Origin of the sequence: Paenibacillus sp. FSL R5-0486 (assembly GCF_037975155.1) — a bacterium.
Taxonomy (GTDB): Bacteria; Bacillota; Bacilli; order Paenibacillales; family Paenibacillaceae; genus Paenibacillus; species Paenibacillus amylolyticus.
Map to the genome: position 1 here is coordinate 576713 of NZ_CP150237.1, position 57671 is coordinate 634383.

At 47.2% G+C, this 57671-nt stretch carries 46 protein-coding genes (1 of these 46 cut by a window edge); 31 read left to right on the top strand and 15 right to left on the bottom strand.

Features of this window, described 5'->3' with window-relative positions:
- Positions 1–83 precede the first annotated feature (83 nt).
- Together MKY01_RS02725 and MKY01_RS02730 are read left to right on the top strand one after the other, a co-directional pair.
- Positions 84–548 (top strand): Rrf2 family transcriptional regulator, encoded by a 465-nt coding sequence (locus MKY01_RS02725; protein ID WP_047840338.1) that lies wholly within the window; start codon positions 84–86, stop codon positions 546–548.
- Positions 549–811: 263 nt separating this feature from the next.
- Positions 812–1438 carry a nitroreductase family protein gene (locus tag MKY01_RS02730; RefSeq protein WP_076329674.1) on the top strand — a complete coding sequence of 209 codons (627 nt, stop codon included), beginning with the start codon at positions 812–814 and terminating at the stop codon, positions 1436–1438.
- A gap of 184 nt (positions 1439–1622) precedes the next feature.
- Here the strand turns inward: MKY01_RS02730 and MKY01_RS02735 are convergent, their stop codons facing one another.
- Entirely contained in the window at positions 1623–2306 is a 684-nt protein-coding gene (locus MKY01_RS02735) for an S-layer homology domain-containing protein (RefSeq protein ID WP_339285275.1), read from the bottom strand.
- Positions 2307–2451: 145 nt separating this feature from the next.
- On the bottom strand, positions 2452–3312 hold the full coding sequence (locus MKY01_RS02740; protein ID WP_339285276.1) for an AraC family transcriptional regulator: 861 nt from the start codon (positions 3310–3312) through the stop codon (positions 2452–2454).
- Between the two features lie 235 nt (positions 3313–3547).
- Here MKY01_RS02740 and MKY01_RS02745 point away from each other — a divergent pair, with 235 nt between their 5' ends.
- The 6 genes from MKY01_RS02745 (at position 3548) to MKY01_RS02770 (ending at position 10616) form a co-directional block, all read left to right on the top strand.
- Positions 3548–4603, top strand: a complete 1056-nt coding sequence (locus tag MKY01_RS02745; RefSeq protein ID WP_339285278.1) for a lactonase family protein — start codon at positions 3548–3550, stop codon at positions 4601–4603.
- Positions 4604–4910: 307 nt separating this feature from the next.
- Positions 4911–6788, top strand: coding sequence for a rhamnogalacturonan lyase (locus MKY01_RS02750; RefSeq protein ID WP_339285279.1), 1878 nt, complete (start codon positions 4911–4913; stop codon positions 6786–6788).
- A gap of 485 nt (positions 6789–7273) precedes the next feature.
- The gene (locus tag MKY01_RS02755; RefSeq protein WP_036672174.1) at positions 7274–8353 is read left to right on the top strand and encodes a sulfate ABC transporter substrate-binding protein; all 1080 of its coding nucleotides are present in this window, start codon (positions 7274–7276) and stop codon (positions 8351–8353) included.
- A gap of 87 nt (positions 8354–8440) precedes the next feature.
- Positions 8441–9277, top strand: a complete 837-nt coding sequence (gene cysT / locus MKY01_RS02760; protein WP_339285281.1) for a sulfate ABC transporter permease subunit CysT — start codon at positions 8441–8443, stop codon at positions 9275–9277.
- A 67-nt stretch (positions 9278–9344) separates the two neighbouring features.
- Positions 9345–10220 (top strand): sulfate ABC transporter permease subunit CysW, encoded by an 876-nt coding sequence (cysW, locus tag MKY01_RS02765; protein ID WP_036607456.1) that lies wholly within the window; start codon positions 9345–9347, stop codon positions 10218–10220.
- Positions 10221–10376: 156 nt separating this feature from the next.
- The gene (locus tag MKY01_RS02770) at positions 10377–10616 is read left to right on the top strand and encodes a YezD family protein (RefSeq protein ID WP_036607453.1); all 240 of its coding nucleotides are present in this window, start codon (positions 10377–10379) and stop codon (positions 10614–10616) included.
- Positions 10617–10706: 90 nt separating this feature from the next.
- On the opposite strand, the gene MKY01_RS02775 is transcribed toward MKY01_RS02770, so the two are convergent.
- Positions 10707–12347, bottom strand: coding sequence for an extracellular solute-binding protein (locus MKY01_RS02775; RefSeq protein ID WP_339285283.1), 1641 nt, complete (start codon positions 12345–12347; stop codon positions 10707–10709).
- A gap of 251 nt (positions 12348–12598) precedes the next feature.
- The gene (locus MKY01_RS02780; protein WP_339285285.1) at positions 12599–14920 is read right to left on the bottom strand and encodes a helix-turn-helix domain-containing protein; all 2322 of its coding nucleotides are present in this window, start codon (positions 14918–14920) and stop codon (positions 12599–12601) included.
- A gap of 364 nt (positions 14921–15284) precedes the next feature.
- Between MKY01_RS02780 and MKY01_RS02785 the strand changes: the two genes are divergently transcribed.
- Positions 15285–17996, top strand: coding sequence for an S-layer homology domain-containing protein (locus MKY01_RS02785; protein ID WP_339287073.1), 2712 nt, complete (start codon positions 15285–15287; stop codon positions 17994–17996).
- A 557-nt stretch (positions 17997–18553) separates the two neighbouring features.
- Here the strand turns inward: MKY01_RS02785 and MKY01_RS02790 are convergent.
- Positions 18554–19438, bottom strand: a complete 885-nt coding sequence (locus MKY01_RS02790) for a hypothetical protein (RefSeq protein WP_127547770.1) — start codon at positions 19436–19438, stop codon at positions 18554–18556.
- Positions 19439–19549: 111 nt separating this feature from the next.
- Between MKY01_RS02790 and MKY01_RS02795 the strand changes: the two genes are divergently transcribed.
- The 10 genes from MKY01_RS02795 to MKY01_RS02840 all read left to right on the top strand — a co-directional run bounded on the left by MKY01_RS02795 (position 19550) and on the right by MKY01_RS02840 (position 31702).
- Positions 19550–19963 carry a GNAT family N-acetyltransferase gene (locus MKY01_RS02795; RefSeq protein WP_047840325.1) on the top strand — a complete coding sequence of 138 codons (414 nt, stop codon included), beginning with the start codon at positions 19550–19552 and terminating at the stop codon, positions 19961–19963.
- A 156-nt stretch (positions 19964–20119) separates the two neighbouring features.
- Positions 20120–20497: a hypothetical protein gene (locus tag MKY01_RS02800; RefSeq protein WP_282319563.1), complete on the top strand. Its 378-nt coding sequence runs from the start codon at positions 20120–20122 to the stop codon at positions 20495–20497.
- Positions 20487–21758 (top strand): MFS transporter, encoded by a 1272-nt coding sequence (locus tag MKY01_RS02805; RefSeq protein ID WP_164783249.1) that lies wholly within the window; start codon positions 20487–20489, stop codon positions 21756–21758. Before MKY01_RS02800 ends, MKY01_RS02805 begins: the two co-directional genes overlap by 11 nt.
- A 185-nt stretch (positions 21759–21943) precedes the next feature.
- Entirely contained in the window at positions 21944–22081 is a 138-nt protein-coding gene (locus MKY01_RS02810) for a hypothetical protein (RefSeq protein WP_164783248.1), read from the top strand.
- Between the two features lie 117 nt (positions 22082–22198).
- Entirely contained in the window at positions 22199–24943 is a 2745-nt protein-coding gene (locus MKY01_RS02815; protein ID WP_282319562.1) for a lanthionine synthetase LanC family protein, read from the top strand.
- Positions 24921–25721 carry a hypothetical protein gene (locus tag MKY01_RS02820; RefSeq protein WP_339285288.1) on the top strand — a complete coding sequence of 267 codons (801 nt, stop codon included), beginning with the start codon at positions 24921–24923 and terminating at the stop codon, positions 25719–25721. The genes MKY01_RS02815 and MKY01_RS02820 overlap by 23 nt, the downstream gene beginning before the upstream one ends.
- On the top strand, positions 25718–27184 hold the full coding sequence (locus tag MKY01_RS02825) for a hypothetical protein (protein WP_127547760.1): 1467 nt from the start codon (positions 25718–25720) through the stop codon (positions 27182–27184). Before MKY01_RS02820 ends, MKY01_RS02825 begins: the two co-directional genes overlap by 4 nt.
- A complete protein-coding gene (locus MKY01_RS02830; protein WP_339285290.1) occupies positions 27166–28923 on the top strand; it encodes a prolyl oligopeptidase family serine peptidase in 1758 nt (585 codons plus the stop codon). The genes MKY01_RS02825 and MKY01_RS02830 overlap by 19 nt, the downstream gene beginning before the upstream one ends.
- A gap of 263 nt (positions 28924–29186) precedes the next feature.
- Positions 29187–29819 carry an NAD(P)H-binding protein gene (locus MKY01_RS02835; protein WP_036607440.1) on the top strand — a complete coding sequence of 211 codons (633 nt, stop codon included), beginning with the start codon at positions 29187–29189 and terminating at the stop codon, positions 29817–29819.
- Between the two features lie 203 nt (positions 29820–30022).
- Positions 30023–31702, top strand: a complete 1680-nt coding sequence (locus MKY01_RS02840; RefSeq protein ID WP_339285292.1) for an NAD(P)H-hydrate dehydratase — start codon at positions 30023–30025, stop codon at positions 31700–31702.
- 967 nt (positions 31703–32669) lie between these two features.
- Here MKY01_RS02840 and MKY01_RS02845 read toward each other — a convergent pair.
- The 4 genes from MKY01_RS02845 to MKY01_RS02860 form a co-directional block, all read right to left on the bottom strand.
- Positions 32670–34322, bottom strand: a complete 1653-nt coding sequence (locus MKY01_RS02845; protein WP_339285294.1) for a methyl-accepting chemotaxis protein — start codon at positions 34320–34322, stop codon at positions 32670–32672.
- 26 nt (positions 34323–34348) lie between these two features.
- Entirely contained in the window at positions 34349–35356 is a 1008-nt protein-coding gene (locus MKY01_RS02850) for a BMP family ABC transporter substrate-binding protein (RefSeq protein WP_339285296.1), read from the bottom strand.
- Positions 35357–35723: 367 nt separating this feature from the next.
- Positions 35724–37334 (bottom strand): gamma-glutamyltransferase family protein, encoded by a 1611-nt coding sequence (locus MKY01_RS02855; RefSeq protein ID WP_339287074.1) that lies wholly within the window; start codon positions 37332–37334, stop codon positions 35724–35726.
- A gap of 124 nt (positions 37335–37458) precedes the next feature.
- A complete protein-coding gene (locus MKY01_RS02860) occupies positions 37459–38358 on the bottom strand; it encodes a glucose 1-dehydrogenase (RefSeq protein ID WP_036607429.1) in 900 nt (299 codons plus the stop codon).
- Positions 38359–38513: 155 nt separating this feature from the next.
- Here MKY01_RS02860 and fosB point away from each other — a divergent pair, with 155 nt between their 5' ends.
- Together fosB and MKY01_RS02870 are read left to right on the top strand one after the other, a co-directional pair.
- Positions 38514–38933 (top strand): metallothiol transferase FosB, encoded by a 420-nt coding sequence (fosB, locus tag MKY01_RS02865; RefSeq protein ID WP_339285298.1) that lies wholly within the window; start codon positions 38514–38516, stop codon positions 38931–38933.
- Positions 38934–39074: 141 nt separating this feature from the next.
- The gene (locus tag MKY01_RS02870) at positions 39075–40886 is read left to right on the top strand and encodes a S9 family peptidase (RefSeq protein WP_282319554.1); all 1812 of its coding nucleotides are present in this window, start codon (positions 39075–39077) and stop codon (positions 40884–40886) included.
- Positions 40887–41062: 176 nt separating this feature from the next.
- Here MKY01_RS02870 and MKY01_RS02875 read toward each other — a convergent pair whose 3' ends face one another.
- Positions 41063–42097: an aminoglycoside phosphotransferase family protein gene (locus tag MKY01_RS02875; protein WP_282319553.1), complete on the bottom strand. Its 1035-nt coding sequence runs from the start codon at positions 42095–42097 to the stop codon at positions 41063–41065.
- A 21-nt stretch (positions 42098–42118) separates the two neighbouring features.
- Positions 42119–43093 carry an SMI1/KNR4 family protein gene (locus MKY01_RS02880; protein WP_282319552.1) on the bottom strand — a complete coding sequence of 325 codons (975 nt, stop codon included), beginning with the start codon at positions 43091–43093 and terminating at the stop codon, positions 42119–42121.
- A 212-nt stretch (positions 43094–43305) separates the two neighbouring features.
- On the opposite strand from MKY01_RS02880, the gene MKY01_RS02885 reads away from it, so the two are divergent.
- Positions 43306–44019, top strand: coding sequence for a hypothetical protein (locus tag MKY01_RS02885; protein ID WP_282319551.1), 714 nt, complete (start codon positions 43306–43308; stop codon positions 44017–44019).
- Positions 44020–44057: 38 nt separating this feature from the next.
- Positions 44058–44408, top strand: a complete 351-nt coding sequence (locus MKY01_RS02890; RefSeq protein WP_339285300.1) for a DUF6516 family protein — start codon at positions 44058–44060, stop codon at positions 44406–44408.
- 109 nt (positions 44409–44517) lie between these two features.
- Here MKY01_RS02890 and MKY01_RS02895 read toward each other — a convergent pair whose 3' ends face one another.
- Complete coding sequence (locus MKY01_RS02895) at positions 44518–45549, bottom strand: ribonucleotide-diphosphate reductase subunit beta (RefSeq protein WP_036607380.1); 1032 nt, start codon at positions 45547–45549, stop codon at positions 44518–44520.
- Positions 45550–45956: 407 nt separating this feature from the next.
- Positions 45957–48275, bottom strand: coding sequence for a ribonucleoside-diphosphate reductase subunit alpha (locus MKY01_RS02900; protein ID WP_036607378.1), 2319 nt, complete (start codon positions 48273–48275; stop codon positions 45957–45959).
- 773 nt (positions 48276–49048) lie between these two features.
- Between MKY01_RS02900 and MKY01_RS02905 the strand changes: the two genes are divergently transcribed.
- Positions 49049–49375: an MTH1187 family thiamine-binding protein gene (locus tag MKY01_RS02905; RefSeq protein ID WP_017690882.1), complete on the top strand. Its 327-nt coding sequence runs from the start codon at positions 49049–49051 to the stop codon at positions 49373–49375.
- A 108-nt stretch (positions 49376–49483) separates the two neighbouring features.
- Here MKY01_RS02905 and MKY01_RS02910 read toward each other — a convergent pair whose 3' ends face one another.
- Entirely contained in the window at positions 49484–50608 is a 1125-nt protein-coding gene (locus tag MKY01_RS02910) for a PsbP-related protein (protein ID WP_282319546.1), read from the bottom strand.
- A 444-nt stretch (positions 50609–51052) separates the two neighbouring features.
- On the opposite strand from MKY01_RS02910, the gene MKY01_RS02915 reads away from it, so the two are divergent.
- The 6 genes from MKY01_RS02915 (at position 51053) to MKY01_RS02940 (ending at position 56307) form a co-directional block, all read left to right on the top strand.
- Complete coding sequence (locus tag MKY01_RS02915; protein ID WP_017690880.1) at positions 51053–51157, top strand: hypothetical protein; 105 nt, start codon at positions 51053–51055, stop codon at positions 51155–51157.
- A gap of 43 nt (positions 51158–51200) precedes the next feature.
- On the top strand, positions 51201–51308 hold the full coding sequence (locus tag MKY01_RS02920) for a hypothetical protein (RefSeq protein ID WP_017690879.1): 108 nt from the start codon (positions 51201–51203) through the stop codon (positions 51306–51308).
- A gap of 263 nt (positions 51309–51571) precedes the next feature.
- Positions 51572–51883 carry a hypothetical protein gene (locus tag MKY01_RS02925; RefSeq protein ID WP_017690878.1) on the top strand — a complete coding sequence of 104 codons (312 nt, stop codon included), beginning with the start codon at positions 51572–51574 and terminating at the stop codon, positions 51881–51883.
- 1144 nt (positions 51884–53027) lie between these two features.
- Positions 53028–53624: a sigma-70 family RNA polymerase sigma factor gene (locus MKY01_RS02930; RefSeq protein WP_036607374.1), complete on the top strand. Its 597-nt coding sequence runs from the start codon at positions 53028–53030 to the stop codon at positions 53622–53624.
- Positions 53621–54604: an anti-sigma factor gene (locus MKY01_RS02935; protein WP_339285301.1), complete on the top strand. Its 984-nt coding sequence runs from the start codon at positions 53621–53623 to the stop codon at positions 54602–54604. The genes MKY01_RS02930 and MKY01_RS02935 overlap by 4 nt, the downstream gene beginning before the upstream one ends.
- A 191-nt stretch (positions 54605–54795) precedes the next feature.
- Entirely contained in the window at positions 54796–56307 is a 1512-nt protein-coding gene (locus MKY01_RS02940; RefSeq protein WP_339190008.1) for an HD domain-containing phosphohydrolase, read from the top strand.
- 4 nt (positions 56308–56311) lie between these two features.
- Here MKY01_RS02940 and MKY01_RS02945 read toward each other — a convergent pair whose 3' ends face one another.
- Positions 56312–56965, bottom strand: coding sequence for a phosphatase PAP2 family protein (locus tag MKY01_RS02945; protein ID WP_036607365.1), 654 nt, complete (start codon positions 56963–56965; stop codon positions 56312–56314).
- Between the two features lie 241 nt (positions 56966–57206).
- Here MKY01_RS02945 and MKY01_RS02950 point away from each other — a divergent pair, with 241 nt between their 5' ends.
- A protein-coding gene (locus MKY01_RS02950; protein WP_339285302.1) for an ATP-binding protein crosses the window boundary here: on the top strand, positions 57207–57671 show its beginning. Its footprint extends 951 nt past the window's final position; only the first 465 of its 1416 coding nucleotides appear in the window; its start codon is at positions 57207–57209; the stop codon falls past the right edge of the window.

The window sequence follows — 57671 nt, forward strand, 5'->3', positions numbered from 1 at the left end:
ACATAACTGTTATTCATATAATGACAGTTATACTTACCTTGAGTTGGAGTTCATCGGTGTTGTAAGCCGGGAAGGAGTAAGTTATGAACAGTGAATTTACCATAGCGGTGCATTGTCTTGTTTTTCTGTCGATGAGAGATGAGTGTATGGCCAATAGTGAAGATTTGTCCCAGAGTGTGGGTACACACCCGGCCAGAGTCCGTAAGGTACTTAGTGTTCTGCGCAAGCATGGTTACCTGACGACCAAGGAAGGTGCTCATGGTGGGTACTTGCTTAGCCGTCCAAGTGAAGAGATCAAGCTGGGAGAATTGTACAGACTGGTAGCTGGTGGTTCACTCGGTCCCAACTGGTGCTCAGGGGAGTCCGGTTCATCATGCGTGGTATCTTCCAATATGCAGGATGTGATGGGGAACATATATAACGGAGGCGAAGAGGCGCTCAGCGCTTATTTTGATCGTATATCCATTCAGGATGTGAAAGAACGCATAGGTCATGGGGAAACGTTAAACTTATCGCTGAAGGGATTATCTGCAAAGGAGAAGTCCTGACGGAGTCCACAACGAATGTTCCTCCATGAATAGGGTCTTGGTTTAGTCAGGCATGGTGGACAAGTTACGGCATGGGCGTATGCTCCGGTGAAAGATCCATTGATGTTCTCAGGCGATTCCGGGCATAACCTGAACACAGATGAGGAGAGATTATCTGCGCTGATGTTATTTTCGGAAGGAAAATCCCTGGTAGAGTAAACTTCGAGATCACCTTGCGAAAGTAAAAGAAGTATAAACAAACTAGATTCTGGGGAGTGGAACACATGTCAGGCATTGAAAAAAATGAAACACTTCGCGTTATTAGCGAACGCCATGCTGTCAAAAAGTACGAAAAAGGGTTTGAATTGCCTGAAGCTGATCTCAATGCGATTCTGACAGCAGCTGCGGAAGCACCATCTTCATGGAACCTGCAACACTGGAGATTCCTCGTGATTGAATCCGAAGCAGACAAAGCGAAAATGCTGCCAGTTGCTTACGGTCAAAGTCAGATCGTGGAAAGTTCGGTTACGATTGCTGTTCTTGGAGATTTGGAAGCAAACCGTAACACTGTAATCTACGATCAAGCTGTTGAAGCAGGCGCACTGACTGCTGAGGTTCGTGACGCATTGGTTGGACAGATCAACGGTGCTTACCAAAGCCCGCAAATCGCTCGCGATGAAGCGATCCGCAATGCATCTTTTGCTTCCCAAAATATTATGATTGCTGCACGCTCCCTGGGTTACGATACATGTCCAATCGGTGGATATAATCCACAAAAACTGATGGAAACATTCAACATTCCTGCACGATTTGTGCCAACATTGTTGATTACTGTAGGTAAAGCTGCACAGCCAGCTCGTCCGTCAGGACGTTTACCGTTGTCTGAGGTAGTTGTTAAAGGTTCTTTCTAAGTTAGAAAGTTAAATCTGATGATTGCATCAGTGATATAGGTATAATACAAACGGCCGCATTTTCCTGTTGAGGGAAGGTGCGGCCGTTTGGCATATTGGGGTTGTATGGAAAAGTCCACTCACGGTGACTCCAATCGAGCGGATTCACCACTCAAGTGAGTTCTTAGCTTCCATCATGAAATGATTACTTCTCAGGTGTTTCCGGGATTTGTGGTGCATGGAACGATTCCATGTACTCGATTGCGTTATACATCATCACTGCTGCTTCGGCGCGAGTAATCGTTTGTTTGGGATTGAAGTTTCCGTCGGCATCCAGTTCATTGATTTTGAGAACGAGTGAACGCTGAATGGCACCTTGATACTCTGGCGTAAGTTCCTGTTCGTCGGTAATGTCCACAGGTTTGATATTAATCATCGGCAGACCGCCTTTGGCCTCGATGCCTTGCATCAGGAACAGTGTGAATTGTTCTCGAGTAAGCGGTTTGGACGGATCGATATTCTGTGACATCTGAATGCCATTATATTGTGCACGGATAAATGCATCACTGTACCATACGCCATCTTTTACAGCAGAGAAGTAGTCACTTGGTACCGGCATTTTGATAAAACGAATCGTGTCCAGATTCAGATTCAGGCCGTCCGCAATCAGTTGAATGCCCTGAGCGGTATTTAACTCCAGTTCAGGTTTGAACAAGCTGTCACTCACACCTTTGATGAATCCATCTTTATGGAGAGATTCGATTTTGTCTGCGCCTGCGATACCTTGAATATCCGTGAATTGGGCCTGCGCAGCGTTGATCGGGCCTGCACTTAGAGACAGCGTGAGCAGAGCTCCCGCAGTTAATGTAGCAAGTATATTTTTTTTCATGATAGGCTCGCCTCACTTTTCTAGGGATGATCCCTTTATATAAAAGTTATTTGCCCCTATAGACGACCCTTCTGTTCAAAAGGTTGCTGGAATTTTCCAACTGAATTCATAATCATTCAGATAGGGCTAAGTGAAGGCACTGCCTCTAACCTTTGGATTTATTTCGATAATCCGTGGGTGAACGTCCCATCATTTTGCTGAACAGACGGGAGAAGTAGTACGGGTCTTTGAATCCAAGCTCGGAGCTGATCTGCTTCACGGTCCAATCGGTAAAATCCAGATAGCGGCAGGAATGCTGAATCTTCAGCCGCAGGAAATAATCGATGGGCGAATGCCCTGTAGCTTGCTTGAATAACTGAGAGTAATGAGGGACAGACAGCCGCGCGTGAGCTGCCAGTTCCTTGAGGGTGATTCCATTCTCTAGGTGCTTCAGCATATATTGAACGGATTGTTCGGCCGCACGTTTGCTGCTCACGATCCCACCATCTGTTCCTGTCGTCTCCGGTCCATAAGCGAGCATACCAAGCATATAACCGATAATCTGGGAGGCATATGTCATCGTCTGCATGGAGTAACCCGTCTCTAACGCGCCGTAACATTCATGGAACAGCTCAAGCCATTTCTGAGCCTTGGTCGGTGGCATGGTAGTAATATGATGAGTTAACAAGGGTTCTATGTAGTCTAAAGCGTGTTCCCCACGCAGATGAATCCAGAAGATGCTCCATGGTTCAGCTGCGTTGGCTCCGTACACATGAGGGACATGTGCAGGTAATATAACGAGGTTTCCCGGGCTGACATCATAAGTCTTGCTGCCATCCATCGTATACCAGCCTGTGCCTTGGGCACAGTACATCAGAATGTGTGATTCACAACCATCGGGACGATCACGGTAATGATGCTCCGCTTCGTGAAAGTAACCGATATCGGTAACATATAATCCGGACGTGACCGGATAAGCTGCGGTTTCTTGCAACAGGGAGTCCGGCAGCACAATGAGTTTTTGCATACGAAATCCGTCAGATTTACGCAGTAGGGGTGGTCTGTTGTTAGGTCTCATACTTTGTATTATGGTGAGAGACGATAAGGGAGTCAATGCCAGATATGAGAGCGCTCACCGGAGGTGTTCTCGATTTAGAAAGCCACGTTACAGGAAGTGAAGCAGTTGCCCGTGAATTGGGTAAGTACATACCAGTGGGAAGAATCAGAACAGTGAATATACAAGATAAGGGAGAGATTTAGTTATGGAACCAGTCACAACACAGGAAAAGCTTTTCTACACAGGGACGTATGCGTCAGCGGATGAACCCGGAATATTCCTATGTGCGTTGAATGCGGATACAGGAGAGATGCGAATCGTCAATCACATGGATGGTGTGGATAATCCGTCTTATCTGGCGCTAAGCCCGGATGGAAACTGTCTGTATGTGGCGAGTGAAACGGACGAGGGAGAGGTGTTGGTTTATCGGAGAGATGCGGCAACGAGTGAGCTACACCTGATGGATCGAAAACAGACCAGAGGGGCTTCTCCATGTTATGTGTCTGTCTCCAAGGATGGTCAGTGGGTGTTCTCATCCAACTATAGCAGCGGCAGTGTCAATGTATTCCCGGTTGGCGATCAGGGGACGCTTGGTGAGATGAGTGCATGGGTGGAGCACACGGGAAGTGGAATCAACGAAGAACGCCAGGAAGGGCCGCATGCACACTCCATTCAACCCGATCCGTCGGGACAGTATGCTGTCGTATGTGACCTCGGTCTGGATCAGATCATTGTGTATCGGTTGGAAGAGGGACGTCTGGTTACCCATCGTGAGATGGATCAGCCACCAGGCGCAGGGCCAAGGCATCTTGTGTTCCATCCCAACTCGAAGTGGGCTTATGTGATCAACGAATTGGACAACACGGTTACGGCATTCCTGTACGATGAGCGCAGAGGGGAGTTCACTACGGTGCAGCACATTTCCACACTTCCAGAAGGGCATAAAGGAGAGGGTACGGCTGCAGACATCCGTGTATCTCCATGTGGACGTTTCCTGTATGCATCCAATCGGGGAGATGACAGCATCGTGCTCTATCATATTGACCAAGAGAGCGGTAAGTTGGAAGCCGTAGAGTGGACGTCCACGATTGGGCAGACACCGCGTAACTTTAATATTTTGCCAGGTGGGATTCTGGTCGTGGCGAATCAGGACAGCAATAACCTCGTAGGTTTCCAGATCAGTGAAGAAGACGGACGTCTGACGCATAACGGGTTCAAGCTAGAACTGCCTCGTCCGGTATGTATTGCGCCTGTGGTATAAAAGTGGTCTATAAGCTGTAAAATCATGGAGAAACACATGGTTTTACAGCTTTTTTAGGCTTTTTATGCGAACATGGGAATCGTCCCATATCCGTGAGTCAGTTGATTGCGACTCCAGTCGAATGGGCAACGGCTAACCGAAGGAGAAATCCTTTGGTTTTTTTCATGTACCACCATCCAATTACTAAATTAGACCTATAGATGGAATTATATGTTTAATTTAAAATGAATATATTAAAGCGCTTACATAAAAAGATGGCGCTACAAGGGCATCGGGCTTACCAAACCAATTGGGGAGGCAATTGTTTATGGGGAATCGATCATCATTGTGGAAGCGCACATTACGTACAGCCGGAGTATCACTGCTAAGTTCCGCGTTACTGGTTACTTCGCTTGGCCTTGGCAGCACGGCGGTAACACATGCAGCGGGAGCAAGGCAGATGGAATATCTGGATCGCGGTGTGGTGGCTGTGAAGACCGGGACAGGTGTGTTTGTCAGTTGGCGGCTTCTGGGAACGGAAGGATCGAATGTATCGTTTAACGTCTATCGGGATGGAACCAAGGTGAACCCTACGCCCATAACAAACAGCACCAACCTTCAGGATGCAAGCGGGACGAGCAGTTCCAAATATACGGTTCGCGCTGTCGTCAGTGGAACGGAGCAAGCTGCTTCAGCGGCTGCAAGCGTATGGGGCAATAACTATCTATCTGTACCGCTCAGTGTACCTGCAGGTGGGACAACGCCCGATGGAGTAGCCTACACCTACAGTGCCAATGATGCCAGTGCAGGTGACCTGGATGGTGATGGTGAGTATGAATTGATTGTGAAGTGGGACCCTTCCAACTCCAAGGATAACTCCCAGAGCGGTTATACAGGGGAAGTGTTTATCGATGCCTACAAATTAAACGGAACACGCCTCTGGCGGATTAGTCTGGGCAAAAATATCCGAGCGGGTGCTCACTACACCCAGTTCATGGTGTACGATCTCGACGGTGATGACAAAGCCGAAGTTGCGATGAAAACAGCCGATGGCACCAAGGATGGCACTGGCGTGGTCATCGGGGATGCAAGCAAGGATTACCGCAATTCTAGCGGATATGTGTTGTCTGGTCCCGAATTCCTGACGGTTTTCAATGGGCAGACTGGCAAAGCGCTCTCCACGGTGAACTACGAACCGGCGCGTGGCAATGTATCAAGTTGGGGGGATAACTACGGCAATCGGGTGGACCGATTCCTTGCCGCCATTGCTTATCTGGATGGAGAGCGCCCAAGTCTGGTCATGGCGCGTGGGTACTACACCCGCACAGTGCTCGTGGCTTATAACTGGCGGAATGGACAGCTGACCAAACAATGGACATTTGATTCCAATACCTCCGGTAACTCGGGTTATGCCGGGCAGGGCAATCATAATCTGAGTGTGGCGGACGTAGATGGAGATGGGAAAGACGAGATCGTTTATGGTGCCATGGCAGTGGATGACAACGGCAAAGGATTGTACACAACAGGGCTTCATCATGGCGATGCCATGCATTTGAGTGACCTCGACCCGGACCGCCCTGGACTTGAGGTATTTCAGGTCCATGAGACACCATCCAATGCTGGAGTGGAGTTCCGGGATGCAGGTACAGGCCAGTTAATCTGGGGAGTCAAAACAACAAAGGATATCGGACGCGGCATGGCGGCAGATATTGATCCAAGATATAAAGGCGCTGAAGTATGGGCAGACGGCAGTCTGTATACAGCCAAAGGGCAGAAACTCGGGACAACCCTGCCGTCCTCCACGAATTTTGGTATCTGGTGGGATGGGGATCTGCTCCGTGAACTGCTGGACAGCAACCGAATCGATAAGTGGAACTATGCTGACAGCACAACGATGAACCTGCTCACCGCTTCCGGCGTATCTTCCAATAACGGAACCAAGTCTACGCCGAATCTGCAGGCCGATCTGTTCGGGGACTGGAGAGAGGAAGTGGTATGGCGGACGAATGACAGTTCAGCACTGCGGATCTATACCACAACAGCAGTTACGGACAAACGCATCTATACGCTGATGCATGATCCGGTGTACCGTCTTGGTGTCGCTTGGCAAAATGTAGCCTACAATCAACCGCCACACACCGGTTTTTATCTGGGAGAAGGCATGAGCACACCACCGGTACCCAATATCCGGTATGCAGGCAGATGAGGAGTGGATAAGGTGTGGCTGTCCAATTCCGTTCATGTTTTCAATAGCCAGCGAAGTATGGGATTCGCTGAAGGGAGCAACGGACGCTGGTTCGTTGTTCCTCTTTTTTTTACCAATAGGCCAGAAATCCGGTAAAAATCGGAAAAAACGTTTGACAGGTATATAGACTGCCTTTATTATACGTATATAACTTACTAAACAGGTAGGAATAATAAAAAAATGAATTTGTTTTCATTGTGAAAACAGTCATTTTACAGACAGATGCAACCATGCAACCTGAACAGAATAACGTTCTCACCGTATAGACGGAGGAACACCGCAGCGCATCCTTTCCAGATGGAGCATGCACGGCCTTTAAGCCGGCATGACTTTATGGGGAGAAGTGCGCGGGGGTTCCTCCGTCTTCTTGTTTTTTACGGGGCGTTTGATCCTGTTCAGCCGGCCTGAGGTAGTCATGCAGATCTATATCGGGGGGAGTGTTATTTATGAAAAAGAGAATTCATAAGGGTATTTTGGTTGGTCTGGCACTGGTGTTAACAGGGGTACTGGCAGCATGCGGATCGGATAGCGGCGGGTCCAGTGCAGCAGGAACATCGGGGGGATCGGAAGGCGACACAGAAAAGGCCAAGGCCATCGAGCTGCTGAATGTTTCCTACGATCCAACGCGGGAACTCTATGAGCAATATAACAAAGCGTTTGCGGCGCATTGGTTGAAAGAGAAAGGCCAGGAAGTGACCATCAAGCAGTCCCATGGGGGATCGGGCAAACAGAGTCGTTCTGTTATTGACGGACTGGATGCAGACGTGGTGACGCTGGCATTGGGATACGATATTGATGCGATTGAAGATAAAGGTCTGATTAATGAAGGCTGGCAGGATAAATACGAGCATAACAGCTCTCCGTATACCTCTACGATTGTCTTCCTTGTACGTAAGGGTAATCCAAAGGGCATCAAGGACTGGGATGATCTGATCAAAGGGGATACCCAAGTCATCACCCCGAATCCCAAAACGTCCGGCGGGGCGCGCTGGAACTATCTGGCGGCATGGGGATATGCCCTTAAGCATAATAACAATGATGAAGAGAAGGCGAAGGAATTCGTTGGTGAATTGTTCAAACATGCGCCTGTGCTGGATTCGGGTGCTCGCGGATCTACAACGACGTTTGTTGAACGTGGCATTGGTGATGTGCTGCTTGCCTGGGAGAATGAAGCTTTTTTATCGGTAAAAGAGCTGGGTCCGGACAAATTCGACATTGTCGTGCCTTCGGTTAGTATCTTGGCAGAGCCGCCCGTTGCGATTGTGGACAAAAATGCAGACAAAAAAGGAAGCCGCGACGTGGCGGATGCCTATCTGAAATATTTGTACAGTGAAGAAGGACAGACGATTGCTGCTGAAAATTATTACCGCCCAACGCTGGACAGCGTGGAGGAAAAATTCAAAGATCAGTTCCCGGCACTTGAGCTGTTCACGTTGAAAGATGTATTCGGCACATGGCGGGATACTCAGGCCAAACATTTTAATGACGGTGGTATCTTCGACCAGATCTATGTTCCAGGCAGCTAAGGTTGCTCTGTTCAATGAACACCCGATCAATCGCGCTGTGAGCGGCCAACCAGCCTTACCGGCTGAAGGCAGAGAGGATGAACGTGCATGAGCAAGGTGGTTGTGGCGCGGAGACGCACATTGCCGGGATTTGGATTAACGATGGGTTACAGTGTGTTCTACCTGAGCCTGGTTGTACTTATTCCACTGGCTGCGCTGTTATTTAACTCCACAGGGCTGACGTGGGCAACCATGATGGAGGTTGCGACCAATCCCAGGGTGCTGGCTTCCTTCCAGGTCAGCTTCCTGACCGCAGGTACAGCGGCGCTGATTGATCTCGTGCTGGGGTTACTCCTGGCATGGGTGCTTGTTCGGTATGAATTTCCGGGCAAAAGGTTGTTTGATGCGGTCATTGATCTGCCTTTTGCCTTGCCGACAGCGGTAGCAGGGGTTGCTCTTACGGCGATCTATGCCGGCAATGGCTGGATTGGGCAGTTTGTAGAGCCTTTGGGCATCAAGCTCGCTTATTCACAGGCCGGGATTACGCTGGCGCTGATGTTTATTGGAATTCCGTTTGTAGTTCGCACGGTGCAACCGGTGCTGGAGGAGCTGGAGGCTGAGGTGGAAGAGGCGGCTGCCACACTGGGGGCAGGAAGATGGCGGATATTCCGCACGATTCTGTTGCCAGATCTGATTCCACCGCTGCTGACGGGTTTTGCTCTGGCTTTTGCCCGGGGCATTGGCGAATATGGCTCGGTTGTATTTATCTCAGGCAATATGCCGATGAAAACGGAGATTGCTCCCTTGCTGATCATGGCCAAGTTGGAGCAGTTCGATTATGCAGGCGCTACAGCTGTAGCTTTGTTGCTACTTCTGGTTTCTTTCATCCTGCTGCTGATCATTAATTCCTTGCAACGTTGGAGCCGGAAGGCGGGCAGAGCATGACAATGAAGCATGATGGATTATGGATACAATCAGATGTCACTCACCCAAACCAAAGGAGGTGCAGCATATGGCGGGGTCCGTTCCACTGAGCCCTGTTCCACCCGTAAAGACCGGGCGTGGAACTAACCGTGCAACAACAGAAGCTCCATGGGTCAAATGGTTGTTGATTGGACTGGCAAGCCTGGTACTCATATGGCTGCTTATTTTGCCACTGGCCATTGTGCTCATGGAGGCGTTGAAGCAGGGCTGGGGTGTGTACATTGCGGCTCTTACCGAGCCGGATGCCATGTCTGCACTGAAACTCACGTTATTGGTTGCGGCGATTACCGTGCCGCTGAATACGATATTTGGTGTGGCCGCTGCATGGGTCATTACCAAGTTCCAGTTCAAGGGCAAGGGACTCATGATCACCCTGATTGATCTTCCTTTTTCAATTTCGCCTGTGGTGGGCGGGTTGATCTTTGTATTGGTCTTTGGTTCGAATGGGTGGTTAGGGCCGTGGCTGTCCGAGCATGATATCAAAATCATTTTTGCGCTGCCAGGCATTGTCATTGCAACGCTGTTTATTACCTTCCCGTTCGTAGCGAGGGAGTTGATTCCACTAATGGAGGACCAGGGAACCCGGGAAGAGGAAGCGGCGGTTACGCTAGGTGCTTCCGGGTGGCGAATCTTCTGGAGTGTAACCTTGCCCAACATCAAATGGGGGCTGCTGTACGGCATTATTCTGTGTAATGCGCGTGCCATGGGCGAGTTCGGAGCAGTATCTGTGGTGTCTGGACATATCCGCGGGGAGACGAATACGTTACCACTTCATGTCGAGATTTTGTATAACGAATATCAATTTTCGGCTTCGTTTGCCGTAGCTTCCCTGCTCCTGATTCTGGCTCTCGCCACGTTGCTACTCAAGAGCTGGCTTGGACACAAAGCCGTTTCAGAAAAGTGATTATGAGAAGAAGAAAATACAGATTGACAGCTACTGGAAGCCCTGCTAATGTATAAACCAAGTATATAGGTTGGATAAGAATGATTTATAAATCCGTTGGATGACAGCGTACTTAGGAATATGGCGGGCAATAGCCCGAGAAGAGGAGGCGGCTCTATGGCTAAGCCGTTAAAAGTGGATGAGGTATGGTTGGACCGAATTGCCGGACAGCTGAATGACATGGAGTTTGGTTCATTGCATATCGTGGTGCACGAAGGTCAGATTGTGCAGATGGAGCGGACCGAACGCAAGCGTTTTGAAAACACGCCCTCAGGCAGCGCCTCCAAATCCGGAAGCACGGCACGAAGCAGTTCAGCCCGTTCACTACGCGGATCAAATGCGAGTGCGAAGGGATAGAGAGTGACGTGAGGGAAGCGAAGATAGGTGCATAGGAACACATGTAAAATCCAGAAACTCATGGGAAATGCATGTTCCAAACCATCCTACCTATTGGGCACGACTTGTCTCCATATGCTCCTTATACCAATGATTCGCTTCGAGCAGTACCTGTTGCCCACCTGCATCCATGAATTCTTCCACAAAGGTATCGAAATACCCCACAGGCTGATCGCCAGTGATGATGGAGATGTACGCTCTGTCTCTCATGCGAATCAATTCAGATGAATATTGAATCAGGGCAGGGGTTGCAATCTCCAGGCGATTATAGATACCATTCTCCGTCAACCCTGCAGATGCAGCCCACTGTTCACGTTTATCCGAGGGTGTACCTGGAACCGTCATGCCGATACTTGAGCCGATCATATTAATATAATTCTCCATTCTGTTGTATGGGTAAAGTAAATGGAACGAGTTTGAATCTTCAGCGCTCCAATTCCAGTGTTTTCCTGGAAGGCCATACTCCATTTTGATCTGCTCCTCCGGATCGGGGTTGGCACTTACATAATCGAGTATCTCCAAAATTTTCTCCAGTTTTCCCGGCTCCTTTGCAGCCTCAGCACCTATAGCAATAAAATTCATCAGCAGATTGTTCCCTTTTGAACCGCTATGTCCTTCAGGACCAATAACAGGAGAACCAAATACAACCTCTGCAGTTGCGTTCTTCTGTAGTAGCTCACTGACATTGAACGAGGCTCCCACAGGGGTTTCTTGGCCATTTTCATTAAGGACACTATAGTCTCCCTCTTGATTCCAATGATAATAGTTGCCCATCGAGGTCATCCCAATTTTTCCATTAATAAAAGCATGGGATAGATGTTTATAGCCACCTTTGTTTTCACCGGTTATGAACTCAGGGTCGATAATCCCGTCCCGATACCACTTTTGCATATAAGTCAGGGCTTTTTTCATCTCAGGCTCCAAAGCACCGATCACGAGTTGGTTGTTTTTTTCATTAAAATACAGTTGCTCGGTGAAAACGGACTGTCCAAAAGCGCCAAACACAACATTTAAGCCCTCTCTGGAAAGGCCATACGTATCCTGTTTACCATTCCCGTCCGGATCATCTTTGGCAAAGGCATACATAACCGTTTCAAATTCATCTAATGTTTTTGGCACCTCCAGACCAAGCTGCTTAAGCCAGTCCTCTCGGTATACAACAGGGGTTCGATAGATGTTGGTCTGATTAATGGCCGGAATTCCATATAAGCCACCGTTTATTTTTCCATACTCTAGGTAACGTGAATCATAATCGCGAATTCGCTGTACGATATTTGGCGCATATTGTTCAAGAACTTCCGGGGGAATTTCCGCTAAGACCCCTTGCATTTGATACTTAAGCAGATCATGTGGTTGTCTGATCCGGAAAAGATCCGGTATTTTCCCTTGAGCAAGCTCCAGATCCAGCAGTTCCTCATACCGCTTGTTCTCAAGGTTCCACACCTCCAGATCGACATCAAACCGATCCTCAATATATGCAATCATCTCAGCGTCTTCAGGAACAGGGATATTTTGATGCATGGTCCAGGATATCGTATACTGCGGTGCTGTATCTTTCTCAGCGCTTGCCAAATGTTCCTGCTGTTGCACTTGTGATCCTTCCCTGTTTAGAAAGGTACAACCGCTCATCAATCCTATAAGAATAGATGTAGCAATCAATAGACATAGCGTTCTTAAATGGTTGATGTTCATAGCAGCTCCTTTCCTGATTTCAAATTCTATATAGGTTTAATCAAAGAATATTTACACGGACACTCCGATGACAGAACAACCTTCCGATCGCTGTTATTCCCAGATTTCTTTTGATTCCTTCTCTAAAGGAAGAAATCCGGGAATAGCGTATGCTTCCGAAGTAGCTTTCTTTCAGAAAGCTTTTAGGCGAACGCTTCGCTTCTTCAGGTTCTTTCTGTCCTCTCCGTTTTTGTGTAAATGTTAAATTGATCCTATATAGATCCCTGTTCCATTAGATTGCGCATGAAGTTTTTTGGCGTACAGCCGTGAATTTCTTTGAACTTTTTAATGAAATAAGCAGGGGTACGGTAACCAACCGTACTTGCGACCTGCTCAACCGTAATTTCGCGTTGTGTCATGAGTTCCCGTGCGCGTTCCATTCTCTGATTCGTAACATATTCGGAATAAACAATCCCGGTTTCTTCCTTGAAAAGTTTACTCAGATATTTAGGGCTGATGAATACTTGCTCTGAGACATGATCCAGCGTGAGATCGCCTGATAAGTGCTCGTGAATATAGGCTTTGACAGCCGAGATGGTATCCACACTTCGTACCTCGCTTCGCTTCTCCATCTGCATCACAAATTCGGTCACGAGATGAATCATCCATTCCGAGTATCGGTTGATATTGTAGAACAATGAAAATTGCTTGTACATATTCAATGAACTCGCCTCGGTGGGTTGCAGGCGCACCTGATTAACACACTCAGCGTAAATAGATACCGTTTTTAATAAGATGATCCGACTGTATTCGGCTGAATAGGGGCCTTCTTTTATTGTCGCGACCAATTCCTGAATGGCCTGAACCGTACCTTGCACATCCCGAGTCTGTAATTTCTTTTCAAAGTTTACGAGGTATGACTCCGGTATTTCCAAACTGCTGGCTTCCCTGTTCAGAAGATCAAGATCCTGAATGGCAGACTGCTCGGGGAAGAAGTAGCTGTATCGAATCAGGGTATTCGCCTGATGATAGCTTGTGTGAATCTTCGTGAAGTGCTCTACCCATCCGCCTAACGATAGTACAAATTCCAGACCAAATCTGCTGATCGCCTCAGCGTGAATAAAGTCTACAATGTGATCAGAGAGCGGTTCTTCGGGTTGGTTGGTACAGATGATTACTGCTACTTTGTGATCCTGCAATTCCTCTGCCAGCAGTTGAGTTCCATCCATTTCTGCGATCTCCAGTTGCTGGATCATCGTATACAACGTATGCTGCAACTGTCGTGGTTGCAGATCCTTCCACTTCTCATTAACAGGGTCAATGACGATGCAACGGAAGCGAGAGTAGGCCATTGAAATGTGAATAGACTGGAGCTGTTCCGTAAGTTCCTCGGGTGTAAATCGGTTATTTAACATATTGAGCATGATACTATGCTTAATCATTCTGTGATTGGCCTGTAAAGTTTCTTCAAGACTATCAACTTTATTGGACAGACTGTTAAACGTTGTATCGATGAACCGATATTCGTCCTGCTTTAAGCTGGTTGGGCTATCCATCCGGCTCTTGATGTTATTCATGATTCGTTTAAGAGGACTATAGTTGGCCCTGGTAAAGATGGACGACATCGCTATTCCAACCGCAACAGCCAATAAACCGAGAAGAACCGAAATCTCCTTCAAGCTATCCAATTTATAATAGAAGCTTTCATTAGGTGTGGTTGTGTAGATTCTCCATGCATTTCCTTTAAATTGATCTTGGGTAACGACATGAGAGTCATAGTTAAATACAGGTGTGAAGCTCTCATCTGAAGTATGAAAGGTGAGCAGCGACTGCGTCAGATTCTCCTCCGTGGAGCTGCCTATCAACGTTTTGTCCGCGGCAGATATGACGGTTCCGTCCTGATCGATGATTAATGTATTCGCATAGTCAGCAGGGAGCATATTTTTAATGATCTGACTGATCGCTGATTCTTTGATATCAATTGCAATCATGGCCTTACTGTCTTGTCCAGACGATTGAAACGGGTAACTATGGACATAGGAAATTAGAGGACTCATCTTGCCTTGTTCCCGTGATTCGATATAAACATCCTGAGGCACCATGCGAGTCTTCATCCATAAGGAGCTTTCTGAAGTCTCTTTCATCGCAGCAATCCAATCCGTCGTATGATCCATACTCGAAGGCGTGTCCTCATAGAGCAATAGCCCATATACAGATGAGACGATGAAGTGGTTCTTCGTATCGTACACATGAATAGCTTCAATGAGATCGGAATAATTTTGCACCATATTTTTGAGGGACTGTTCGATGTCCAGGATTTTGCTATGGTTTCCTTTTAAGCTATCTAAATCGATACTAGCGGCGTTACCGAGTGCCAGGGACAGATAGACCTGATTCACCTTCTGGATAACGGAGCTCTCAATATAATTGACAGTGCTTTTCAGTGACAGCTGATTATTGATTCGAATCTCTTTGCTGTATTGATGGGAGAAGAAGAGGTATAGAATGGAGCCGAAAAGAAGTGCAATGACAAGAACAACAGCAAGGTAGGAAAGAACCATCTTGGATCTTACAGTTTGAAATGGCTTATGCATTCTTTTTCCCCCTTCATGTCTCTTTTCTAAACAACTTCATCATTATATAGCAGGCCGAGGACTAGAAATCATGTTGATCGAAATTTAACAAACTCCCACTCCATAATTTACTTTCAGTTAATAAAGCGTTTACAAAAGTAGGTATTTTAATTGATAAATGTAGTATCTAGCTCCATTTTTCTTGGCATATAAGCTCCGGAACGTACGATTTTGATATAAAACGGAATTTGTTCTATAGATGCGAAACGCTCCCTAATGCTACAGTAACGGCAGATCAGACATCTGTATAGAGTCTTTCTTACTCATTTGCAGATGCAGAAGCAAAAAAAAAATTTACCATAACGGGAGCGTGTATTTGCAAGCCATGAGAAAACCACTTAAAAAGTCACTGGCATTACTTCTAATGTTGTCTATGGTAGGTCCGACATTTGCAGAGAAAAGTTTTGCAGCCGATCAGAAGATTCAGTTCTCTGATATTAAGGGACACTGGGCGGAAGCAAATATTCAAGCATGGGGTGATGAAGGATTAATTCGAGGTTACCTGGATCATTCATTTAAACCGAATACGTATATTACAAGAGCAGAATTTATGAATTTGGTAAACGGTGCTTTTGGATATTCCGGACAAGCTAAAATTACCTTTAATGATGTGTCTGAGAGTGCATGGTATTACGAAGCAATTTCTATTGCAAATGCGAATGGATATATAGATGGATACACCGATGGCACAATGAAGCCGCAAGATCCGATCACCCGTCAAGAAGCAGCTAAAGTGATCGCTGGCATTTTGAATCTGGAGTTAAATGAAACAGCAGCGAATGTATTTAGCGATTCATCGTCTATAGCGGCGTGGAGCAAGGGAGCTGTAGGTGGAGCGGCAGCAACGAAAATTATCTCCGGATATGCAGATGGAACCTTCAAACCGCTTAATTCCATTACTCGTGCCGAAGCGGTGTCTGCGCTCGTTAAAGCTGTGGAAACAGATGCTACTACAGCTGCCAAACCAGCTAAGCCAAAAGGAACGGCAACCGTTCTGAATGTTAATCCCCCAGCAGATGAAGCTCGGTTATCCGCCGTGAAGCACGGAGCCAATGCCGGAGACGACACCTTGAAAAATATTGCGGAAACCAATCCGTTTATTGATATTTTAGACGGTTTTGATCAAGTATGGTCCATGAACCTAGCGGATTGGAGAGATGGAACAGCGGCAACTAAAATTGGAGCTGACGGGAAAAATGCAAAGTATGGAGATGGACCGACTCCATATTATGACGGCTTTAAGAATGATCCAACCGTAGCTGTTGCTGATCAGAAAACATATGCAAATGAAGAGATCCGAAACAAAGCAACTTGGGAAGCCAATATCAAATATGTAGAAAAGGTCACGCAAAATCGCACAGGTGAAGAGACATTGGCAGCCTATTATGATGACCAAAGAGATAAGATCTATAGCGTGATGGAGGGCTTTGGTCCGTTGGCTAACACGTATGTAGATATCATCAAGCCAAAGACAAACGTTGAACGAACGGTGGACGAGATGAATGTGGTATTGACCGAAGAAACAGTGGAAGATGAAAGCCAAGGCATTGGAGATTGGGAAGCAAAGACGGAACTTGCAGACTTGGTTCATTTAGTTGATCTGGTTCGATTCAAAATTCCTGCCTCATCTAATCCCTCTAAATATTTCTACTCTTCCCCTAGACCGTGGAGAATGAATTCCAATGGAGAAGTGAAAGAAGTTGTTGACAGCAAAGGACTGCCTGTATGGGAAACCTTGGGCGAAGGTGAGAAAAAAGAAGTACCTTTGGCTTCAGGCGGCACCAAATCAACAGGAGAAAAACATTACCAGCAATACGAAACTAACGTTAAACTTATTCCTGCGTTAACTTATGTCAAACGAATCGCTGAGGATGGAAGAGGGAAAGATGGCGCATTTCCGAGCGGACATACCAGTGCAGCTTACTTATCCGTATTTCCTTTGGCATACGCTACACCAGAACGATTCACTGAATTGTTAACGAGAGCAGCTCAGTTGGGCGAGAATCGAATTGTAACGGGGATGCACTCACCGCTTGATGTTATCGGAGGAAGAATACAATCCACAGCCATGGCTGCATATGCACTTAATCAGGCTGAGAACAAAGATGTGTTAGAGAAAGGTTATGAGAATGCAGGAGAAGTATTTGGAGCTGCAGCCAAGGAAAAAAATATGAATCTGTATGAGTATGCACACACCGTAACTGAGGATTACACGTTCAAGAGTGCTTACGATGAACACAAATGGGAAGATCATGATGCCAATAAAGCCTTCTATAGAGAAAAGATGACTTACGGTCTACCACAAACCGGAACCAAAGGTTTGGCTCCAGTTGTACCGCAAGGAGCAGAAGCCCTGTTAGAAACACGTCAACCGTATTTAACAGATGAGCAACGCAGACAAGTATTGTATACAACATCCATTGACTCTGGATATCCTGTACTGGATGAATCCAAGGGCTGGGGTAGAATTGATCTGGTCACGGCTGCGGATGGCTACGGCGCATTCTTGAACAATGTAACTGTGGATATGGACGCTTCCAAAGGGCGCTTCAATGCAGAAGACTGGTGGAGAAATGATATCACCGGTAGTGGAATGCTCACGAAAAAGGGGACAGGCACCCTTACATTGACAGGGAAAAATAGCTACACTGGCGGAACATTGCTGCAAGCAGGAACGCTGGTAGCTGAATCTGCAACTGCTTTTGGTACAGGTGATCTGTATGTAGAAAATGGAACAGTTGTCGTTGATGTCGACGGAGCACTCAACTTAAATAGGAACTTTACCATGGATAACGGTACGTTGGAATTGGTAGTGACTGACAACAACAGTCAGCTGAATGTCGGCAGAAAGCTCTATATCGATGGAGGAAGTCTCAAACTCGACTTGTCCAACTATAAGATTGAAGGTTCCAAAGATATTACGTTAATCACGGCTAATGGAATTACAGGTGAATTCGACAGTGTAACTGCCGAAGGTTATGACGTGACTGTCACGTACGAAAAGGGCCGCGTCATTGCACATGTTGTAGCCAAATAAGTGAAGTAATTATCCATGATATAAAGTGAACTAAAGAATGTCACACTTGCGACTTCGATGACAGAATAACTTTCCGATCATTCTTCGCAAGACAAAATTAGTAATATAGAAAAGGGCTGAAGCTACAATGTAGTTTCAGCCCTTTTTGCGTACTTGAAGAATTTAGAGCGTGTCCTCTCAGTCGCGCTTGGAACAGAGTATGAGCAGGGATTGAGCGCAACGAATCTGAGACACGTTATATCGAAATGTACGGCGTTTTAGAGCGTTTTTATCGAGCGATTTTGGGAAATAACGTGTCTGAGGTTCTTTACAATTTTGAAAGAGGCTGTAGAGGTAATATAAGACGTCCTGTGTTCCTTAGAAAATCGACTGGTTACTCAATAGGAACAGCCAGACGGGAGTTCGATAATTTTGGGACACTGACATCCATCATCGTATAGCATGCCGAGTAAGGAGACACGACCTGATCGGTGAAAATCCAGCCGAGGGAGGGCCAAGTCTCGTATCATCGATGTGGGTATCTAAGTTTAATCATAAGGAAGGGGCTGAATCGTAGGTTATTCGTCGGTGTTGGTACCAGATGTACGACGTGTATTTCCTTCCATCTCCGTAGAGACTTGCTTCGTTGGTTCCAGATCCGTATGTCCTGCGTAGGGGCGATCACTTCGAGAGCGTGTCCCAGTTAACCCGAAACCCGAAGTGAATATAATCAGCTGTAGTCCCAGTGCGTAGGGCGCAGCAACAAGTCCAATCAGATGGAGCAAGGAGCATAGCGCGATCAGCAAGGAGAGCATTTTGGTTACTGTACGTGACCTATCCCGTCGTGGGCTGGCCCAGAGCAGGTAACCATATATTATGGTGATCATTATGGAAGTTGCGCGAATCCATGGCAAGATGCTGTCCCATGAGTCTACATGGACGTCCAACATCCGCTGACGAAATATCAGATCTGTAACTAGAAACCCTGTGGCTGCTAGTGCCAATGGTTCGGCTGCAGGCCGAAGGATGGTCCAGACCGCTGTGCCCCAATGATCTGCATGAGTATCCCGGCTGAGTTCATCCGATAATACGGTGCATTCCCGTTCCAGTGCTCTGTGCATCAGTCCGATTCTGGCAGGGTCATGATCCTTAATACAGTCACGGATCTGGTCCTGTAGCTGAGGAGATAGGTAAGATGCAGCTTTGCAGGCTAACATTGCTGTTATCAGATCGTCATGTTCGTGTTCCGATCGTTCATAATTCCGATTTTCCTGGATGGTAAGTTGTCCCAAGAGGGCTGTACTTATGTATAATGTATCTCGTATCCTTCTCATTCGCCTTTCGTGGCTGCGGCGAACTTCAGTGGCAGACCATATGTATATCCCCAGAAGCAAAGCCATGACTCCAAACAGCACAGCCACAGTGCCTGGGCGCGATGTTAGATCTTCAATCCAACGAAACACACTTGTTCCTCCTTTGCACCAACTTCGCGTATCATGAAACACGCTTCACGTAAGCTTTCTCTCACTATTACACAGGAAGTAGATGAATTCAAGCAGAAAGGGGCACAATTCATGGATCATGTGAGTATTGAACACACACCACCCGCAGCGGTGGAGTATCTTGCCTTACGGCAGATTGCCGGCCTTAGTGCAATGAGCAGGGAAGGGGCAGAGATTGGATTACGGAATAGCCTGTTTGCCGTATGTCTGCGTGAAGAGGATATGCTGATAGGCATGGGGCGAGTGATTGGAGATGGAGGTTGTTTCTTTCAGGTCGTCGATATTGCTGTACACCCGGATGTTCAAGGAATGGGGTATGGAAAACTGATCATGAGCGAGATTATGAATTATCTGCGTAAAGCAGTACCTGCCCGTGGTTTAGTCAGCCTGTTGGCGGATGTTCCGGCTGATCAACTTTATGCTCAATTTGGATTTGAATACACCAGCCCGAAATCGGAGGGTATGTGGTGGAGGCAGGGAGACTAGTGAACTAGTTAAATAACATATTCGGCGAGCCTTTGGATATCCAAAGGTTTTTTGCTTTACAACCATTTATTTACAGTTATAATGTAAATTAAAACCAATTTACGATTTACAAATTACGATATACAGGTGCACTCGTGAAGAATGGAGGAAATGTATATGTACAATGACCAGAAAGCTAATTTTAACCAGATGGTGGAACGATCTGTGGAGCAGGCGAACAAAAATCTTTCGGGAGCCAAGGGAGTTGTTTCCGTTCGATTAAGTCAGGAAGAGATTGATATCATAGATCAGCTTGTATTTCTTGAATTAGCCAAAAACCGTTCTGATGCGACTGCAATGTTGATTAGGGAGGGTATACGAACCCATCAGACCTTATTGAACGAGATACGCGAGTATACGGCTGAACTGGAACGGGTAAAAGCCAAGATACAACAGACCATTCGAGATTCAGGTTTGGTTACGCGTCTGCATCGTATTAGTGATGATGAATCTGTTACGTACGAGGGAGAGGTGCGTGAAAAAGATGAAAAATGAAATTCGCAGCGACAGCTATCGAGCGGTTTTGCGCCTTCCTTCTTTTGTTGTGCTCCTTGTGGGTAGATTGATTTCTGGCGCAGGGCAGATTTTATTTTCTATGGCAACGATGTGGTATATCCTCCAATTAACGGAGTCGGCACTTGCTGCCGCGCTGATTCCGATGTTGCCGTACTTGATTTATGCATTTTTGGGCATTCCCTTGGCTACGATCAGTGATCGTCTGCCGAAAAAGCAACTTTTGATCTGGACAGATATATTGCGCGCAGGCGTAGCTTGCATATTGGCTCTTTTGTTCATGACAGGATCCATGCTTCCGTGGCATATTTACGCAGCCAATCTGCTCATTGCAATCCTTGGTTTCTTGTTCAATCCGGCAACCCAGACAGTCATCCCCGCGATTTTGCCAGAACCTGCAAAACAATTAGCTCCAGCCCATGCACTACTGAACTCTTCCTCCAAAACGATTGAATTACTTGGATACGCCATAGGGGGCATATTGATCGCGTTCATCTCCGTTCAGTCCATCCTGTTCATCTATGCCGTTACGTTTCTGCTATCCGCCATATCCATTTTCTTTATCCGCATCCCTGTAACCAAAGTAGTGAAGCAAAAAGGAGTCTCTGGTTTTGTCAAAGATAGCATGCAGGGAATTACATTCCTGTTCTCCCGTAAAATTTTGGCCTGCTGCATTATCTTTGGAGCCATTATCAATTTTGCAGGTGCGCCACTGCACATTTTCACGCCGATTTTTGCCAATATGGTGCTGCAAGCCGGGCCACAAGGCTACGGTCTGCTTCAGTCAGCCTTTGCCGCTGGCAGTATTGCAGGCTCTCTGCTCAGTGGCAAATATGCCAAACGACTCTCACTCGCTCACTGGTTTTTGATCAGTTACCTCATCTCAGGTACAAGTTTGCTACTCATGCCGATGTTTCCTAACCTGTATATCGCGATTGCGTGTTCATTTTTGTTGATGATGGGACTTGCTCTTGTGAATGTACCGCTGGTGACTTCCATTCTTTTATCCACCCCGGAAGAAAAGAGAGGACGTGTCATGAACAGTATGGGTGTCTTGATGAGTGGCATTAGTAATCCGCTTGGGTTGTTACTGGGAGGGTGGTTCATTGAAACGTACAACCCTTCATGGGTGTACATGGGGATTGGTACATTTGTTATTTGTATGGGCATGGCAAGCCTATTTGTCCGACCTTTCCGTGAAGAACGGAGCAAGCGTACCCAGCAACAAACGACCTCGATGTAGTCTGGAATTTGATGTCACATTGTGCCTCTTTTTAGTCCGAGGAATCGATAATTTGACATGATCAGGCGAAATAAATGGGTTTTATAAATAATTTATGTAAAATAATTCAATTAAAAAGAAGGAATATCAAATTTTATGTAGAATTTGGTTTATAAGAGGGGGAGACAAATGGGAGGTAATATATCATGGAAAACAAGGAAATTTTATCTGTACAGGATTTGATGGCACTAGAGGTTGAAGAGGATAACAACATGTTTGAGGAAACAAGCTTGTGTACAGTGTGCAGCTGGACCAGCTCGGAAACGATTGTTGTAGAGAGCTAGGAATTCCTTAAACGCTCTATTCACTGAATCATTTGAAAGATAAGTCTTTGATTTTCGCGCATTACTAAAATAATTGTACCTCCCCCTCTTACTTTATCCAAAAAGGAGTGATTCTCATTGAAATTCGCAAGCGTAACGCCCAGGAAGGACGCCTTTGAGAACGCTTTGGAACATATAATCCGGGAACTTCCCCAATCCATCCAATGGTCGAATGACGGCCATTGGATTTGTTTTAGACCGGAAGAATTAAGGCTTCCCGCACAGGGCTGGAAAATTCATCTGTCTGTTATCCCTGTGGAAGGAGCTGAATTGCTGCGACGCATTGCACCTGTTCTTACAGAAAATGATGTGCAATGGAAAGTAGTGAGCAGCGGTCTGAAACTGATTGGAACATCTAACGGTTCCATACCTCTCCCTCAGACGGGGAAGTGTGTCACCATCTACGCACGAGACGAAAAGCAATTCTTGAAGTTACTTGAGCTAATGCATTCATGTACAAGTGATCTGAAAGGACCAGCTATTCCTACAGATCGGGCATACCTCGGTAGCCAGTGTGTATTTTATCGTTATGGTGCATTCACTGATCGTTTCTACTATGACCGGTACTCGGGTGCAAAAGTGTATGCCATCCAGAATCCAGAAGGTAAGCTGGAGGAGGATCGAAGAACACCTGGCAGGTATAAACCGGAGTGGGTGAATGAACCTGAGGAGTTACTGCGGATTCAGGCGATGGAGAAGAATCGGCCAACTTCTCGTCATTCTAATTCTAATAACAATGAGTTTGGTATACGAAATATTCGTGTGAGACGTGTACTCAAGAAATCCGGCAAGGGAGGAGTATTTCTCATCTCTGGCACATCCTATGAACAGGCTGTCATGAAAGAAGCGGTCTACCGCATGCGTGTAGACGGTGGTGGGCGCTCTGCTCATAACTATCTGGATAATGAATATCGCGTGCTTGATCTGATGAAGGATACGGGGGTTACCCCAAGACCGATTGATCTGTTTAGTACTGAAAATAACCGCTATCTGATTCTGGAGTATTTTGAAAGCATCAGCTTGCGTGAATATATCCATCGCAGACATGTAGCCGCAGATTACAACCGGGCGGATATGCATCGGATGGGTATACATATTCTTGATATAGTGCAGCAATGTCACGATAAAGGAATTGTGATCAATGATCTGACGCCCAACAATATTGTTGTGCTGACGGATGGAAGTGTACGCCTGATTGATCTTGAACTGGCTTATGTCAGAAGTGATGAGGGTCAGGCCGATCCATTGACCGGTCATACTCCGGGCTATGTGCCACGGGGACGTGAGCACAGCAGGCGATCCAGTTATGCGGATGATCTGTATGCACTGGGAGGCGTCTTCTATTACATGGCTTCATCCATCGATCCCTATCTGAAATACCAGCAATCTCATCTGGAAGCTGCACAGGCTTATCTGGATCATCAGAGTAATACACAACTTCGTGGCTTGGGAAGTTTGGGCATCGAGATCATGTCTGGCGGACATGTGGAGTTATCAGAAATTCGTGAAACACTGGTTGCATTGCTGGAGCAGCAAGAGGTCAATTCAGGAGGAAGCATGGATGGAATAGAGAAGGATGAATGCAATATGGAGCCAGAAGAAGTACTCCGTCAGGCCGAGCGTATGGTAAACACACTGTATACTTCTCTTGATTTTAATAACCCCTTGCAACTGTTCCCGGAAAACAGCATGAGCAAGATGTTTCATCCGGCGAATTTCAACTTTGGCTGGACAGGGATGGTCTTTGGTTTTAATCAGCTTGGTCAGATCACACAAAACAGACAATACCATCAATATGCGTATGAAGTATTGGAATGGATATTGACGAATCACCCTTACGTTCCAGATGAGACACCTGTAGCATTATACTTTGGATATGGCGCTGTTCCCTGGGCATTGGCAGAGACAGCTGAACGAATAAATGATCCATCGTTGCTTCGACGTGCAGAGGATCTGGCATTGGAAATCACCCGACGTGAGCCAGTACAGACCAATATTAGTCACGGAGCAGCGGGGTTGGGATTGATGTTGCTTGAAATATACCGTATTGGCGGCCGCCCTGAACTTCTGGCAAGAGCAGAGGAACTGGGTGTTTATATTTTGGAACAAGAAGAGCAGACAGATGAATCATTTAGTTTGTGGAAAGTGAAAGATAAATCGGACAAAAAAGGCCATCATTCCCTTGGATTTTCTCATGGCATCGCAGGCATCGGATATTATTTGCTTGCCTTGGCGGAGCGTACAGGAAAGGAAGCGTACTATTCTGCTGTGAAGCGAATTGTAGATACACTTGATCGTACGAGTTATGGAGGACAGAATGGCGTGAGCCTGTGGCCTGCATCCCCGGAAAAACCGGATACACTCTGGGTACATTGGTGTAATGGATCGGCGGGTATAGGTCGATTTTTGATGGCAGCGGCTGATATTTTACAAGATCCCCTCTGTACCAGACTTGGTCTTCAAGCAGCGGATGCAGTGGCACAGGCAACGGTATTTGCTTCTTTTGGGCAGTGTCACGGAATTGCAGGCAATGGAGATTTTCTACTCTTGGCTAACCGCAAGTTCCCAGGCAGATATGAAACCAAACTAGCGGAGTATACACAGAGCTTGTATGTATTGCGAAGTGATCCACAGGAAGACATATGGATGTGGCCTCTGGAGGACATGGAGTCCTTCTCCCCGGATTATATGACCGGTTATATGGGGATCTATACCTTCCTGCTACGCCGGTTTTATCCGTCTGTTGCATCCGAACCACTGGTTTATTCAGGTTTCGATTATAACAGGGAGGGAAAAGCGTATGATGCTAACATCCATATCTGATATCCTGCCACAATGCCAGCACGAATCAGGGAAGACGGGTGATCGCTATTATGCAGTTGAACCTGGAAACGACGAAAGCCTATCTTCGTTCATGGTAATTGATCAGGGTGAAGGGCAGTATACATTGGATTTATGGAGTGAAGCACATTCCAATCCTTATTGGGAAGATCGGATGTCATCCGTTTTGGATAAAATCACATGGTCCTCTCTATATGCAACTGCTCCTGCCTCATTTCCGTGGGAGAAGCTTGGATACCGGACGGATGTTCTTGCCCATCGGTATCGATTTTTCGGCAAGTTGAAGGACGTTCCCGTGCCGGCTATGCCTAATGAAGATGCGGTTTGGATGTCTGCGGAGAGGCAGGTGGACTCCCTTGCACACTTGCTCCAGGCCAGTGATCCTACCTGTCCAGGTTGGGAAGCCGCTCGTCAAGCTATCGGGGATATTTATCAGGGGGTATATGGCAAGTTGCTGAAAGGTTCCGGGCTTGTGGAACTGGAGGGAAGTAAGATTGGGGGCTGCCTGTTAAGCGATGAGTTTGGGAGTGTACTCCTTGCTCATATATTCACAATACCAGAAGCGAAACGTCAAGGATGGGCCCGATGGCTTGCTGCATATGGTCTCCATCGGTGCAGTTCAGATCCGGATCAGCGAATTAAAGCTTCACTTGATGCAAACAACCGGGGCAGTTATCAATTGATGACGGCGCTGAATTTACAACAGGTGCCTGAACTTATACACGTATGCCGAATCACGAAAGAGAGTGAACGTTCATGATGCCTGTCTCACTGGAAAGTACCGATTATCATGATCTGAGAAGTAAATGGTTTCGTGTGAGTCATGAACCTGGATTGTTTGTCGTTGAAGGAACATCGGATGCGGTGAAACATGAAATTCACAAACTGAGAACGCATTGGCAGGATAAGGCTATAGAAATTGCTGTTGGTGATCCGTATGCTACTCTCCCGCTGATCTATCAACTAAATCCATTTCAGCCAATAGATGATCTTGTAGCGTGTAAAAATGCGTTATTGAGATTCCAAAGATCAGGGTGGACGCCTAGTAATCGGAAATGGGTTCTGGTTGAAGTATCTTCCTACCTTCACCCTGCGGATCTGGGAGCCATCCACTATATCCTGTATCGACAGAAACTAAGGGGAGTAAGTGTAGTTCTTTTTTTTCATCGATATCCAACCATGGCGAGTAATCCTGAGGACATCCCCAAACTTCCGGTATCCCTTGTCAGGGATACGCCTGATCAGACCCGACGTTTGTTGGAAGAACATCTACAAATGGTAAGTAAGGATAAAGGGAAGGAAAAAGAGGCCGCATTGGCGCTCTACAATAGGCTGGCCTGGATTTTGTTGTCCAAATCGGCTGATCCGGCCCGCTACAGGTCCTGTTTTCATTTTTTCGACCATAATTCATTATTTCAACGTTTGTCGGCAACACAGCAGGCAGTACTCTGGTTTGAGTTGGGTCAGCTGTTGACCAAAAACGGAAAGCAGTATGCTGAAGCACGACACTGTTATTCGAAAGCTCGTGAAATCATTGCCCAAGAAGAGCTAACTGAAACGTATCGTACTGGGAAATGGGCTGCGCTTGATAATGGTGAAGCATTAATTGAGATGCAAGAGGGCAATGTAGAACGCGCAATTACGTTGGAGCAACAGGCGGGTCAGCGTATACGCCAGCTTCCTGATGGACCGGATAAGCGAGTTTTTCAGATTCAGACACTACTAAACATTGCGGGCTTGCAGCTCCGGGCAGGTCACTATGCAGAGGCAGGTAGGACGTTGCTGGCTGCGGAGAAGTTATGTGTGGATGCGTATGTAGATTGGCTGGGGCATGTACTGCAATTAAAAATGATACTGCATCAACAGCTTGGTGAGCAGGAGCAGGAATATGAACTATTGATTCAATTGTTACGCATGAAGACAAACACTATCCATTCCAAGCTGCTTGGTCGTGCCGTGGAAATCGCTGGCGCGCTGATTACTCTAGGATCAGAGGAACGGGCATCCCGGGTGTACCGTCTATTGATGATGGGGCTGCCGGTTGCCAGTCTGCCACAGATCAGATTGATTCGGGAAACATTAGGCAGACTGGGGACCGTTACGCCCCTAGATGCATACACGCAGGAACAGTATATCAATAAACTGGAATCGCAGTTGGAGGGATGGGAGCAGTTAAAACACTGGAATGAGAGGAGGAAATCCGGTTGGGCTATCCATTCTTGACACGAATGAGTGTGAATAAGGAACGAACGAGTATGCTCTTGGGCTATGATGACAATACATGTGAATGGTGCAGTCTTGATGATACAGGCCGGATTGATAGTCGGCAGAGCCTTTCTGAACATGGGATAGGGTTAGATCAGCACACGCAGCATATTCAGTTTATGGGCAGGAACCGTGTTCTGGTGATTACACAGGACAAGGTGGGGAAATGGCTCCATCTATACGAGGATGAGGAGAAAGCAAGGCTGGTTCAGACCCTGTTTGTGAAGTTTCCATTTCCTGTGATGCAGGCCGCTTGGCAAGAGGGGCAATTAATTCTGCTATTTTCCATTAGACATCGTTCAGGAGCTGTCCGTATAGGTCTTTACGATCCCGAGAAGGATGAGGCGCGATGGGTTACTCCTGATCTGGACAACCCGCAATTTGTATTCTGGTCTGCATCAACACGAGAGGTTGGTGTAAACGTTGGTGGATTCGGAAGAGTGTATTCATATTCCGAAGAGATCCTTCCATCATCCGAAATACCCTATACGGAGTATGCCTACCCTGTGATGGATAAGCAGGGGGAACTGATAGCCGTTTCTATTCCTATGGAAGATGGTTTCCAGCCTGGATGGATCAGGCAAGGAGAGGATCGGGTGCATGAATGTTCAAGGGATAGCCAACCCTTTTCTGAACTGATTAGAATGCAGCTCGATCCACATCAACAGCTAGTTCTCTGCGAAGGGATAACCTGCGGCAGGTGGCAATATGTCCAATATACATTGGACAGAGAGAAGAGGTATGAGCTGTATGATTATCCAGGAATCTTGACACAGGCTGTGCTCAGCAGGGACAGGCAGGGGTTGATCGGAAAATATGAATCTATCGTACGTCCTCCGGTGCCGGAGATATATCGGTTTTCGGAACAAACGCGTACGATTCCCCATTTCTCGGTTGAGCGAGATGAGAGAATTGGCAAGCATCCTGACAAGGAACCCGATGTAATCTATGGATGGGTTCGTTATGTGGATGACATGATTCCGTACATGGACATGCACCCGGAGGATGCAGAACAGGTGGTCATCTATCTTCATGGCGGGCCTCATAATTGCCTGTTTGACAGCTTTAGTCCGGTCATCAGCGGATTATATCAGGCAGGAGTGCGGGTCATCGGGCTGAACTATCCCGGCAGTTCAGGATTCGGCATGGATTACAGGATGCGCATTCAGAACGATTGGGGCGGCGTGGATGCAGATGTCGTCCAATTCATGCGGGAGAAGATGTTATCTTCCTATTCAAACGTATCTCTCTATGGGGTGAGCTATGGGGCTTATCTGGCATTGCTGGTAGCAGGTAAAAGTCCGGCGCTATGGAGTACTGTGGTTGCCTGTGCACCGTTTACGGATCTGGAAGGACTGTACGCAGGCGGCGGAGCGAAGCTGAGATCATTTTTGGAAACTGAAATCGGTGAGCTTTTGCATGATCCATCTGCCCTGCGGGATAGAAGCCCAACAGCTTATGTATCCGGGCTTAGTGAGGTGGATATCCAGCTCATTCACGGTCAGGCTGATCAACTATGTCCCGTAGAACAGACGGAGAGGTTATATCTGGACATCATGGAAAACAAGCAAATGTCTGGAGCTGTAGGCAGAATTGAGCTTCATATTGTACAGGATATGGCGCATGAGGTTTATTCGGAGCGAATCTGGGCGCAGAAGGCTGTTGATTTTCTAACCTGCAGTAGAGTATCCACGTAAGATAAATACGTGATGTTGAAGCCGCAAATGCGGCTTTTTTGGCGATATTTAAGGTAATGATATGGAAAGGAAAAGCGGTAGGGGAAGTGTTGTTCGTGGTCTGGTGCATAGTTGGAGAGCTTAAGAGAATGAACATTAACGTTTACAAGATGTCACATCCGGTTTAAGATGGCGTGAGCCGTTTAAGGTATATAACAATAGGATTAAGTATTAAAATAACGGTAAGTTGACAAGATGATATCTACAGAAAAGAGGGAATTCATATGAAAGTAGCCATTTTTGGAGCAACCGGAGCGATTGGCAAGATGATTCTGTGGGAGCTGATGGATCGTGGGCATGAAGTGACAGCGGTGGTGCGTGACCCTTCGAAGGTTGAGATGGTTCATGAGCGTTTACGTGTAGAACAGGGAGATCTGCTTAACCCGGATCAGGTTGCTGATTTTGCAGCGGGTCAAGAAGTGGTTGTGAGTGCATATGGACCGAAGTTCGGTGGAGAAGAAGAGATGCTGGAAGTGACACGTTCGTTGATCGAGGGTGTGCGCCGGGCAAAAGCAGGACGTCTGGTTGTAGTTGGTGGAGCGGGAAGTTTGCTAACTGATTCCGGTGATATGCTGATGGATACGCCGGGATTCCCGGAAGAAGTCAAACCACTGGCAAAAGCCCATGCAGAAGCATATGACCTGATTGAAGCATCGGGTATTCACTGGACCTACATGAGCCCTGCTGCGACAATCACAACAGGACGTCGCACCGGCCAGTTCCGGGTTGGCATGAACCGGGTGATTACGGATGATATCGGGGAAAGCTCGATTTCCGTTGGCGATTTTGCAGCGGCTTTGGTGGACGAACTGGACGACCCGCAATTTATCCAAGCTCGGTTTACGGTAGGTTATTAAGCGTAGACAGGCTTTGGAATGGATAATTTAATCTGAAGGTCTCGTACACGGGATCGATAGATTTTTCGATGATGTATCGAGTGGATCGCGGTAACTGGATGAGGTAAGAGGAAAGATAGCGATACACATATAAGATGCAGCGTTTAGGTGCAAAGTTGCTACTTTTAAGTATGAGATGAGCTTGTCACGGGGAGGGATGAACGTTGTTTATCGTAACCGCTGAACAGATGAGAGCTGTGGACGAGTATACCATTCATAAGCTGGGTATTCCTGCTGCTAGTCTAATGGAGAATGCAGGCCGCGCCATAGCCGAGGAAGTCATCAAGCTGTGCCGGGAAGGGCAGGCAGAAGGTTGGCTTGCGGATTCAGGGCAGCTTGGCTATAGCAGCAAGACAGATGATAGGCGGGCACACACCGGGCCCGGTGATCGGCAAGGTTATGGTGGCGACATCATCGCCGATCCGGCGCTGGTGATGGAGCGCCCGGGAGATCAGCTGTGGTACATGCTGATCGGTAAGGGCAATAATGGCGGCGATGGGCTGGTTGCCGCGCGCCATTTGGTTGAAGCAGGGCTTGGCGTGACATTGGTCTACGCCGATGCCCCTGATGCACTGCGGGGCGAAGCCGCAGTGCAACGGGATGCCGCCGCGAAGCTTGGCATCCCTGCTCTTGTCCACGGGCGCGAAGCCGTGGACTTCAGCCGGTGCACAGGCATCATGGATGCGCTGCTGGGCACCGGCTCGCGGGGGGCGCCGCGGGGAGATTACGCGGCGTTGATTGAGGCGGCGAACGACAGCGGCAAGCCGGTCGTGTCCGCGGATGTGCCGAGCGGGCTGAACGCCGACACCGGAGAGGTGTACAAGCCCTGCATTCAAGCTCGGGTGACCGTATGTCTCGCGCTGCTTAAGCGCGGGCTGGTGCAGTACCCGGGCGCTTCTGCCGCGGGGCGCATTGTGGTGCGCGCCATCGGCATTCCCGCGCGGCTTGCGCCAGAGCATGGCCCCTCGGTCCGTCTGCTGACGGACGAGGTGTTGCGCGGTGCGCTGCGCGTGGATATAGGCCGTCTCCGGGCACCGGACGGCCACAAGGGCACCTACGGCCACGTGTTGCTGGCCGCAGGAAGTCTGCCGATGAGCGGCGCTGGCCTGCTCTCGGCCAAGGCCGCGCTGCGCGCAGGCTGCGGGCTCGCTACATGGGCGCTGCCCGCGGCACTGCTGCCGTATGTCATCGGCACCGTGCCCGAGCTCATGCTTGCTGCCGCCTCCGATGGCGACAGCGGCGAATGGAACGCGGCTTCCGCCGACGCCGTGCTGCGTCTCGCAGAGAGCCGCGACGTGCTCGCGACCGGCCCAGGCCTTGGCCGCTTCCAGGGCGACACAGACTGGCTGCGCCGTCTGTGGCAACATACGGATCGTCCGCTCGTCATCGACGCGGACGCCCTCAACATGCTGGCAGACGCTGGCCCACATGGGCCTCGCGACTGGGGCCAGCGAAGTGCGGCGACAATCCTGACGCCGCACCCTGGCGAGATGGGCCGACTGCTGGGCATGTCGACCCAAGAAGTGCAGCGTGACCGCATTGGGCACGCTGCAAAATACGCCCGCGAGCAGGGCATGACCCTTGTGCTCAAAGGAGCACGAACGGTCATCGCAACGCCGTCCGGCGAGGCGTACATCAACACCACCGGGCACGCCGGCATGGCGACTGGCGGTGCCGGAGACGTATTGACCGGCATCATCGCCGGTCTGCTTGCCCAAGGGCTCAGCGCGGAGCAAGCCGCCACGTTCGGCGTATATCTTCACGGACAGGCCGCTGAACGTGCAGCACTGCTGCGCGGTGACCCATCGTCCCTGCTGGCCGGAGACATCATCGACGCACTGTGAGGATGGGGCAGGTGTGGGACAAGCTCATGGTTTTGGGTTACTGCCTATGACTAATCATTTCTAAACTGCAAGTGATCCAACGAACTAGCGCACCAGCGCATCAAAAGTAGATGAGTGCACGATGTCCATTGCTCAATGCTAAATGATCAATGCCCGATGCCCATTGTCCATTGCTCAGTACTCACTACCCAATTCCCAGTGCCCTAACGAACCTGATACACCTTATACCACGGTTTACATCGAGGAGCAAAAGCTAACGAACCTCATCCACGTTATTTCTGTGTATTTCAGATAAAACACCTGAAAAACCGGACTAAATTAGGGAATAGAATGCCTGAGATTCGTTAGATTTTATAATCTGCAATTAATGGCCCAATAAGGTTTGCACGGTTCGTTAAACGTTTGGATCTGAAATGCTGATGTCTTATTATCTATATAAGTTGAACTAAAGAATATTTACACGGGACACTCCGGTGACAGAACAACCTTCCGATCGCTGTTATCCCCAGTTTTTTATAAATTAGGAAATCCGGGAAAGCGTATGCTTCCGAAGCAGCTTTCTTTCAAAAAGCTCTTAGGCGAAGCCTATGCTTCCGAAGCAGCTTTCTTTCAAGAAGCTTTTAGGCGAAGCCTATGCTTCCGAAATAGCTTCTTTCAGACAACTTTTAGCTCCGCTTTTTCAGGTTCTTTCTGTCTTCTCTGTTTTGTGTAAATGTTTAGTTCAATCTATATACTTTCATATCTTTGAAACGAATTAATGGTTGGATGAAACACCGATTAGTTACTGAAAAGGGGAGCCCTGTCATGGTTCATGACGGAGGCTCCCCTTTATTTGTTTGTTTGTATGTTCACGCTACCTGATCTTGGCTTGGCTATAACCTGACCATAACTTGCCTATAACCTGCATCTAACCTGCATCTAAACGACATCCGACCTACGTCTGGCCCAAGTTCTCGCGGCATCCTGCTTACAGCCGGAATCGCAGCAGTTCCTGATGCATCTCTGCACTAATATCACGCAATGACTTCACCTTGATACTTGCATCAGCGAAGGAACGTTGTTGTTCCGACGTGGAGGCGGTGATCTCTTCACTGCTGGCAGCCGACTGCTCGGTGATGGCACTGATATTTTCGATGGCCTGTTGCACCTGTGTACTCAGTTCATTGGAGTGTTGCATGTCCTCAGCAAGCTGATGGATACCCGTACTAATGCGCTCCACACTTTCACGAATGGCAGAGAAAGATTCGCGAGTCTGGCCAGTGGCTTGTTCCTGTTCGCCGAATAGCTGCATGCTTTGTGCTACAGAGTTCTTCACCTTGTCCATGGAGGTTGTGATCTCGCCCACAGCCGCATAGATATGTTTGACCGATTGCGCAGATTGTTCGGCGAGTTTGTTCACCTCGCCCGCAACAACAGCGAAGCCACGTCCAGCTTCTCCAGCGCGAGCAGCCTCTATGGAGGCATTTAACGAGAGCATGGTTGTTTGTTTGGCAATCTCCGATACATATGTCGTCATCGTAGTGATTCGAACCGCGCTTTCTTCCAGTTCCCGCACCGTTTGTTCTACCTCGGCCATCGCCGTACGATTCACTTCGGCCAAGCGGAGTTGCTCCGCTACAGCCTTATTACCTTCCTCAACGGTAGTTAATACTTCACGACCATCGATTACCGATTGGGAAGTGGACTCGAGATTGCTATTGAAGGTAGACTGCATTTTGTCCACAACCATCACTGTTTCACTCAGATCCTCGGCAATTTTTTGACTGCCAATCGAGAGTTCCTCCGTGGTGCGGGATACTTGCTGCACAATCGCTTGGGCTGTATCATTACCACGGTCAATATCTTGCGCCATCAGATCGACACGATGACCCGCTTCACCAATCGACTGAATAATGCCGCGGATATTATGAGTCATGATACCGAAGGAGCGACTCAGGTCATCGAGTTCATCTTTGCCCCGAGATTCCGGTAATTGTCCGGTTAGGTCACCGTCCGCAATTTGTCCCGCAGCGTCTTTGAGTGTTCGAATACGCTTGGCGATCTGACGTGAAGTATACATATTAAACAGCATTACGGCGACAAGCAATACGATGGCTCCTACCAGAGCGGTTTGCCACGTTTGCTGAATGTCACGTTCCAAATCGACGGTATATTGATCATAACGATCCCGAGTCATCTCATCCAACGAATAGATATCATTCTGTATGCCCCGAACCCGAGTGCTGTAACGTTTCGCTTCCGCACTGTTCATCGCACTCATCGCTTCGGTGGCTCCCTGGTTGAGAGCTTCTAATTTTGTCTCGATGGACTGAATAAGTTGTAACTGCTGATCTGTTTCGAGCAATCCGTCCGTAAGTTCCTGAATCATCGTTTGACCTTCATCCAGCAAGCGAAGTACGGCGTCCTGGTTTCCTGCTGTCATGGAGAACGAGTAGACATCCAGCGCCTGCTGGGTCTGAATCTGATTGGCGTTCAGTTCACTCACCTTGAGCATGGCTGGTACCAGATTTTGATTTTTGGCATTCATGTTGAGCAATTGCATGATAATATAAGCGACTAGCACAAGGCATAGAAGTAGTGAAATTAGAGCATTAAGTATCAGTTTTCCCTGTAGTTTCATGTGCGTACCTCCTTGTATCCGATGGGTTATTGATCAAGCGTAATTTTGATTTGACCGGAAGAGATCTTTGCCTTCAGATCTTCGAAGGTTTGCTGTTGTTCATCACTGAGCGTGATATTATGTAGATCAGTCAGACCCACGGCGTTCTCCGCCAGCCCCTCCACGATTTCCTTTTGAGGGAAGGTATGATTGTTTTGAACAAACGTGTTAACGGCATTATAGATAGAGACATCCACATTTTTCAGCATGGACGTAAGAATGGATTTTTCTGCTAAAAAGAATTGATCGGTATCTACACCGATGGCGTATTTCCCTAATTTCTGAATCTCCGTCAGTGCGCCTACGCCTGTGAGACCGGCAGCAACGTAGATCACGTCAGCGCCCTTTTCCTGAATCATCTCTGTAGCCAGTTGTTCACCCAGCTCGGCATTGCCAAAGTCCCCTGCGTAGACGACATCAACGGTTGCATTCGGCTTGACAGCCAGAACACCTTGTTTAAAACCCTGCTCGAAATTACGAAGGACCGGTATCTCTATTCCACCAAGGAAGCCAACATGATCTTCCGTTGAAGCCATAGCGGCAATAACACCTGCCAGATAACTTCCTTCTTCCGCCCGGAATGAAATGGAGGCAATGTTAGGCAGTTCGGACTGACTGTCAATCATGAGGAACTGCTGGTCAGGATATTTGGCTGCAACTTTCTCCATATCCGCTTGGACAGCATCACTCAGGCCGATAACCAGATCGAATTTGGTTTGCGCAAACTCTTCAAATGCAGCTTCGGCATTGTCGCCCGGTTCACGATAGTCAAAGACAATGCTTTTCTCATTTCTGGCCTGAACCAGTCCATCAAAAGCAGCATCATTAAAAGAACGGTCACCCAGACCCACTTCCGTAAGCACGATCCCAACCTTTGTTCTTGTGTCTGTTGCCGTTGTTGTATTGTTGGCTGAACATGCCCCCAGGATCAGTACCGTCAGGATCATCATTAGGGTGAGACCTAGACCTGCGCGTCTGTTCTTGTTTGTTTTCATGTGTGGTACCCTCATTTCTGTAGTCGCATTTTTCTGTTTTGCGTGATTCCTTAGCTCCAGGGAAGTACGTGTGCATGATGACACGTATGGTGAGGATTTCCCTTTATCTATATCGGTCAGAAAGGCACTGTGATTTATGGTATGTAGTGAAAATTTACGAAAAAATAAGTATTTTTCATGAATTACACATTATTTTTACATTTCTCTGGTTAAAAGGGTACATAAATATCTACAGTATGTTGTTTACTGATGTTAGAAGTCGAAAAAAGACACAACAGAGATGACATGAATCATCTCTGTTGTGCCTTAAAATTTCACCCTATACGGATGATAAGGTGATCATCCTATTATAAAAATGACGCGAGTTTTACCAAGCCGCAATCGAGCCATCCGCTCGGGTTTCCGTACCCCCGCATAATACGCCATTGTCCGGGTTGCGCCAGATGATCTGACCGCGTCCAAACTGGGATGGATCGAGTGCCACTTGAATATCATGTCCTTTGCGGGCGAGTGCCTGTGCAATATGCTGCGGGAAACCCGGTTCCACGAGAATTGTTTTGCCCTTCGTCCACTGCCAGCGCGGAGAATCCAAGGCGGCCTGTGGGTTCAGGTGATAATCGATCGTATTCATAACCACCTGCACATGACCTTGCGGTTGCATGAAACCACCCATGACACCGAATGGCCCAACCGCTTCGCTGCCACGGGTGAGGAACCCCGGAATGATCGTGTGATACGTTCGTTTGCCTGGCTCCAGGGCGTTCGCATGATTAGGGTCCAGTGAGAAGTTATGTCCGCGATTCTGCAAAGCAATGCCTGTTCCCGGAACAACGAGCCCAGACCCGAAGCCCATATAATTACTCTGGATAAAGGAAACCATATTGCCTTCACCGTCCGCCGTAGCCAGATAGACCGTTCCGCTTGCTCGTGGATCACCTGCCTCAGGTGCTCGTGCGGTATCACCAATGAGTTTGCGCCGTTCTTCCGCGTATGCCTCGGACAGGAGTTCCTCCACCGTCACACCCATTTTGCGTTCTTCAGTAATATATTTCTCCCCGTCGGCAAATGCCAGCTTCATAGCTTCAAGTTGCCGATGATATGCCAGAACGGATTCTTTCTCGTCAAAATCATATCCCTTCAGGAGATTAAGCGCCGCGAGAGCAATCAATCCTTGTCCATTCGGCGGAATCTCCCATACATCGTAGCCACGATAGGAGACGGAGATGGGATCAACCCACTCCGGCTGAAAAGCCTTCAGATCTTCGCGAGTCAGATAACCACCGTGCTCTGCCATAAAGGAATGAATGCGCTCTGCCAGTTCTCCTTCGTAAAAGTCTCGCGCTTCGCTCTCGCCAATCTGGCGCAAAGTCGCCGCATGATCCGGCGAGCGCCACATCTCTCCAGCTGCGGGTACACGCCCGCCTGGAGCAAATGTCTCAAACCACGCACGCCCTGCCTCCGCATCACCCTGGCGTGCATAGATCTCGGCTGCCCTTGCCCAGTGGCGGGCCAGCCCAGGCGCAAGCGGATAACCTTCCTCCGCATAGCGGATGGCCGGTTCCAGCGCTTCCGCCAGCGTGAGTCGCCCAAAACGGCGGCTCAGCTCAGCCCAACCCGCCGGTGCGCCAGGCACCGTCACCGGAACAACCCCGAGCTTCGGCATCTCCGTATGGCCTGCCGCTTGAAGCGCCTCAATGGATATGCTCTGAGGCGCAGGGCCGCTGGCATTCAGGCCATGCAGTTTGCCCTCGGTCCAGACGAGGGCAAAAGCATCGCCTCCAATGCCATTGGACGTTGGCTCCAGCACCGTGAGGGCTGCCGCAGTTGCAATGGCGGCATCGATGGCATTGCCGCCTTTTTTCAATACATCCAGACCGGCTTGTGCAGCCAGTGGTTGAGACGTGGCGACCATGCCTTGTTTCGCATACACAGGCACGCGGTAAGAGGGATACGGTTGGTAGAGTGGATCGAAGTTCATCAGGTTGTTCAGCTCCTTGTCGCTAGATGTCAGGCTCCGGCATAACCGGATCATACTCCTAACCCTCTTCGCAACTGGACAACCGATATCCTGCCACACCTGCCAAATCCAACCTGACATCAGTTTATGTCGTTACCATATCGCCGCCATTTACATGAATGCATTCACCTGTGACGTAGGATGAATCGCGGGAAGCGAGATAAACGTAGGCTGCCGCCAGTTCGTAAGGCTGACCAGCTCGACCCATGGGCGTATCTGTTCCAAATACCTGTACATCCTCAGCGGAGAAACTGGCAGGGATGAGCGGCGTCCAGATGGGTCCCGGGGCGACGGAATTCACACGGATTCCCTGTGCAGCGAGCGATTGGGCGAGTACACGAGTCAGCGATACAACGGCTCCTTTGGTAGAAGAGTAGTCGATCAGTTGGGTATTACCTTTATATGCTGTAATGGAAGCTGTATTGATAATGGAGGCACCTCTGCACAGATGGGGGAGAGCGGCCTGAATCAGAAAGAAATAGGCGAACACATTGGTCTGAAAGGTGTGATACAGCTGTTCTTCTGTAATATCAACGATGCTTGGCTGCACATACTGTACGCCATGATTGTTGACCAGAATATCGATCTTTCCGTAGGTTTCCATGGTTGTGCGAATGACGGCTTCACAGTTTTTCTTTAAGCGGAGATCAATCTCGATTAAGAGACAGCGCTGTCCCAGTTCTTCGATCCGTTCACGAGTCCTTTCGGCATCTGTCCGTTCATATAGATAAGCAATGACGATATCCGCACCTTCCTTGGCAAAAGCGATGGCGGCCGCCCGGCCGATTCCACTGTCACCACCCGTAATAATGGCAACTTTACCTTGGAGTTTGCAGCTACCGATATAGGCAGGATCTTCACTGATCGGTTCAGGCACCATCAGGGTTTCCAGACCGGGTTGCTGGTCCTGATGCTGGGGTGGAAATGCCAGCTTTTGCTCCTTGCATACCGTTTTCTCACCATAAAAAGGATAGACAGGATTCATTCGCTTTACATCCTCCTCGAACGTTCATTGATACGGATAACCTATGCATTCGCCCAGAAGAAGGTGCGGGGGGAAACAGCAGAGCGGTTGTTTTTTGCACAGAATATACCATAATAAGGATAGATCCTTAAATCGATGGAGGTGTCAGGAGCCACATGAATATTCAAGGAATTAATCATTTGTGTTTTTCCGTATCCAATCTGGAGCGGGCCATTACCTTTTATGAGCAGGCTCTCGGTGCCCAAATTCAGGTGAAAGGACGCAAACTGGCTTATTTTGAGCTTGCCGGTCTGTGGATTGCCCTGAATCAGGAGGATGTTATTCGCAACTATACGGAACGAACCTATACCCATATTGCATTTACCGTTACAGAAGAGGAGTTCGACGCGTCTGTGCAGCAGCTGCGAGCAGCGGGTGCTGACATTCTTCCCGGAAGGCTAAGAGATCCGCGGGATGCATTATCCGTTTATTTTACCGATCCGGATGGTCATTTGTTTGAACTGCATACAGGTACGATGAAGCAAAGGCTGGATTATTATCGCGAAGACAAAGATCATATGACCTTTTATACATGAGTTTCATGTGCAAATCGAGAAAATCTGGAATTATAACTCACATATCTATTGTCTAAACATTGGAATTACCTATAATATGGACAAATGGTACCTTAATTTACCAATGTTAAATTCGTTGGTTCAATTCCAAGGAGGTTTGTCATGATTCAGTTCCCTAAACCGGATGTCGAGCAATATTTTCAGACGTACCGTATTTCACATTTTGCCGTATCGGCAGACGAGAAACGTTTGTTCATGGACAGCAATCTGAACGGTCAGCCGAATATTTGGGCGATGGATTTGCCTGGAGGATACCCGTATCCTTTAACGTACTTGAATCAGAGCAGTCAATTTATCAAAGCAGACCCGCAAGGACGTCATCTGCTTACCGCGTTTGATCGGGATGGAGATGAGAACTATCATCTGTATGCACTTCCACCCGAGGGTGGTGTTCCACTGCCTGTGGTTCCGGCAGAACCGAATGATCGCTGTTATTTCGCTGAGTTGTCCGAGGATGGACAGCGTCTCTATTATGTTACCAGCGCGGGTAATCCGAATTATCTGAATTCACGCCGCATCGATCTGGAGACAGGGGAAGATGAACTGTTATACAGTGGAGAAGAGGTTACGAGCAGCCTGGTTGCTGTAAGTCCTGACGAGAAGAGTTATGTTATTTTAAAAATGTACTCCAATACGTATCAGACGGCGCATCTGTATCGTAACAATGAAGAAATGGTTATTCTGCCAGCTTCAGAACGTTATAGTCAGGTATCTGATCTGATTTTTGCAGATGATAATCGTCTTCTGTTCATTACCAATGATGACTCCGCATACGCCTATGTGGCTGAATACCGTATCGATACCCGCGAATTCCGCTTATTGTGCAGAATCGAAGGGGAAGATGTGGATTTTATCCGCTGGCATCAGGCTTCCGAGACCTTATATTTCTGGACACTTACAGGGCCGGAGAATCGTATGTACGTATTGGGCAAAAATGCCGATGAGCCTCGGCGCATAGAGATGCCGCTGGATACGATAGAGCAGGTGAACGTTACAAAGGCTGGCAATGTGTATATCCTCGGACGTGGAGCGATCCAACCGCATAACATTTATCGCAAAATAGCAGGTGCTGAGTCCTGGGAGCCGCTGACTGCCAATCGGGTAACCGGACTGGACCCAAGTGATCTCGTGTACCCTGACGTTATTCAGTATAACTCCTACGACGGACTGGAGATTGAAGCTCTCTTGTTCAAAGCAAAACCAGAGCAGGCCAATGGTTACACCGTATTTTGGCCTCATGGTGGGCCGCAATCTTCCGAAGCAAAGTTTTTTCGGCCGATGTTCCAGATGATGCTCGCTCAGGGCTATCATATCTTTGCACCTAACTTCCGGGGCAGTACCGGGTATGGTGCGGAATTCGTCAAATTGGTTGAGCGGGATTGGGGAGAAGGCCCAAGACTGGACTGTGTTGCCGGGATCAACTGGTTGTTTGATCAGGGAATTACCTCGCCAGAGCGGTTATTTGTGGTAGGTGGAAGTTATGGGGGATATATGACCCTGTTATTGGCAGGTCGCCATCCGGAACTGTTCCGGGCAGCGGTCGATATTTTTGGGCCAAGTAACTTGTTCACATTCCTGGAATCCGTACCGGAAGACTGGAAACCGATGATGGATAACTGGCTGGGTGATCCGGTCCGTGACCGCGAACGTTTAACGAAGGATTCACCGATTACGTATCTCGATCAGATGGTGAATCCAATGCTGGTCATTCAGGGTGCTAATGATCCAAGGGTCGTGAAGGCCGAATCCGATCAGATCGTGGCCGCGCTCCAGTCGAAGGGACTTGATGTGGAATACATCGTTTTGGATGATGAAGGTCATGGCTTCTCCAGGAAAACAAACGAGATTCTTGTGTACCGCCGGATGCTGGAGTTTTTGCAGAAACATCAGGAGTCACCCGTTGCACAAGCTTAAGTTGAGAGATTTCATCGTTGACTTAAATATAGTGAGATGAGGAAAACCGCCAAAGATCAAGGATGATCTCTGGCGGTTTTATACGTGCGCCCGCATGTTGGGCGCTATGTATGGAACGATACATACGTTAGTTTGGAAGGCCGCTATCCATTGAGCGACCTGTCCAAATCTACTAACTAATCTAACAATGTGACAATCGAATTAATGGACTGCTGCGCCCACTGTGCAAAAGGCAGGTCGGCTGCCCAAGTCACTTGTCCTGTGGCGTTGGCTTCCCCCCACCACAAGATACGTTGATAGAGCAGATGCATGCGGAGACGTGTGCGGAAGTGTTGGCATTTCTCCTCATCTGCTGCACAGACCAGATCCCGGTAGCAGCGAAGGAACTGTGCGGCCAGTTCTGGTTGACCCTCACGAACATACCTGGTGGATATTTTGGTTAGGTCGGCTGTGCCGTCTCCGAAATAGGCCGTTGTAAAATCGAACAAACCACTAATCTGCCACCCTGAAGAACGGCCGTCCAGATTTTGAATCAGAATATTCTCGACCTTGAAGTCTCCCATAACAAAACACGGAACAGCTCTGGACCGAAATGCCGGTTCAGCATTCTTGAATTGCTCGTCCACCCATTGAACATCTTCATCCGTAATCACCGAGTGCTGTTCAGCATCATGTAACCAGTGACGAATGGTTCCGTACAACCAGTCCAGATAATCGCCTGCAAAGGAAACAATCTGCTGTGCTACAGGATCATATTCCCCGGCATCAGGCACCTTCCAGCGGTGCAGTTCAGCCAAAGTATGGGCAAACATACAGGCGATCTCTTCCTGATCTTGCTGTGACAGTGAAGCCTGGAATGCTGGATCATACAAGTGATTCCCGGGCAGGCGTGGCATTATGGCATAACTCCAGCCTAGCAGATGGGTATCTTCATGTAATAAATATGGATCAGGGACAGGAATGGACGTATGTTTTGCCAGTTGTTCTACAAAGAATTTTTCTTCCTGTAACTGTCCTGCATATAAAGGATTGCCTTTTAGAATATACTCTCCACGGGAAGAGCGAATGAGCAGTGTCTGACCCATAACACCTTTATCCGTTCGTCGATAATCTTCAAGAGTTCCCAGGTCAAGCTCATTCAGCGCATCCTGCAATGGAACTGCGGCCACTTCGCCAAGTTGATTGGAACCAAAATATATACGGGTTGTCATATGGCCGGACCCTCCTGGGTTTTAGTCCTCATTCTCTTCGTCAGACAGGTCATACGTATCCTCATCGACCAATCCACGGATGAAAGCTTCAAAATTGGGCGCAAGATATGTAATCTCATAATCATTTTCCTGATCGACATGAACTACACAGGGTTCACCTTCAGGGCCACAGAAGCGATAATCCAGCATAACAACATCATGACCAGCGGATGGACAATCACAGATCACAATCCCCAGGTCGGGGTATCCCCAATCCTCGATCATGAACCGACTTCCCAGCTCACCAGCGAGTGCGTATATTTTATCGTGTCCAATTCCCATAATGCTTGAAATGGCAATGTGATCCTCAGCCCAGGAAGTCGCTTCTTTGGTGGGAAATACAGTGAGCGCAGGGATACCGCCGTTTTGCGTATTCATCAGTTGAATATAGGAAGCGGGCAGCTTGTAACCCAATTCTTTCTCAATAGTCAAAATCTCTTCTTCATCAAAAGGTTCTGATACATGATTGTCCTGCGCATAATCACTCTGTACCCAGAACGTTGCGGGATCATAAGTCCCTGAAGCGGCTCTTAGATGGTTCTGTATACCGCTCTGCTCGAATGCGGCAAGTTCCTCTTCATGACGCTGGCGATCTTGACGCATCTTGTCCGCTTCGGGACGAATCTCGCGAAGGAATTCAAGGGTAGATTCATCATGGGGCAGAAGTTCATCAGCTCTCTCAAAAGCCAGTAGTGCCTGTTCATAACTCGCTATATGACAGTATGCATAACCCAAGCGGTATTGCCAGAGAGGGTCGCTTACCCCTTGCTCCTGGACAGACAACAAATGTTGAATGGCTTCGCGGTAACGTGCGTCATTGTTATAGGCTCTGGCGAGTTGACCAATCAGATCATAATCCCGATCTGAGACGGGGATTCGTTCAATATGTTCAATAATGAGACTGAATTGGTCCTGCTCATGCCACAAGTTAATTTGTTCCAGCAGTTCTCTTTCCATGAATAGGCCTCACTTCCGTAGGAGGGGTATGAATCTCTTTCATTATATAATAAGTGTGTGTTGGTTGGAGAATGTATAAATCAAGCTCTTCGTAGCATACTGTTTAAGTATACTTTAAGTTTGATCTATAAAGTTTAATTTGTGTTTAACTTTGTTTAAGTATGATGTTGAAAGTTAAACTTTACTATCCTATACTAGGAGTGTGAGGTGAGATGGATATGGGAATCACAAGAGTTGAGAAGAATATATTTAGTCAGAACACGGATGAGATTGCTTCTGAGTTAGTTCAGAGCTTGAGTAATTCGGATAATAGTATTTTACTGTTCAAAGTGCTGGCACTTGCAGTCAGAAATAATGCTGAATTTGTTCGTAACCTGGATGAATCTATCTTTGAAGATGCTGATATTTTTAGAGAAAAGTATGTTACTCTTCTCAAACATGCGTTAAGTCAAGCAGTGGATGTACCGACAGGAATTCACAGTGGTGTTCCTTCTATTCCTTCTATTGAAGTTGTACGTTCTTATACTCCTAAAGAATTATCTGTATTTTTTGGAGTGAGTATTACGACGATTTTTAACTGGATTGATCAAGGCCGTTTTATGGGAATTCAAAGAGCCGGGTCCAACAAACATAATCTCATCCCAGACAATACTACATATGTGTATGGATCAGGTAAGAGAACGACGATTAAAGAGATTGTGACTATGTGGAAAAAGGAAGAGGCAGAACGCCAATCCACAATAGAAGTTAGTGACCTGGATTACCACACAGGGCAAATTGCCTTATATGAAGATAAATACAAAGGGGAATTCGAACGGACACTCCGAACTAAATTGAACTTAACACCTGAAGAAGAAACCGATGCACAAGTTTGGAAACACCATTTGGGGAGGCAGCGTCTTGGCTTTAAAGATACCGAAAAGTAATTTTCGTTTTATTGAGAATGATTTTTTCAGATATTATTATGGAGATTCGAGATGGTGCCCAGGGTCTTCCAAGCAGTGCTAGAACTATTCGTAAAACAATTGTCTTTAATGATTTATCGAAGATGTACTGTGTAGAGGAGATAGATCGAAACGGGGGATTCATCGAGTTATATTGGTATGATTGGTATGATTGGTATGATGATCAAAAAGAGTTGATTATGAAATTCCATGCTCATTATCATCCTGATGAAACACCTGCTAATATTACGATGTATGACCCGTTTCATATTCATACGGTAAATGAGAGAAGATTGAATAATGAAAAATTTCAAGAATTATATACGATTCTTGAATTTATTAGATTAAGAAATATCTCTATTAAATTATAATAGTTCAACGCTGATATGATGTTTGTACATACGAATTAAACAACACTCCCTGAACTTAGGCATTATAGCCACAGTTCAGGGAGTGTTTTTTTTTATAATCTATTCTTTATTACAAATCGTCAAATCCGTTATCGTCGCCAACTTTACCGTAGTTACGGGATTTAGCTTCGAAGAAGTCGGTTTTAGTTGCATTTAGTGCTTCATCGGAGAATGGCTTAATCCAAGGCATGCAGTTTACATCCACACCTTCATATGCTTTTTCCATACCCATTAGACGCAGGCGTTTGTTGGCGATGTACTTGATGTAATCTTCCAACTCGTTCAGGTCAATACCGCGCACGTTGCTGAGTGTGTAATGTGCCCAGTTGGTTTCAAGCTCAACAGCACGATGGATGGTTGTGTATACGTAGTCCATGTTCTCAGGTGTGTTCAGTTCAGGGAAGTCCACCAGCAACTGTTTGTACACTTCAGCGAAGAAGTAACAGTGTTGGTTTTCATCCCGCTGGATATACGAGATCATCTGGCTGGTTGCCATCATTTTCTGGTCACGGGCCAGGTTGTAGAAGAAGGCAAACGTACTATAGAAGAAGATACCTTCGAGTACCAGATCGGCGACCATAGCCTGGAAGAACGTCTGTGGAGAAGGCTCGTCACGGAATGTTTGGTAAATGTCTGCGATGAAACGGTTACGGTCAAGCAGTACCGGATCATGTTTCCAGTATTCAAAAATTTCCTTCTGCTCCCGATCAGATACGATCGAAGACAGAACGTAGGAGTACGATTGGTTATGAACGACTTCCTGTTGTCCGATAATGGCCGAGATCGCTTCGAGTGAAGAATCAGTAAAGTAACGTTTTACGTCACCAACAAACATCGTCTGCATGGAATCAAGTACCGCGAGCAGAGAGATGTTGATTTTAAACGTACGTTGCTCTTCCTCGTCCAGTTGAGCAAACTGGGAAGCATCTTTGGACATTGGGATCTCGTCTGCGATCCAGTGGTTAAGCAGCAGTACTTTGTACAATTTGTACATATGAGGCATACGAATGTCGTTCCAGTTCAGGATACCGGAGCATTCACCTTCAATAATACGGGTTGATTGGTTAGGGGCTTCGGTGTTAAAAATTTTCTGTACTTGCATTGTTCCGTTCACTCCTTGAATGAATTTGCACTGTATAACTACGATGACAGAACAACCTTCCGATCGCTGTTATCCCCTGATTTTTTGATTCCCTCTTTTAAAGGGGAAAATCCGGTGATAAAGGCGAAGTGTATGCTTCCGAAGTAGCTTTCTTTCAGAAAGCTTTTAGTTCCGCTTCTTCAGCTTTGTTCTGTCCTCTTCGTTATCGTGTAATCATTAATTCTTTTATATATATTAGGGTTGTATAATGTGGCATCTATATCAACATCTTGCGATGCTGTGATCGTGTTTTAGGCAAAAAAGAACCAGGGCAACGCCATTTTGCAATCAAAACAGGATGCCCTGGTGGTCACCTCGAATCTAGTAAATCTTCTCTATCATGGATAAAAGCGTAACTTGCGCAAAAATCAAGATTCTTCAATCGTTAATGCACGGCTACGAACATAATAGGTTGATTTCATGCCGGCTCTCCAGGCGTGCAGATGCAATTCCAGGAATTCTGTTGCTTTAATATCTGGTCGAACGTAGAAGTTGAAACTTTGTCCCTGATCGACGTGGCGCTGACGGGCAGCCGCCATATTAATGGAAGCATGTTGATCCACCTGGAACGCTGTTTGGTAATAAGGGCTTGTTTTTTCGGACAGATCCGGAGCCGGATTGGCAATTTTGTAAGTTGTTTTCTCTTCATAAGATAACAGCTCATAGAGCGGATCAATACTAGCGGTGGAACCGGCAATAATGGACGTGGAACCGTTAGGTGCAATGGCGAACAACCAAGCATTACGTACACCGTTTTGTCGTACTTCGGCTTGCAGTTCTTTCCACTGTTCGGTTGTCACGAACTCGCCTACGCGCTCACCTGATGTGTACTCGCGTTGGTCGAAGTAATGACCACTTTCCCAATCGGAACCTTTGAATTTCGGATAATGTCCTTTTTCTTTGGACAGCTCCATACTGGATTTCACGAGCAGGTAGTTAATTTTTTCATACAGATTATCGTTATATGTTACAGCTTCTTCAGACTCCCAATGAATGCCTTCGAGAGCAAGCAGGTGGTGAAGTCCAAACGTTCCCAGACCGACTGCGCGATATTGGCTGTTGGTATATTGGGCTTGCAACACTTCAATGTTGTTAATGTCGATAACGTTGTCCAGCATGCGCACCTGAATTGGAACAAGACGCTCCAATACATTATGAGGTATAGCACGTGCCAGATGGATGGAGTTCAGGTTGCAGACAACAAAGTCGCCAGGCACTTTGGAAATCACGATGCGAGTTTGTCCATCCTTGGTTACGAGTTCTTCCTTTTCAATTACAGTGGCAGACTGGTTCTGCATAATTTCGGTACACAGGTTGGAGGAGTATACCATACCGTGTGCACGGTTAGGATTGGAGCGGTTAACCGTATCGCGGTAGAACATGTATGGCGTACCTGTCTCCAGTTGGGATTTCAGTACACGCTTCATGATGTCAATCGCCTGTACTGTAATCCGGGACAGCAGTGGGTGATTCACCGCTTCTTCGTATTTATCACGGAACGCACCTTCGCCAAAGGACTCATCATAGAAATCTTCCAGTCCGAGTGCACGACCATTCTCGTCCTTCCAGCCCATCACTTTCTTTGTTTCGTGCGGACAGAACAGGCTCCATTCGCCACGGGTGGATACCCGCTCCATGAACAAGTCAGGCAGACAGATGCCGTGGAATACGTCATGCGCACGCATACGCTCGTCACCGTTGTTCAGCTTCAGATCGAGGAAAGCCAGAATGTCTTTGTGGAAAACGTCCAGGTACACGGCAATGGCACCTTTACGCGTACCGAGCTGGTCTACGCTGACCGCTGTATTGTTTAGTTGGCGAATCCAAGGGATTACACCGGAACTTGTATTTTGGTGACCACGGATATCCGAACCACGAGCTCTGACTTTGCCGAGGTAAACGCCGATGCCGCCCCCCATTTTGCTCAGACGAGCTACATCCGTGTTGGAATCGAAGATACCTTCGAGTGAGTCGTCCACCGTATCAATGAAGCAGCTGGAGAGTTGACCGGCTACTTTTTTACCTGCATTGGACATCGTAGGAGTAGCTGCAGTCATGTACATGTTGCTCATGGCCCAGTATGCTTCCTTGACGAGATCCATACGTCTCTCGGCAGGCTCTTGGTGCATTAGGAACATGGCGATAACCATGTAACGCTCTTGCGGCAATTCCATTACTTTTCCGTCAAAATCGTGAGCGAGGTAACGTTCTGCCAGTGTGAGCAAGCCGATGTAATCGAAGAGCAGATCGTTGCGGTAGTCAATGCACTCAGCAAGTTCGTCGATCTGTTCTTTGGTGTAACATTCCAGTAATTCTTCGCGGTAGATCCCTTTCTTCACGAGATCTACAAGAAGAGGGTGGAATGCGCCATAAGGCTCGTCCGGGTAAGACTTGTATCTGCGGTTGGTAGCCGCTTTTTTATAAAGGGAAGTGAGCAGGGAGCGTGCCGCTGCAAATTTCCAATTAGGCTCCTCTTTAGTTACCAATTCCAGTGCGCTCATGATAAAAGCGTTGCTGATTTCGTCTCCGGTAACTTCATCACGGCGGAGCTTGCTGTTTACCCCACGTACCAGACGTTCCTTGTCCAGCATTTCCAGTCCTTCCAGAGTACGGTCGGCATATACCGAGATGCGCATATCATCAAAGGCAAGCTGGCGGTTGTTCGGCTTGGTCACAACTTGTGGCATGAATATTCCTCGCTTTCGCATGTTAAAGAGATAAATTGGAGAAATTCTTTATATAAAGAATTGAGTGTTGTCTTACGATGAGAAAAAGGTAAAGGTTGCTTTTGGCAGACTGAAACGGCGGTGACAAGTTCATGTCTTAAATCGCTCAACTTGAGGAGCACAAAACAGCACAATTCAGAACATGCTCATATAAAAAGCATTCTCCCGCCTCGCGGCTGAAAATGCCCATGGATGCTCTGGCTTCCTTACTGTCTTAGAGGTTCAGGATATCGACAGAAAAGGGTGCTTATGTAAGCTTTGGTCTATTGCAGATGTGCCTGTAGTTTGAGGATACCGGATGCAGTCCAAACAGCCCCGTTAACCTCCATGTCAACTCTGTTTCGAGAAAGCGATTTACACCTACAGGGACGTGCCTTTGGAGGTGATTTCATCCTGTTTTTCGCGAGAATGCAGAAGGTGACTAATAGAAGCGGAGAAATCTAGTGTTACTACATTTTGTAGCTGTCAACATACTGTAACCCAACATATTGTGTTTGTAAAGTGGGCCGATACAGTAAAACGTAATTCCGAGTATACCATTTAAGCCAGGAATCCGCAAAGGAAAAGGACTGGAAGATTTGAAGATTTATCAAAAAAAATTTTTGACCAATTTGAATGACGTCTTCACGTCAGTTTGAATTGTAACGCATTCAACTGGTAGAATAAAAATAGTCAAAAATCGACTAAAATTAGCGGCAGCGGTTGTTCACGGGGCCCAGAGGAGGCGGAGCAAAATGGCAATAGCAGAAGTGACTGTAATTCCAATCGGAACGGGTACAACCAGTCTAAGCAGTTATGTGGCGGACATGCAAAAGGTATTGGAACATCAACGGGGCATTACATATCAGTTAACTTCCATGAGCACCATTATTGAGGGACCGCTTAACGAGATCTTTACAGCAATTGCGGCCCTGCATGAAGCACCGTTTTTGTCAGGAGCTCAGCGCGTTTCCACATCCGTCAAAATTGACGACCGTCGTGATAAACCGGATGCCTCAAGTATACAGAAGTTACAATCGGTTCAGGATAAACTGACGTCACTTCAGGCAAGACCTAATTAATGGTTTATAGTTAACGTGAATTTCTGACATCTATAAACTGAAAGACAAAAAGACCCAGCTTAACGTTCATTAAGCTGGGTCTTTTTGTGTACTCATTTAACATTTTGATTAATCTGCAACTACCAATGAGGCTCCAATCAACGTGGCGTTGGTGTAACCACCGCCAACATTTTCAAAAGAGAAGTTGGTGATTGGAGCACCGATCACAGTAGCGTAATCGCCGTCAAGCAGATCTCCAGTCGTTGCAGGGTACAACGCTATAATATCGTTTCCGTTCTCATCCATGACATGAACGATAGAGAAGGTTGCTCCGAGAGAGCTATCTTCTTCAACGGAAATGACTTCCCCGTTAATTTGTACGAAAGTATTGTAATAGTTGGCTACATTTTTATTCAGATGACGGGTCGTTACATTGGAGTCAACGAGCCCCTGTACCTTTTTGCTTAGTTCTGTCGTAATGGCCGGGAATACATCGTTATGTTTACCAAAGAAATCATAAGATGCCTGCTCCATAAAGGCTGTGTCTTCTGTAATGTACGGAGTTAACTCATTAAAGAAATCCGCAGCTGATGCCGTAACAGATGAATTTCCAGTTGTTGCAGTTGGTGCTGTTTGCTCCAGAGGAGCAGTAATGCTTAGGGAATCAATGATATCTTTGATCTCATCCTGATTATAAGTATCCTTGGCGTAGGTTAACGTCATGGTATAGAGTTCTGTATTGGTCGGAATCAGATACTGCACAAGGATAACATCTGTACCCGAGGAATGCTTATAGGCTCCTTCCAAGACACCAGCGCTATATTCTTTATAAGGCTTGTTTGTGTAGCTGGTTTTTTTATAATCGGAAATGCCGATGCTTGAACCGCTTTGTGTATAATAATCCACTATATTATTGGCGTATTCTTCAGGATTAATTGAACCGTTTGAGCTGGCCTCAATCGTCAGATTCATATTATCTGCAAATGTGGCTGCCGAAGATTGGTCTGAAAAAGCAGCTTTAATGGATGGAGCATTCATTTGACTTGTATCTACGCTTTTCCAGGATTCAGGATATGCAAAAGAAAATCCTTCTCCACTATATGTAGTGTATTTCGTAGCTTTTGTTTCTGTTGAGACAGTTTCAGTTGCCTTGGATGCTTCGGACGTTTGGCTATTGGTTGTGGTGTTTGTTTCTGAATTACCACAAGCACTAAGCAATGTGGCTAATGCCAAAATCGTAATAAGTTTCTTCATTATGTCTAATTTCTCCTAATGTGCTTCCCATCGGTTGGGATTTTTTCTAAGGTCATCATTTCGTTTGGGATAATCTAGTTTAGGTGGTGAGCATAGAAACTCCTTTCTACTTTATTAGTAAAATAATAACATAAATAAATATTTCAGTATTCATAATTACTAAAAAGGTAATTTATCTGTATTTAACAAATTAAAAGCTAATAATATACCGTATGGGTATCCAATTTGAGCGATAGTACATACATTTGGTTGATATAACCGTGGGATTTATTTATGAATTAAACATATATGAACATAACATTCCGGCTTAAGAACTAACCCTTTATGTAGGTGCAATTAGCGAATAGTCGGTAAAAAAAACAGCCCATTTTTCGACCTGAGCCCGGTCCCATGTGTGATTGGTGCATATAGTGAACTGTACCTCAAATCAAAGGAGGGGTTTACATGAGTGGAGTAGTAGGTGGATACGGCGGCGCATGGACATCGACTGGCGCGATCTTGGTTCTCTTTATCTTGTTGGTCATCATCTCTAAAGCATTCTTGATCTAATAAACCGCTTGGACCCTAATATATTTGTAAAGGAGGGTTCTGCATGAGCAACGTAGTTGAAGGCGTAGGATACGGCGGCTGGACATCGACTGGAGCAATCCTGGTTCTGTTCATTCTTCTCGTAATCATCACTAAATCTTTCTGGGTATAATATGGCGAGCTCTGCCGGGCAACCGGTGGGGTTTTTTTTCTAGAGGACAAGCATGGTGGAGAGCCAGGCAGATAAGATAGCTTGTGGTTGAATGGAAGAATTGGTGGAATTCAAGAAATGGAAAGATGGCGTATGTTTCGAAAATGGGGAAGGTACCTCATGGCTAAACGCCCATTTTGTCAAAATGAGGGCGATAGCCCGGTCCAGAGGTAGGCTGAATACATAGCTTAGGGGTGTAGGCAAATGTTAAGGAGGAATGAACAATGAGCGAAGTAAAACCGAATTCACCGAACGGACAGGGACACGTATACGGACATATGGGAGGTTATGAGCATATGCAAGGATACCAATACACAGGTCATGAAATGCATGGGTATGGATATGGTTGTGGAACAATGCCAATGGGATATGGCTATGGATACGGACACCATGCCAATCAGGCTCCAATGATGCACGGTTATCAACAGGGTTGTGGAGTATCCTATGGTCATGGCGGCGGAAGCTGGGGTTCCATGGGTACGATCCTCGTACTGTTCATCTTGCTGGTCATCATCTCCAAAACGATGTTTATCTAAGTATTTGTGAGTGCAAGGAGACTTTGCTGATCGTGGATCGTTGCGATAGGTGCTCCAAATAAACTCCGAGTTTGAGTTCCATGTTGGGGCATAACGTACCTATGATTCAGAAAGGGACAGCGTAGGGTTTCATCCTGCGGTGTCCTTTTTTATTAGAAGCGAAGGAGCGTTGGGATTACTTTCTTTAACGAACTCCACAGCCTCTATTCCATGCATTTTTCCCATTTCACAAGTTTAACGAATCGTAGACGTCTTATTATCTGAACCTGGGCATGTTTGGAGCCTATATTCATGAAGTGGCATGGATTAACGTGGCTGAGATTCGTTAGATTTTACATAGCATAGAAATCCTCAATATAAGGTGTGCAGGATTCGTTAGCGTCTGGTGAGCGTAAACAGTTGCTTTAGAGGCCGGCGTTATTTGCACAATTGGAAAAGTAAGAAGTAAGAAGTAAGAAGTAAGAAGTAAGAAGTAAGGAAGGAAGTATCCAGGAGTGTAGCCAGTGGGAGAACGAAAAAGTTTTAAAAGCAGAGCTGAATTTATCTGGTTAGTCTGATCAGTGAAAGGAGGACTTTTCTTAATGTAGGAACGGTGTCCGACAGTCTGTAGATGTTGCTAAATTGGATATGTAGACATGGATAAACACCCGGAACCCAATTCCGGGTGCTTTGTGTATGTTTTCAATCTTCTCAAGAATAAGTGATATCCAAAACAACAAAAGCCCTACCTCTCTTTTGTCCTTGCGGCTCCGATGACCGCGCCAGTGTGAATGGGAACATCTTGTGAAACTCTGTACTACCGGGTTATTGTGATTCAGGTTCTTCAATCTTCATAGGTTAATTGTGCTTATAGTTCGCTGCGGTCGCAGCATGAAGAAAATATTCCGGGGTTTAAAGAAGACAGAAATCATATGAGGTTGTTTAATACAACTCTTATAGTATACCACAGGTTGTAATTTTCTGCAATAAAAAGGAAAGCGCGACCAGAGCAGCATGTTTTCGTACTGTTTTTATGTTAGAAAGTGAAAGGTTAGTTTGAAAAGATACAGAAAATTTTTCAAACTATTTCTTCATAGGGGTAATCCTCTTCAAAAGTTTCTGCGTAGGTTATAATAAGGGGGAAGAAACAGAAAGGGGCCCTCGCATGACTGAATCGATGGAGGACAGCAGGTTAATGCGGCAGATTGCGGAACGTGATGCCTCCGCACTGGAGCTTTTATATGACCGTTATGAGCGAGCGGTGTATTCTTTTGCCTACCGGATCGTTGGTGATCCCATGACGGCAGAAGAGACCGTTCAGGAACTTTTTATGAGGGTCTGGAATAATGCCGAACGTTACGATGCCTCACAGGGGAAGCTGACCACATGGATGTTTGCGATTACGCGTAACATTGCAGTGGACATGCTGAGGCGGAAATCAAAAGGGGCAGCGACTACTTCAGTTGAACACGAGACACTGGCGGCCTATGCCGATGAACATACGAACACGGAAGAAGAAGTGCAACGTAAATGGGAAGGTACCCGGATTAAAGAGGCGTTGTCCCAATTAAACGGTGATCAGCAACAAGTTATAGAATCGATTTATTATGCGGGATTAACCCAGCAGGAAGTATCCAGCCGATTCGGGATTCCGCTGGGTACAGTAAAGAGCCGTGTCAGGCTTGCCATGCGACAGCTCCAAAAGTTGCTGGCCGATGCTGAATTGCATCCGGATGCGGGAAGGGAGGGCATACATCCATGATAGAACGACATGAGGAGTGGTCTGATCTGGCACCGATGTATGTGCTGGGCGGACTGGAAGCAGAGGAAGTGGCGGCGTTTGAAGCGCATATGGCAACTTGCGAACCTTGCCGCCAGGAGGTAAGGGAATTGCAGGAAGTGACTGGCTTCCTGCCACTGGCGGCGGAACCTGTAGCACCGCCGCAAGGCATGCGAGCACGTGTGCTGGGCAACGTGCTCGGACATGTGCAGGAGAGCGCCGAGGCGAAGCCAGCGGCTGCTCCTGCAGAGCCTGAAGCACCTGTGGTGCTTCAGGAAGATCTTGCGCCGCAGCACAAACGTGCGGCGCAACCCGGGCCAGGCTTGCCGCCGGCAACGGCGGTGCCTGCGGCCCGGGTGGAAGAGGCTGCCCAGGCACAGCCATGGCAGCCACAAGCGCGCGCGCGTGCGCGCAGCAGCAGCGCCTGGCGCATAGCCAGTGCCGGCCTAGCGGCCGCGGCACTGTTACTGGGCGTGTACACGGCGCAGCTGCGGAGCCAGATCGACTCGCTGACGCAGCAAGCGGCGGGCTCGTCGGCTACGCAAGAGCAACTGGTGCAGGCACAGGCGCAGAATGCACAGCTGCAAGAGCAGCTGGCATCAGCTCTGAAGCCCGCACAGGGCATGCAGACTGGCGAGGCAGTGAAGCTGAATCCTGCAACGCAGGACATTGTAGCTCAGGGTCTCGCAACCATCGTTATTGACAGCAAAGGCACTCACCTGGTTGTGCAGGCTGAGAACCTGCCGAACCTGGAAGGCAACGAGGCTTTTCAGGTCTGGTTGATCAAAGGAGATACCCCTCAGAATGCGGGTACTTTCCTTAGTCGTGACGGAACGGGAGCAGTATACTACACATTGGATTCGGCCAACGACTATGATACGGTTGCCATCACGCTTGAACCGGATGCAATGGGAGATGAGCCACGCGGTACGATGATTCTGGCTGCCAAGATTAAAGGATAAATATAGGATATATCACCAAAGGCTGCTCCGTCGTGGAGCAGCCTTTTTGTGTTTTCCAGTTCTGATGCCCATCCATTGGATTTTATTAATTTTTTTAGTCGGAGCAACCGATAAACAAATAGAAGGCAATACCCTTAATCTCCCTGTATCTCAAGGGAGAACTGGTTGCACATAGAGAGTGAGGGGTTCAGTTGGAAGCATACCGTTCATTTATCTTTCGCCTGATACGCAATTATCTGATCGGTTCACTGGCCGCTGTTTTTGTTGTCGGTACAGTAGTTATGGTATCTACTCTGCAAATACCCAATATTCAATTTGTTCGGCTCATCTTCATTGTACTGATTTCACTCTTGTTCATGCTGGTTGCAGAATTAATTACGCTGTGGGTGCAGCTTGGCCCCATAAGACAATTTTTCAATTCCGAGCATCACGAGAGAGACGAATTGAACCACATGTATGAGAAAATTCATCGTTTTCCGGGACAGACCATATATCGGATCATGGGTCCGCACATGCTTGGTTTCTCACTTCCGGCAGCCGGATTAACATTATGGATGATATCCACAGGGTGGCTTGAATTTCCTTACTTCTATACTGTCGTGGCCGCTGCGTGTGCCTTTCTGATTGCCATCATGCATGCGCTGATTGAGTATTACCTAACGGTGCGGGCGATTAGACCCCTGTTACTTGAGATTCGTCATCGAGGCAAAGTCCAATACGGGATGGAACCTTCACTGGGAGGGCGCATCCTGGTATCGATCCAGCGTAAATTTCAGCTAAGTACGGCACTGATTGGATTATTTCCTCTTTTTCTATTTTTCCTGGCTACATATATCAGACTTCAGTATATGGACAGTGAATTTGCGAAAGAGTACATACTGTGGGGAATTCTCATCGTTGTTCTGGGCGCGGGGTTTGCGCTGGTGGGAAGCTGGCTGTTGATTCGTGATGTTCGTGATCCAGTTGCTGAACTGACGCATGAGATGAACCGAATTCAGGGGGGAGATCTTGGCAGACGAGCTCCGGATCTATATGCGGATGAGTTTTCGGCACTGATCTCCGGTTTTAATATGATGATTAATCGGCTGGAGATGAGACAGGAACGCAATCGACAGCTGTTGCAAAGTTATTTTTCTACGCTGGCTGCTGCTTTAGACGCCCGAGATAAGTACACGGCAGGACATTCCATGCGTGTGGCAGAGTATTCGCTGATGATTGGTAAGCTGAGCGGAATGAGTGAGGAACAGGCGGATTTATTGTACAAATCAGCCCTGCTTCATGATATCGGGAAAATCGGCATACCTGATGAGGTGTTGCTGAAGGATGGAAAACTAAGCGATGAAGAATTCGCAATTATTCAGACACATCCCGTGCAGGGAGAGAGTATTCTGCTCCAGATAGAACCCATTGATGCCATGGCTGACTTTCTGCCTGGTGTACGATCTCACCATGAGAGATATGATGGCAAAGGGTATCCGGATGGGATGGCAGGCGATGAGATTCCGCTATTTGGCCGCATCATTGCGGTAGCGGATGCCTTTGATGCCATGACGTCTGATCGACCATACCGGAATGGGATGAGTCATGAGAAAGCGCTAACGATTTTGGAAGAAGGAAAAGGGACCCAATGGGACCCCTATTTTGCAGGTTTGTTTATTGATGAATGGAGACGACAACAGCATCTTCAGAAACCATCGAAGTGAGGGATCAGCTGATCCCCTCTGTCCACTTCGATTCTTTTCTGCGTCTCCGGTGAAGAGCGAGGCCTGTTATGATGGTGAGAACACACTCGCCGAGTATGACTGCACCCAAGGCGTCATAGATCACATGTTGTTTGATCATTAGCGTGGATACTATAATAGTTGCTGCCCCGGCGGCGACCAAAATCTTGATGGGTTTGCGGATACTTGGAACCGAGAGAACAGCACGCATAACCAGATAAGAGTGAAGAGAATGAATACTTGGAAAACAATTATAAGGACGATCCTGGCTATAGAGCCATCCGAGAACAGATGCTCCCAGGCCAGTACCCGTCAGTTCCGGGCGCGGTACCATGGTCTGAAAGTTGAAGTAGATCAGATAACATATCCAGACACAGATATTCATGGATAACAAGACGCGGTAATACGTCAGGCGATCCTTGGCACACAGGTAAGCGAGCACACCGAATACAAACGGGTACCAGCCCAAATATGGAATGGACATGCCAGGCACGTAGGGAATGATCCGGTCGAGTGGCGAATCAAGCACTACGAACCCGCGTTCTGGACTATTAAGAATATCATAGAAGAGCCCCATGACGGCCAAAGACAGCATTAAACTCAATGACAGCCAATAGGATTTGCTTTTTAACAATTGCACAACACCTTTTCTCCTTTCATTCATGCTCCAGAGGAACATGACCCCAGCAAATAACTAATTCAAATTTAAACAACAATATATTCTACTACGACCAGCGCACAAATTGAATCCTGATTTGTGTATTTTTGTGTATTTTTTTGACGAAGAAGGAATGCCGAAGCTTCAATGGGCATGATATGATAGACACACATACGGACGAAGGTAATTTGGCCAGTAAAGTCGGTTCAACAGGAGTGAGTGAATGCAATTTTCAAAAATGTTCGTATTGAATATGGGGATGCTTATTACCATTGCATATCTTGCCAGTGTGTTCTATAAATATGTCGTAATACGTACCTCTTCCCAAGTGAAGCAGATCAGCTCCGTGCTTGTCCTTATATTTGCAGGTTGGATCAGTACGGTTTTTGGGTTTCAACTCACCGATGAAGTGGTCTTTGATCTTCGATATGTTCCTTTAATTGTTGCCGTTCTAACGTATAGACAACCCTATAGCGTAATTATCGTGGGTATTGGAATTGGGCTGTCGAGGCTGACTTTTGGCATCACGGATGCTACATTGGCGGCAGTACTTAACATGTCTATTTTGGGCGTGATATGTGCAGGTCTGAATATATGGATGAGACGCAGCAACTACAGGCTGATTATTAAAGGAATCCTTGTTACAGTTATCGTCAATGTGGTCAATAGTGTAAACATTGCTATCGTT

Bases quoted from the DNA above. Each gene is read 5' to 3' on its own strand.
- MKY01_RS02725 (WP_047840338.1), top strand. From the start codon at position 84: ATGAACAGTGAATTTACCATAGCGGTGCATTGTCTTGTTTTTCTGTCG.
- MKY01_RS02730 (WP_076329674.1), top strand. From the start codon at position 812: ATGTCAGGCATTGAAAAAAATGAAACACTTCGCGTTATTAGCGAACGC.
- MKY01_RS02735 (WP_339285275.1), bottom strand. From the start codon at position 2,306: ATGAAAAAAAATATACTTGCTACATTAACTGCGGGAGCTCTGCTCACG.
- MKY01_RS02740 (WP_339285276.1), bottom strand. From the start codon at position 3,312: ATGCAAAAACTCATTGTGCTGCCGGACTCCCTGTTGCAAGAAACCGCA.
- MKY01_RS02745 (WP_339285278.1), top strand. From the start codon at position 3,548: ATGGAACCAGTCACAACACAGGAAAAGCTTTTCTACACAGGGACGTAT.
- MKY01_RS02750 (WP_339285279.1), top strand. From the start codon at position 4,911: ATGGGGAATCGATCATCATTGTGGAAGCGCACATTACGTACAGCCGGA.
- MKY01_RS02755 (WP_036672174.1), top strand. From the start codon at position 7,274: ATGAAAAAGAGAATTCATAAGGGTATTTTGGTTGGTCTGGCACTGGTG.
- cysT (WP_339285281.1), top strand. From the start codon at position 8,441: ATGAGCAAGGTGGTTGTGGCGCGGAGACGCACATTGCCGGGATTTGGA.
- cysW (WP_036607456.1), top strand. From the start codon at position 9,345: ATGGCGGGGTCCGTTCCACTGAGCCCTGTTCCACCCGTAAAGACCGGG.
- MKY01_RS02770 (WP_036607453.1), top strand. From the start codon at position 10,377: ATGGCTAAGCCGTTAAAAGTGGATGAGGTATGGTTGGACCGAATTGCC.
- MKY01_RS02775 (WP_339285283.1), bottom strand. From the start codon at position 12,347: ATGAACATCAACCATTTAAGAACGCTATGTCTATTGATTGCTACATCT.
- MKY01_RS02780 (WP_339285285.1), bottom strand. From the start codon at position 14,920: ATGCATAAGCCATTTCAAACTGTAAGATCCAAGATGGTTCTTTCCTAC.
- MKY01_RS02785 (WP_339287073.1), top strand. From the start codon at position 15,285: ATGAGAAAACCACTTAAAAAGTCACTGGCATTACTTCTAATGTTGTCT.
- MKY01_RS02795 (WP_047840325.1), top strand. From the start codon at position 19,550: ATGGATCATGTGAGTATTGAACACACACCACCCGCAGCGGTGGAGTAT.
- MKY01_RS02800 (WP_282319563.1), top strand. From the start codon at position 20,120: ATGTACAATGACCAGAAAGCTAATTTTAACCAGATGGTGGAACGATCT.
- MKY01_RS02805 (WP_164783249.1), top strand. From the start codon at position 20,487: ATGAAAAATGAAATTCGCAGCGACAGCTATCGAGCGGTTTTGCGCCTT.
- MKY01_RS02810 (WP_164783248.1), top strand. From the start codon at position 21,944: ATGGAAAACAAGGAAATTTTATCTGTACAGGATTTGATGGCACTAGAG.
- MKY01_RS02820 (WP_339285288.1), top strand. From the start codon at position 24,921: ATGATGCTAACATCCATATCTGATATCCTGCCACAATGCCAGCACGAA.
- MKY01_RS02825 (WP_127547760.1), top strand. From the start codon at position 25,718: ATGATGCCTGTCTCACTGGAAAGTACCGATTATCATGATCTGAGAAGT.
- MKY01_RS02835 (WP_036607440.1), top strand. From the start codon at position 29,187: ATGAAAGTAGCCATTTTTGGAGCAACCGGAGCGATTGGCAAGATGATT.
- MKY01_RS02845 (WP_339285294.1), bottom strand. From the start codon at position 34,322: ATGAAACTACAGGGAAAACTGATACTTAATGCTCTAATTTCACTACTT.
- MKY01_RS02850 (WP_339285296.1), bottom strand. From the start codon at position 35,356: ATGAAAACAAACAAGAACAGACGCGCAGGTCTAGGTCTCACCCTAATG.
- MKY01_RS02855 (WP_339287074.1), bottom strand. From the start codon at position 37,334: ATGAACTTCGATCCACTCTACCAACCGTATCCCTCTTACCGCGTGCCT.
- MKY01_RS02860 (WP_036607429.1), bottom strand. From the start codon at position 38,358: ATGAATCCTGTCTATCCTTTTTATGGTGAGAAAACGGTATGCAAGGAG.
- fosB (WP_339285298.1), top strand. From the start codon at position 38,514: ATGAATATTCAAGGAATTAATCATTTGTGTTTTTCCGTATCCAATCTG.
- MKY01_RS02870 (WP_282319554.1), top strand. From the start codon at position 39,075: ATGATTCAGTTCCCTAAACCGGATGTCGAGCAATATTTTCAGACGTAC.
- MKY01_RS02875 (WP_282319553.1), bottom strand. From the start codon at position 42,097: ATGACAACCCGTATATATTTTGGTTCCAATCAACTTGGCGAAGTGGCC.
- MKY01_RS02880 (WP_282319552.1), bottom strand. From the start codon at position 43,093: ATGGAAAGAGAACTGCTGGAACAAATTAACTTGTGGCATGAGCAGGAC.
- MKY01_RS02885 (WP_282319551.1), top strand. From the start codon at position 43,306: ATGGATATGGGAATCACAAGAGTTGAGAAGAATATATTTAGTCAGAAC.
- MKY01_RS02890 (WP_339285300.1), top strand. From the start codon at position 44,058: ATGGAGATTCGAGATGGTGCCCAGGGTCTTCCAAGCAGTGCTAGAACT.
- MKY01_RS02895 (WP_036607380.1), bottom strand. From the start codon at position 45,549: ATGCAAGTACAGAAAATTTTTAACACCGAAGCCCCTAACCAATCAACC.
- MKY01_RS02900 (WP_036607378.1), bottom strand. From the start codon at position 48,275: ATGCCACAAGTTGTGACCAAGCCGAACAACCGCCAGCTTGCCTTTGAT.
- MKY01_RS02905 (WP_017690882.1), top strand. From the start codon at position 49,049: ATGGCAATAGCAGAAGTGACTGTAATTCCAATCGGAACGGGTACAACC.
- MKY01_RS02910 (WP_282319546.1), bottom strand. From the start codon at position 50,608: ATGAAGAAACTTATTACGATTTTGGCATTAGCCACATTGCTTAGTGCT.
- MKY01_RS02915 (WP_017690880.1), top strand. From the start codon at position 51,053: ATGAGTGGAGTAGTAGGTGGATACGGCGGCGCATGGACATCGACTGGC.
- MKY01_RS02920 (WP_017690879.1), top strand. From the start codon at position 51,201: ATGAGCAACGTAGTTGAAGGCGTAGGATACGGCGGCTGGACATCGACT.
- MKY01_RS02925 (WP_017690878.1), top strand. From the start codon at position 51,572: ATGAGCGAAGTAAAACCGAATTCACCGAACGGACAGGGACACGTATAC.
- MKY01_RS02930 (WP_036607374.1), top strand. From the start codon at position 53,028: ATGACTGAATCGATGGAGGACAGCAGGTTAATGCGGCAGATTGCGGAA.
- MKY01_RS02935 (WP_339285301.1), top strand. From the start codon at position 53,621: ATGATAGAACGACATGAGGAGTGGTCTGATCTGGCACCGATGTATGTG.